General features: G+C 40.9%; 67 protein-coding genes, 3 pseudogenes and 1 other annotated feature (1 of these 71 only partly in view). Of the genes and pseudogenes, 55 read left to right on the top strand and 15 right to left on the bottom strand.

Annotation, left to right across the window (positions count from 1 at the left end; all coding sequences use genetic code 11):
* Nucleotides 1-129 carry the final stretch of an aspartate aminotransferase type Ic gene (locus BA70_RS06695; protein WP_034319817.1) on the top strand. The gene continues 1179 nt to the left of window position 1, outside the view, so the window shows 129 of its 1308 coding nt (coding positions 1180-1308); the start codon falls outside the window, past its left edge; the stop codon is at nt 127-129.
* Nucleotides 130-175: 46 nt separating this feature from the next.
* On the opposite strand, the gene BA70_RS06700 is transcribed toward BA70_RS06695, so the two are convergent.
* Together BA70_RS06700 and namA are read right to left on the bottom strand one after the other, a co-directional pair.
* A complete protein-coding gene (locus BA70_RS06700) occupies nt 176-940 on the bottom strand; it encodes an alpha/beta fold hydrolase (protein ID WP_034319819.1) in 765 nt (254 codons plus the stop codon).
* A 118-nt stretch (nt 941-1058) separates the two neighbouring features.
* On the bottom strand, nt 1059-2075 hold the full coding sequence (gene namA / locus BA70_RS06705; RefSeq protein WP_078061662.1) for an NADPH dehydrogenase NamA: 1017 nt from the start codon (nt 2073-2075) through the stop codon (nt 1059-1061).
* Nucleotides 2076-2215: 140 nt separating this feature from the next.
* On the opposite strand from namA, the gene BA70_RS06710 reads away from it, so the two are divergent.
* The 5 genes from BA70_RS06710 to BA70_RS20150 all read left to right on the top strand — a co-directional run bounded on the left by BA70_RS06710 (nt 2216) and on the right by BA70_RS20150 (nt 7470).
* A complete protein-coding gene (locus tag BA70_RS06710; protein ID WP_034319821.1) occupies nt 2216-3829 on the top strand; it encodes a M20/M25/M40 family metallo-hydrolase in 1614 nt (537 codons plus the stop codon).
* A 369-nt stretch (nt 3830-4198) separates the two neighbouring features.
* Nucleotides 4199-5548, top strand: coding sequence for a coproporphyrinogen-III oxidase family protein (locus tag BA70_RS06715; protein ID WP_034319824.1), 1350 nt, complete (start codon nt 4199-4201; stop codon nt 5546-5548).
* Nucleotides 5548-6804 carry an MFS transporter gene (locus BA70_RS06720; RefSeq protein ID WP_034319827.1) on the top strand — a complete coding sequence of 419 codons (1257 nt, stop codon included), beginning with the start codon at nt 5548-5550 and terminating at the stop codon, nt 6802-6804. Before BA70_RS06715 ends, BA70_RS06720 begins: the two co-directional genes overlap by 1 nt.
* A 19-nt stretch (nt 6805-6823) precedes the next feature.
* Nucleotides 6824-7312, top strand: coding sequence for a DinB family protein (locus BA70_RS06725; RefSeq protein ID WP_034319829.1), 489 nt, complete (start codon nt 6824-6826; stop codon nt 7310-7312).
* Nucleotides 7313-7326: 14 nt separating this feature from the next.
* Nucleotides 7327-7470, top strand: coding sequence for a hypothetical protein (locus BA70_RS20150; RefSeq protein WP_160171269.1), 144 nt, complete (start codon nt 7327-7329; stop codon nt 7468-7470).
* Between the two features lie 50 nt (nt 7471-7520).
* Here the strand turns inward: BA70_RS20150 and proC are convergent, their stop codons facing one another.
* Complete coding sequence (proC, locus tag BA70_RS06730) at nt 7521-8348, bottom strand: pyrroline-5-carboxylate reductase (RefSeq protein ID WP_034319831.1); 828 nt, start codon at nt 8346-8348, stop codon at nt 7521-7523.
* A 41-nt stretch (nt 8349-8389) separates the two neighbouring features.
* Nucleotides 8390-8601: a binding site (T-box leader), on the bottom strand.
* A gap of 169 nt (nt 8602-8770) precedes the next feature.
* On the opposite strand from proC, the gene BA70_RS06735 reads away from it, so the two are divergent.
* Nucleotides 8771-9721: an MBL fold metallo-hydrolase gene (locus BA70_RS06735; protein WP_034319834.1), complete on the top strand. Its 951-nt coding sequence runs from the start codon at nt 8771-8773 to the stop codon at nt 9719-9721.
* Between the two features lie 12 nt (nt 9722-9733).
* Nucleotides 9734-10510, top strand: a complete 777-nt coding sequence (locus BA70_RS06740) for an SDR family NAD(P)-dependent oxidoreductase (protein WP_034319836.1) — start codon at nt 9734-9736, stop codon at nt 10508-10510.
* A 67-nt stretch (nt 10511-10577) separates the two neighbouring features.
* Here BA70_RS06740 and BA70_RS06745 read toward each other — a convergent pair whose 3' ends face one another.
* Nucleotides 10578-11906 (bottom strand): CoA-disulfide reductase, encoded by a 1329-nt coding sequence (locus BA70_RS06745; protein ID WP_034319839.1) that lies wholly within the window; start codon nt 11904-11906, stop codon nt 10578-10580.
* 188 nt (nt 11907-12094) lie between these two features.
* Between BA70_RS06745 and coaA the strand changes: the two genes are divergently transcribed.
* Nucleotides 12095-13054 (top strand): type I pantothenate kinase, encoded by a 960-nt coding sequence (gene coaA, locus BA70_RS06750; RefSeq protein WP_034319842.1) that lies wholly within the window; start codon nt 12095-12097, stop codon nt 13052-13054.
* A gap of 31 nt (nt 13055-13085) precedes the next feature.
* On the opposite strand, the gene BA70_RS06755 is transcribed toward coaA, so the two are convergent.
* The 4 genes from BA70_RS06755 to BA70_RS06770 form a co-directional block, all read right to left on the bottom strand.
* The gene (locus BA70_RS06755; protein WP_034319844.1) at nt 13086-14321 is read right to left on the bottom strand and encodes an MDR family MFS transporter; all 1236 of its coding nucleotides are present in this window, start codon (nt 14319-14321) and stop codon (nt 13086-13088) included.
* A gap of 235 nt (nt 14322-14556) precedes the next feature.
* Complete coding sequence (locus tag BA70_RS06760; RefSeq protein WP_034319846.1) at nt 14557-14901, bottom strand: YolD-like family protein; 345 nt, start codon at nt 14899-14901, stop codon at nt 14557-14559.
* A 15-nt stretch (nt 14902-14916) separates the two neighbouring features.
* Nucleotides 14917-16149 (bottom strand): DNA polymerase IV, encoded by a 1233-nt coding sequence (locus tag BA70_RS06765; RefSeq protein ID WP_034319848.1) that lies wholly within the window; start codon nt 16147-16149, stop codon nt 14917-14919.
* A gap of 150 nt (nt 16150-16299) precedes the next feature.
* Nucleotides 16300-16749, bottom strand: a complete 450-nt coding sequence (locus tag BA70_RS06770) for a YfmQ family protein (RefSeq protein ID WP_034319851.1) — start codon at nt 16747-16749, stop codon at nt 16300-16302.
* 239 nt (nt 16750-16988) lie between these two features.
* On the opposite strand from BA70_RS06770, the pseudogene BA70_RS06775 reads away from it, so the two are divergent.
* A pseudogene (locus tag BA70_RS06775) lies at nt 16989-17513 on the top strand (GNAT family N-acetyltransferase); the annotation flags it as partial.
* Complete coding sequence (locus BA70_RS06780; protein WP_034319856.1) at nt 17510-18484, top strand: bifunctional GNAT family N-acetyltransferase/GrpB family protein; 975 nt, start codon at nt 17510-17512, stop codon at nt 18482-18484. The pseudogene BA70_RS06775 and the gene BA70_RS06780, both read left to right, overlap by 4 nt.
* Nucleotides 18485-18501: 17 nt before the next feature.
* Here the strand turns inward: BA70_RS06780 and BA70_RS06785 are convergent, their stop codons facing one another.
* Nucleotides 18502-19209 carry an expansin EXLX1 family cellulose-binding protein gene (locus BA70_RS06785; RefSeq protein ID WP_034319859.1) on the bottom strand — a complete coding sequence of 236 codons (708 nt, stop codon included), beginning with the start codon at nt 19207-19209 and terminating at the stop codon, nt 18502-18504.
* Between the two features lie 212 nt (nt 19210-19421).
* Here BA70_RS06785 and BA70_RS06790 point away from each other — a divergent pair, with 212 nt between their 5' ends.
* From BA70_RS06790 to BA70_RS06800, 3 genes are all read left to right on the top strand, one after another.
* The gene (locus tag BA70_RS06790; RefSeq protein WP_034319861.1) at nt 19422-19748 is read left to right on the top strand and encodes an iron-sulfur cluster biosynthesis family protein; all 327 of its coding nucleotides are present in this window, start codon (nt 19422-19424) and stop codon (nt 19746-19748) included.
* A 12-nt stretch (nt 19749-19760) separates the two neighbouring features.
* The gene (locus BA70_RS06795; RefSeq protein WP_034319863.1) at nt 19761-20000 is read left to right on the top strand and encodes a DUF2552 family protein; all 240 of its coding nucleotides are present in this window, start codon (nt 19761-19763) and stop codon (nt 19998-20000) included.
* A gap of 315 nt (nt 20001-20315) precedes the next feature.
* On the top strand, nt 20316-21566 hold the full coding sequence (locus tag BA70_RS06800; RefSeq protein ID WP_420834678.1) for a response regulator aspartate phosphatase: 1251 nt from the start codon (nt 20316-20318) through the stop codon (nt 21564-21566).
* A 44-nt stretch (nt 21567-21610) separates the two neighbouring features.
* Here the strand turns inward: BA70_RS06800 and BA70_RS06805 are convergent, their stop codons facing one another.
* Nucleotides 21611-22519 carry an alpha/beta hydrolase gene (locus BA70_RS06805; RefSeq protein WP_034319867.1) on the bottom strand — a complete coding sequence of 303 codons (909 nt, stop codon included), beginning with the start codon at nt 22517-22519 and terminating at the stop codon, nt 21611-21613.
* Nucleotides 22520-22642: 123 nt separating this feature from the next.
* Here BA70_RS06805 and BA70_RS06810 point away from each other — a divergent pair, with 123 nt between their 5' ends.
* Entirely contained in the window at nt 22643-22867 is a 225-nt protein-coding gene (locus BA70_RS06810) for a YqkE family protein (RefSeq protein ID WP_034319870.1), read from the top strand.
* Nucleotides 22868-22895: 28 nt separating this feature from the next.
* On the opposite strand, the gene BA70_RS06815 is transcribed toward BA70_RS06810, so the two are convergent.
* The gene (locus BA70_RS06815) at nt 22896-23825 is read right to left on the bottom strand and encodes an aldo/keto reductase (RefSeq protein ID WP_034319873.1); all 930 of its coding nucleotides are present in this window, start codon (nt 23823-23825) and stop codon (nt 22896-22898) included.
* Between the two features lie 167 nt (nt 23826-23992).
* Here BA70_RS06815 and BA70_RS06820 point away from each other — a divergent pair, with 167 nt between their 5' ends.
* The 23 genes from BA70_RS06820 (at nt 23993) to lysA (ending at nt 41960) form a co-directional block, all read left to right on the top strand.
* The gene (locus BA70_RS06820) at nt 23993-24550 is read left to right on the top strand and encodes an NUDIX hydrolase (protein ID WP_078061663.1); all 558 of its coding nucleotides are present in this window, start codon (nt 23993-23995) and stop codon (nt 24548-24550) included.
* Nucleotides 24547-25728 carry a TIGR00375 family protein gene (locus tag BA70_RS06825; protein ID WP_034319879.1) on the top strand — a complete coding sequence of 394 codons (1182 nt, stop codon included), beginning with the start codon at nt 24547-24549 and terminating at the stop codon, nt 25726-25728. The genes BA70_RS06820 and BA70_RS06825 overlap by 4 nt, the downstream gene beginning before the upstream one ends.
* Nucleotides 25715-26167 carry a GNAT family N-acetyltransferase gene (locus BA70_RS06830; RefSeq protein WP_034319883.1) on the top strand — a complete coding sequence of 151 codons (453 nt, stop codon included), beginning with the start codon at nt 25715-25717 and terminating at the stop codon, nt 26165-26167. Before BA70_RS06825 ends, BA70_RS06830 begins: the two co-directional genes overlap by 14 nt.
* 68 nt (nt 26168-26235) lie before the next feature.
* Entirely contained in the window at nt 26236-26457 is a 222-nt protein-coding gene (locus BA70_RS06835; protein WP_034319886.1) for a hypothetical protein, read from the top strand.
* Between the two features lie 111 nt (nt 26458-26568).
* A complete protein-coding gene (locus BA70_RS06840; RefSeq protein ID WP_078061664.1) occupies nt 26569-27699 on the top strand; it encodes a S8 family peptidase in 1131 nt (376 codons plus the stop codon).
* Nucleotides 27700-27816: 117 nt separating this feature from the next.
* Nucleotides 27817-28461: a stage II sporulation protein M gene (gene spoIIM, locus BA70_RS06845; protein ID WP_034319889.1), complete on the top strand. Its 645-nt coding sequence runs from the start codon at nt 27817-27819 to the stop codon at nt 28459-28461.
* A gap of 121 nt (nt 28462-28582) precedes the next feature.
* A complete protein-coding gene (gene fur, locus BA70_RS06850; protein ID WP_034319892.1) occupies nt 28583-29035 on the top strand; it encodes a ferric iron uptake transcriptional regulator in 453 nt (150 codons plus the stop codon).
* Between the two features lie 117 nt (nt 29036-29152).
* Complete coding sequence (locus BA70_RS06855) at nt 29153-29380, top strand: YqzK family protein (protein WP_003215798.1); 228 nt, start codon at nt 29153-29155, stop codon at nt 29378-29380.
* Between the two features lie 6 nt (nt 29381-29386).
* Nucleotides 29387-30277 (top strand): site-specific tyrosine recombinase XerD, encoded by an 891-nt coding sequence (xerD, locus tag BA70_RS06860; RefSeq protein ID WP_034319895.1) that lies wholly within the window; start codon nt 29387-29389, stop codon nt 30275-30277.
* 153 nt (nt 30278-30430) lie between these two features.
* Nucleotides 30431-31615, top strand: a complete 1185-nt coding sequence (gene deoB, locus BA70_RS06865; protein ID WP_034319898.1) for a phosphopentomutase — start codon at nt 30431-30433, stop codon at nt 31613-31615.
* 11 nt (nt 31616-31626) lie between these two features.
* Nucleotides 31627-32439: a purine-nucleoside phosphorylase gene (locus BA70_RS06870; protein ID WP_034319900.1), complete on the top strand. Its 813-nt coding sequence runs from the start codon at nt 31627-31629 to the stop codon at nt 32437-32439.
* Nucleotides 32440-32597: 158 nt separating this feature from the next.
* Nucleotides 32598-33752 carry a D-alanyl-D-alanine carboxypeptidase family protein gene (locus BA70_RS06875; protein ID WP_420834679.1) on the top strand — a complete coding sequence of 385 codons (1155 nt, stop codon included), beginning with the start codon at nt 32598-32600 and terminating at the stop codon, nt 33750-33752.
* 162 nt (nt 33753-33914) lie between these two features.
* Complete coding sequence (gene spoIIAA / locus BA70_RS06880; RefSeq protein WP_024422866.1) at nt 33915-34268, top strand: anti-sigma F factor antagonist; 354 nt, start codon at nt 33915-33917, stop codon at nt 34266-34268.
* Nucleotides 34265-34705 (top strand): anti-sigma F factor, encoded by a 441-nt coding sequence (gene spoIIAB, locus BA70_RS06885; RefSeq protein ID WP_034319906.1) that lies wholly within the window; start codon nt 34265-34267, stop codon nt 34703-34705. The genes spoIIAA and spoIIAB overlap by 4 nt, the downstream gene beginning before the upstream one ends.
* Nucleotides 34706-34717: 12 nt before the next feature.
* Nucleotides 34718-35485, top strand: coding sequence for an RNA polymerase sporulation sigma factor SigF (sigF, locus tag BA70_RS06890; RefSeq protein ID WP_034319909.1), 768 nt, complete (start codon nt 34718-34720; stop codon nt 35483-35485).
* Between the two features lie 114 nt (nt 35486-35599).
* Nucleotides 35600-36220 (top strand): stage V sporulation protein AA, encoded by a 621-nt coding sequence (locus BA70_RS06895; RefSeq protein ID WP_034319911.1) that lies wholly within the window; start codon nt 35600-35602, stop codon nt 36218-36220.
* Entirely contained in the window at nt 36210-36626 is a 417-nt protein-coding gene (locus BA70_RS06900) for a stage V sporulation protein AB (RefSeq protein WP_034319914.1), read from the top strand. Before BA70_RS06895 ends, BA70_RS06900 begins: the two co-directional genes overlap by 11 nt.
* A gap of 20 nt (nt 36627-36646) precedes the next feature.
* Nucleotides 36647-37099, top strand: a complete 453-nt coding sequence (gene spoVAC / locus BA70_RS06905) for a stage V sporulation protein AC (RefSeq protein WP_034319917.1) — start codon at nt 36647-36649, stop codon at nt 37097-37099.
* 12 nt (nt 37100-37111) lie between these two features.
* Nucleotides 37112-38128: a stage V sporulation protein AD gene (gene spoVAD / locus BA70_RS06910; protein ID WP_034319920.1), complete on the top strand. Its 1017-nt coding sequence runs from the start codon at nt 37112-37114 to the stop codon at nt 38126-38128.
* A complete protein-coding gene (spoVAE, locus tag BA70_RS06915; RefSeq protein ID WP_034319923.1) occupies nt 38128-38478 on the top strand; it encodes a stage V sporulation protein AE in 351 nt (116 codons plus the stop codon). Before spoVAD ends, spoVAE begins: the two co-directional genes overlap by 1 nt.
* A gap of 6 nt (nt 38479-38484) precedes the next feature.
* Complete coding sequence (spoVAEA, locus tag BA70_RS06920; RefSeq protein ID WP_034319926.1) at nt 38485-39093, top strand: stage V sporulation protein SpoVABEA; 609 nt, start codon at nt 38485-38487, stop codon at nt 39091-39093.
* The gene (locus tag BA70_RS06925; RefSeq protein WP_034319928.1) at nt 39047-40519 is read left to right on the top strand and encodes a spore germination protein; all 1473 of its coding nucleotides are present in this window, start codon (nt 39047-39049) and stop codon (nt 40517-40519) included. Before spoVAEA ends, BA70_RS06925 begins: the two co-directional genes overlap by 47 nt.
* Before the next feature lie 115 nt (nt 40520-40634).
* Nucleotides 40635-41960 (top strand): diaminopimelate decarboxylase, encoded by a 1326-nt coding sequence (gene lysA / locus BA70_RS06930; protein WP_034319930.1) that lies wholly within the window; start codon nt 40635-40637, stop codon nt 41958-41960.
* A gap of 40 nt (nt 41961-42000) precedes the next feature.
* On the opposite strand, the gene BA70_RS06935 is transcribed toward lysA, so the two are convergent.
* Nucleotides 42001-42885, bottom strand: coding sequence for a DUF1002 domain-containing protein (locus tag BA70_RS06935; RefSeq protein WP_034319933.1), 885 nt, complete (start codon nt 42883-42885; stop codon nt 42001-42003).
* A gap of 318 nt (nt 42886-43203) precedes the next feature.
* On the opposite strand from BA70_RS06935, the gene BA70_RS06940 reads away from it, so the two are divergent.
* Nucleotides 43204-43641 carry a peptidylprolyl isomerase gene (locus tag BA70_RS06940; RefSeq protein ID WP_008359679.1) on the top strand — a complete coding sequence of 146 codons (438 nt, stop codon included), beginning with the start codon at nt 43204-43206 and terminating at the stop codon, nt 43639-43641.
* 41 nt (nt 43642-43682) lie between these two features.
* Here the strand turns inward: BA70_RS06940 and BA70_RS06945 are convergent.
* The 3 genes and pseudogenes from BA70_RS06945 to BA70_RS19080 all read right to left on the bottom strand — a co-directional run.
* Nucleotides 43683-44258: pseudogene (locus tag BA70_RS06945) on the bottom strand (MFS transporter); the annotation flags it as partial.
* A 30-nt stretch (nt 44259-44288) separates the two neighbouring features.
* Nucleotides 44289-46088 carry a recombinase family protein gene (locus BA70_RS06950; protein ID WP_034319936.1) on the bottom strand — a complete coding sequence of 600 codons (1800 nt, stop codon included), beginning with the start codon at nt 46086-46088 and terminating at the stop codon, nt 44289-44291.
* 43 nt (nt 46089-46131) lie between these two features.
* A complete protein-coding gene (locus BA70_RS19080; protein WP_051691119.1) occupies nt 46132-46533 on the bottom strand; it encodes a helix-turn-helix domain-containing protein in 402 nt (133 codons plus the stop codon).
* A gap of 164 nt (nt 46534-46697) precedes the next feature.
* Between BA70_RS19080 and BA70_RS06960 the strand changes: the two genes are divergently transcribed.
* The 16 genes and pseudogenes from BA70_RS06960 to BA70_RS20515 all read left to right on the top strand — a co-directional run bounded on the left by BA70_RS06960 (nt 46698) and on the right by BA70_RS20515 (nt 56491).
* Nucleotides 46698-46907, top strand: a complete 210-nt coding sequence (locus BA70_RS06960; protein ID WP_034319993.1) for a helix-turn-helix transcriptional regulator — start codon at nt 46698-46700, stop codon at nt 46905-46907.
* A 68-nt stretch (nt 46908-46975) separates the two neighbouring features.
* Nucleotides 46976-47179 (top strand): hypothetical protein, encoded by a 204-nt coding sequence (locus tag BA70_RS06965; RefSeq protein ID WP_034319939.1) that lies wholly within the window; start codon nt 46976-46978, stop codon nt 47177-47179.
* Between the two features lie 253 nt (nt 47180-47432).
* Entirely contained in the window at nt 47433-47996 is a 564-nt protein-coding gene (locus BA70_RS06970; protein WP_034319941.1) for a hypothetical protein, read from the top strand.
* Entirely contained in the window at nt 47993-48262 is a 270-nt protein-coding gene (locus tag BA70_RS06975; RefSeq protein WP_034319944.1) for a YqaH family protein, read from the top strand. Before BA70_RS06970 ends, BA70_RS06975 begins: the two co-directional genes overlap by 4 nt.
* 200 nt (nt 48263-48462) lie before the next feature.
* The gene (locus BA70_RS06980) at nt 48463-49011 is read left to right on the top strand and encodes a host-nuclease inhibitor Gam family protein (RefSeq protein ID WP_034319946.1); all 549 of its coding nucleotides are present in this window, start codon (nt 48463-48465) and stop codon (nt 49009-49011) included.
* A gap of 3 nt (nt 49012-49014) precedes the next feature.
* Nucleotides 49015-49953, top strand: a complete 939-nt coding sequence (locus BA70_RS06985; protein WP_034319949.1) for an AAA family ATPase — start codon at nt 49015-49017, stop codon at nt 49951-49953.
* Entirely contained in the window at nt 49943-50140 is a 198-nt protein-coding gene (locus BA70_RS06990; protein ID WP_034319952.1) for a hypothetical protein, read from the top strand. The genes BA70_RS06985 and BA70_RS06990 overlap by 11 nt, the downstream gene beginning before the upstream one ends.
* A 20-nt stretch (nt 50141-50160) precedes the next feature.
* Nucleotides 50161-50598 (top strand): DUF669 domain-containing protein, encoded by a 438-nt coding sequence (locus BA70_RS06995; protein ID WP_034319954.1) that lies wholly within the window; start codon nt 50161-50163, stop codon nt 50596-50598.
* Nucleotides 50599-50658: 60 nt separating this feature from the next.
* The gene (locus BA70_RS07000; protein WP_034319957.1) at nt 50659-53079 is read left to right on the top strand and encodes a phage/plasmid primase, P4 family; all 2421 of its coding nucleotides are present in this window, start codon (nt 50659-50661) and stop codon (nt 53077-53079) included.
* Between the two features lie 274 nt (nt 53080-53353).
* A complete protein-coding gene (locus BA70_RS07005) occupies nt 53354-53791 on the top strand; it encodes a hypothetical protein (RefSeq protein ID WP_034319960.1) in 438 nt (145 codons plus the stop codon).
* The gene (locus BA70_RS07010) at nt 53788-54327 is read left to right on the top strand and encodes an ERCC4 domain-containing protein (protein WP_034319962.1); all 540 of its coding nucleotides are present in this window, start codon (nt 53788-53790) and stop codon (nt 54325-54327) included. The genes BA70_RS07005 and BA70_RS07010 overlap by 4 nt, the downstream gene beginning before the upstream one ends.
* Nucleotides 54324-54494, top strand: a complete 171-nt coding sequence (gene fbpA, locus BA70_RS19415; protein WP_078061666.1) for a Fur-regulated basic protein FbpA — start codon at nt 54324-54326, stop codon at nt 54492-54494. The genes BA70_RS07010 and fbpA overlap by 4 nt, the downstream gene beginning before the upstream one ends.
* Before the next feature lie 2 nt (nt 54495-54496).
* The gene (locus tag BA70_RS07015) at nt 54497-55012 is read left to right on the top strand and encodes a putative metallopeptidase (protein WP_034319965.1); all 516 of its coding nucleotides are present in this window, start codon (nt 54497-54499) and stop codon (nt 55010-55012) included.
* Between the two features lie 113 nt (nt 55013-55125).
* On the top strand, nt 55126-55965 hold the full coding sequence (locus BA70_RS07020; protein WP_034319968.1) for a phosphoadenosine phosphosulfate reductase domain-containing protein: 840 nt from the start codon (nt 55126-55128) through the stop codon (nt 55963-55965).
* A 203-nt stretch (nt 55966-56168) separates the two neighbouring features.
* Nucleotides 56169-56306, top strand: a pseudogene (locus BA70_RS20155) (XtrA/YqaO family protein); the annotation flags it as partial.
* 98 nt (nt 56307-56404) lie between these two features.
* The gene (locus tag BA70_RS20515; RefSeq protein ID WP_275574579.1) at nt 56405-56491 is read left to right on the top strand and encodes an XtrA/YqaO family protein; all 87 of its coding nucleotides are present in this window, start codon (nt 56405-56407) and stop codon (nt 56489-56491) included.
* Nucleotides 56492-56763 lie beyond the last annotated feature (272 nt).

Raw genomic sequence — 56763 nt, forward strand, 5'->3', positions numbered from 1 at the left:
CGCATTGCGCCAACGTTCCCAACACTTGAAGAACTAGAGCAAGCGATTGATATCTTTACGTTATGTGTTCAGCTTGTCAGCATTGAAAAGCTGCTTTCTGAAAAAAGTCAATCTGCCCCAACGGCATAAAGAAAAGAAACTCCTTGACTCATGACTGGTCAAGGAGTTTTTGTTTTTAATTGGCTGTTTGATAATAGGAAACGGGTTGTTTGGCTGCACACCATACATCATAGATTGCAAGCTGCACAATATGTGGTTCATCATGATGAATATAGTGCGAGCTGTTCTGCGCCTGAATCCATCCGCTTTGTGAGGATAAAGTCAGCATTCGTTTATGAAGTCTAAGCCAAGCTTCATGCGCTGGATGAAACAATCTGCTCTTACCTGAGGAAATGACAAGGAGTGGCATTATCCCATAATGCGTTTGCTCCTCTTTGATCGTGTTCAGCATTTGCTGAAAGTCCTCATGCGTACATTCTGCTGTGAATTGCGCCATATAGGAAGCACGTTCTTCCTTTGATAAAAGTGGCAGAATGACCTGCTCTTGCTCCTCACTTGCTGGGTCTAACAGCACCATGCCGATGACATCTTCTCTTCTGCGGCTTGCCCATAACCGGCTGACAAGCGAACCGAATGAGTGAGCCACCATGAGAAAGGGCGGCTGAATATTAGCTTGCTTCAGCAGCATATCTAAATCATCTGCAAGGTCATGCAGGGTTCTTCCTTCATCGCTATGACTACTGTTTCCATTTCCTAAACGGTCGTATAAGAAAACCCCAAGCTCCGGGTCAATATCACGGGCGATATTCGCCCATGTGTCTCCAGAAATACCGTAGCCTGCTTCAAAGATAATGGTGGCTTGTCTTTTACCTTGACGATGCTTTGTAGAAAAGTGATGTCCATCTATATGATAAGTTCTTTCAATCATTGCCGAGTTCATTCTTCCATCTCCTCTAAGTGGTTCTTTAGCTAAAAGACGGCACAAAAGGCAAATATGTTTCTCTTAAAAACAAAAAAGATGCCTATTTCAAAAAATAGACACCTTTTTCCTAGATAATTTACCAAGCGCGATCGTATTGATGCGGTGCTTCAATGGATGTACGAAGCTCTTTAGCAGCTGTTTTTGGGAAATACGGATCCCGTAAAAATTCTCTGCCGATAAAGATCAAGTCAGCACGATGATTTTGTAAAATTTCTTCTGCCTGTACACCAGATGTGATCAAACCGACAGCTCCTGTTTGAATGCCGGCACCTTCTTTTATTTTCTCTGCGAACGTCACTTGGTAGCCGGGGAATATGTTGATTTTGGCCTGCACGACAGCACCTGAGCTGACATCAATTAAGTCGACCCCTTGCTCTTTCAGCCATGTGGCAATGCCGATATAATCAGCAATATCAAGTCCTTTTGTTGTGTAATCAGAAGCGGATACACGGACAAATAAAGGTCCGTCCCATACGTCATTGACTGCATCAACGACTTCTCGTAAGAAACGATAACGGTTTTCTGGTGAACCACCATACTCATCTGTTCGTTGATTCGCAAGTGGTGAAAGAAATTCGTTAATTAAATAGCCATGAGCACCATGAATCTCAATGATGTCAAAGCCAGCTTTTTTTGCCCGGACAGCCGCATCTTGAAACGCCTGAACGGTGTCTTTGATTTGATGGACAGACATCTCTACAGGTGTTTTAGATCGTTCATCAAACGGAATGCTGGATGGTGCAAGGATGTCACCGTCTAGCTCAGCCTTACGTCCTGCATGGGCGAGCTGGATGGCTGTTTTTGTTCCGTATGCTTTGATTTGTTCGTTTAATGAGGCAAATCCTTCAATGTGCTCATCACTCCAAATACCGAGGTCATGATCACTAATTCTTCCCTCAGGGGAAACAGCGCTTGCCTCAATCATGATCAGCCCAGCCTGACCTTGCGCGCGAGAAATATAATGTGCAAAGTGGAAAGGCTGTAATTTCCCATCACGGTCATAGGATGAATACATACACATCGGGGACATCACGATTCGATTTTTGAGTGTAACACCTTTTAATGTCCAAGGTGAAAAGAGTTTTGTTTCCAAATACCTTCGCCTCCTCATTAAATTGTATAGCCGATTATAACAGCCATTCAAACTTTCGTCATAAAAGGTGCTCAAAGAATATAGCTTTCCTACACGTTTTTGTATAATGAAGGGAAAGAGACAACAAAGGGGGAGAACGGATGAAATGGCAAACAGAGAGTGAACTAAAAGAGCTGCTCACAGCTCTTATGCAGTATGAAAGCATATCTGGTACAACAGGAGAAGTAGCGTTAGCGGAATATTTATATTACTTGCTGAGGGAGCGGCCTTATTTTGAGCAGAACCCTGATCATTTGGCTTTGCATCCGATGAAAGATGGTCGGTATTATTTAACGGCTCTAGTGAAGCGAAGCACGCTGTCTCGCACCGTTTTGCTTCTCAGTCACTTTGATGTAGTCGATACAGAGGATTACGGAGAATTTCAAAATATGGCGTGTAAGCCCGAAGAGTTGATGGCATCCTTTTCTCAAAAAAGTGCGCTTCTTCCAAAGAGGGCAAGAGAGGACTTAGCTTCAGACGACTGGCTGTTTGGAAGAGGTGCCATGGATATGAAAGCAGGTCTCGCCGTACAGCTCTCTATGCTGGAAAGAGCGATGACGGAGAGATTTGAAGGAAATGTCCTGCTCGTCACAGTCCCAGATGAAGAGGTGAATTCACAGGGAATGCTAGAGGCTGTCCCGAAACTTAAGGAGCTCAAGGAGCAATATGGGCTTGACTATGCCGCGTGTTTAAACAGTGAGCCGATGTTTGAAAAGTATCCAGGTGATACGCACCACTATATCTATACAGGCAGTATAGGGAAGGTGCTTGCCGGATTTTTTTGCAAAGGGATTGAAACGCATGTAGGAGAGCCATTCTCAGGCTTAAATGCAAATTTTATGGTGTCTGAACTAAACCGGTTGTTAGAGCTGAATAGTGAGTATTGTGAGGAAGTAGATGGTGAAGTGACGCCGCCTCCGACCAATTTGATGCAGAAGGACTTGAAAGAAGCCTATTCCGTTCAAACGCCTCACACGGCTGTTTCTTTATTTAACGTGCTCATGATGAAACGTTCAAGTGAAAAGCTGCACGGGCTTCTCTACGACACTGCGAAACAAGCAGCAGTCCAAATCGAGGCCAATCTTAGACAGAAAACAGCTGAATTTCAGCGCTTTAAACATTTTACCCCGATTGACACGAGCATCACGGTTCTCACGTATCAAGAGCTGTATCAAAAAGCGGCTGAACGATCAGGTGCGCAGGAGGTCGAGCGAATTGTCAACTATGCATTCGCGAACCGAGGTGAGCTTGGAGATCGCGACTTTTCAACAAAAATCGTATCAGAGCTGACGACGCTTTGTAAGGAAGAGGGACCGCTGATTGTTCTGTTTTATAGTCCGCCATTTTACCCTTCTGTGTCTTCAACGGATGATCCACATATCCAGACGACCTTAAAGAAGATTCAAAGGGAGGCAAAAGAGGCCTATGGACTTGAAGTAGAAGAAGTGAAATATTTCCCCGGATTGTCTGATCTAAGCTACTTACAGCTCGAAAAACAGAACGTAGGTGATTACACGACCAACATGCCTCTTTACCAAAAAGGCTATTCATTACCACAAGGAGAAAATGAGGCTCTTTACGTTCCGGTCATCAATGTTGGTCCATTAGGAAAGGACCCGCACAAATGGACAGAACGGCTGCATGTCCCGTTCTCTTTCGGCATATTGCCGTCGTTACTAGAATCAACGATTCATGCTTTATTAGAAAAAAATTAAGCATATGTGATGAAGAGCCCTATCTTGATGATAGGGCTTTTGATTGTGAATGTTCAGTATATATTTTCTTCATTCTACCAAAAGTCATATACGGAAGTTGATGTTTGAAACAATAGTCCTTACAAAAAATAGTGAAAATGATTGAAATATTCAGAAAAGTCTATTATAATCAATTATGTAATTTAGTTACAATTATCCTAATTGTAAGGAGGTGATTAAAATGAAACGTAACGAATGGATCGCGATTTAATGAGTTGAATGAATACTTACTGAACAGAGTGCATCACAGAGAAGCGGAGTATTCAGCTTCTCTGTGAATTTGTATGAGGAATAAAAATAGACGAGAGTTGGGTGAGAGAATTGTCAAAAATGAAAAGTTATTATGAAGAGCATCCGCCTTTATGGAATTTTCTTTATCCGTTTTTTGGCCAAGCTAGCCAAGAAGGAGCACAATCTCGTGTGACAGAATTTATTCAAAAAGAACGAACATTTCAAAAAGGGAAAAATGCTTTATATTTACATATCCCTTTCTGTGACACCATCTGTTCGTTTTGTCCTTTTATTAAATCTACGAAATATGAGCCCATTATCGGAAAGTATATTGATGCTTTAATCAATGAGATGCGTATTTTATCACAATCCCCCAATATCCAAAAAATGACTTTTGATGTGGTGTTCGTTGGTGGAGGGACTCCTTCCATTATGCCCCCTGAACTAATCTATCGACTTTCGACTGCAATAAAAGAAAATTTCACACTATCTCCTGATTATGAATGGACTTTTGAATGTGAAGCAAAAACAGCTACAACGGAAAGAGTGGCTGCCATGGCTGAAGGCGGAGCAAATAGAGGAAGTTTTGGTGTCCAAACATTAAACGAACATTATCGGAAAATGTTCAATTTAACGGCTAGTTTTGATCAAATTTCTCAGACTGTTGACTTAATGAAGCGTCATTTTCAGTCTTATAATATTGATTTGCTATATCAGTTGCCTGGCCAAACGATAGAAGAGATGATAGAGGACATAAATGGTGTGATGGCATTAAGGAGCACAAGTATTGATACTTATCCATTAGAATATATTGCTTGTTCAAAGGGATGGTTATCAAAAATCAATAAAGGGAAGGTGCCTATGCCACCAAATCCTAAAGAAAAGTTTGAGTTTAGTGACGCAATATATCGTCACTTAAAAACGAATGGCTGGCATCAAAATTATGTCTATACGTTTATGGCTCCGGAGCATCAGGATAAACGTTTTCAATATGGCGAAGTGATTTACGGTGGTTACGAAGATCAATATATTGGATTGGGGACAGGAGCGATCTCCTACATGCAAGGCATGATATGGGCAAATGAAGGAAATACTCAAAGATACATTGAAAGCCTAACGAATCAAAAATTACCTATCGTTAAATCTAGAGAGTATCATGCTTTTGATAGAAGACTCATCTTTTTCCCTAAAACAATGAAAATAGAAAAAACGCATCTCAATCAAATGCCAAAGCGTGAGGAAATCTATCGTAAACTACAATTCCTCATGATGAAAGGAGTAGTTGAGGAGGCGGAGCAATATTTTGTTATCAAGGAAGAAGCGAAGCCTTGGTATCCTGCGATTTTAGTTGACCTTATACCAGAAAAGGAAAAAGAAAATTATGATCAAGCCGTGGAGTTTATGCAAAAAGAGCTAGGGTGGTATGAGACGACTGAGGTGCTCCTCTAATGGTTTTAAAGAAAGAAACGGCATCTCTTTTCAAAGATCAAAACTTTGTTTGTTTCTTTATTGGACAAAACTTATCTGCCTTTGGAGATTGGTTTAGAACGATTGCGACGATCGGTTTAATCTATGAACTCACTGGCAGAGCGACCCACCTAAGTATTCTATTTATTTGTTCAATGCTCCCTCTCATTTTAACATCTATGCTTTTGAGTCCAATTATTGATAAGTTTTCTTACAAAAAAGTTGTGATATTCGCAGATGTGGCACGTTTCATGATTGGACTGGGATTTGTTTTAGTTGTCACAATGAATGTTACACCGTTTATTCTCTATTTGTTATTAGCGTTAAATGGTGCTTTCTCGGGTATATATCTGCCTGCTCGTTCATCTATGATACCTGAAATCATAGACAAGGAGCAGCTTTCTAAGGGGAATAGTATACTGGCCACATCTTTTAGCGCCTCTATGCTCATTGCGACAGGGTTAGGTGGATTGGTGACAGAAATCTGGTCCATTTCTACAATTTATTTAGTAGATGCGATGACATTTTTATTATCAGCCATGCTGCTAATTCCTATCAAAGCGAAAGAAGCGTCTGAAAAAAAAGAGTATGTGTCATATGTTCAAAGCTTTAAAGAGGGCATTAAAGAAATCAAGGGGTCACCCAAAATTCAAAGTGCCATATGGATATTGATGTCAAGGGAATTTGCTTTAAGCATCGTTTATGTTCTGTTTAGTCTGTACATTTTGGAAATAGCAAGAGAAGGGAATTTTGGCTTGGGACTTGGCCATACAATAAGTGGACTAGGACAAATTATTGGTGGGATTACACTCGCAGCATACTTTAAAAAAGTGAAATTCTCCTTTCAGTTTTATAAAAGGTGGTCAACGTTAGCAATAATATTGTTGGCGATATTACATGCACTCTCCTATCAACAAACGTCTTTTATTGGGTTTTTGTTTGTTGTTTTATTAGCCAATCTATTATATAGCCCCGTCGAAGTTTTGTACTCTACAAACATCATGACCTATGCAAGCAGTCATTTAAGAGCCAGGGTTTTTTCGGTAGGTCTTGCATTATCGCGCATATTTTATATTAGTGGGTTTATCATCATGGCTTTTATAGGAGATTGGATTCCTATACATGTCATCGCTCTAGGGATGGCAGGCCTTGTGATAGTAGCTGGCTTGTTGAATAGCTTACTGTTACTGAAAGGGGATCATCAAGATAAATCCAAAATAGAAATGCATTCACTGTAAAGGAGACTTTGATTACGCAATGGAAACTGGAAAATTAACAAAAACAGAAATCATCACATCGCTCCAGACGAGTATTCGTGAGCTTGAGGAGCTCATGCAGACATGTGATGAGCACACGTTAGATCAATCTATAGGAGAGGGCAAGTGGTCGATCAAACAAATCGCCGGACATTTGTTTGATACAGAAGAAGTCTGGTCAGAGCGAATAGAGCAGGCGATATCAAGTGATCACACGCCTTTTCAATCGTATGATCCTGAAATTTATGTGAAGAAAAGAGCTTATGAATTGTATAATGCTCAGGAGATCAATTCGATGATCAATCGCTTGAAAGAGAGAAGAAGCAAAACGCTTCAGTTATTAGAAAAGGATATATGGGATCAATCAGGTTTGCATCCGGAAGAAGGCGTGATGACAGTTCAAATATTAGCTGAAACCATCGCTTTACATGAAAATCATCATCTGGCTCAAATCAAAGCCATCATGTCAATGAGTGAATCATCTACATGAGGAGGTGTTAATAAATGAAGCATCAAGAATTGTTAATTGATGTGAATTTTTATCAAGCACGTGATTCTCTATTAGAACAAGCCTTCTCTCAAAAAGAACAGAAAGAACCAAAGTGTGAATCACACAGTTCAAATCCAGTCACTAGCGAGAAAAAATAGATGGGCATATGTGAAAAAGCACCTGTCAACGAAACAGGTGCTTTTTCATATCACTTATACGTGCCCGCTGAAAACATGTCGTTTAATTCTGCTGCGCGTTTTGTCGCTGTTTTTACACAATCGACAACCGCTTCTTCAAATTGATAGGAAGCAAGTGTGTTCAGTCCGGCTTCTGTTGTTCCGCCTTCGCTTGTGATTTCTTTGCGCAGTTCAGTAGGTTCTTTTCCGCTATCCTGAAGCATATTGGCAGCGCCTGCAATCATTTGGCAAATGAGCAATTTTGCTGTTGCTTGGTCCATCCCAAGTTCAGAAGCGCCTCGCTCCATTCCTTCAATCAAATGATAAATGAAGGCAGGGCCGCTTCCTGCGATGGCTGTGACAGCATTCAGCTGTGATTCGTCTAATACCGTCACATGACCAATCGTTTCAAACAACTCAACCGCCTTTTTCTTTTGCTCCTCAGTGACCTCATCACTTACGGCAATGCCTGTTGCTGATTGCTGAATCGCCGCTGATGTATTTGGCATCGCGCGAACCACCGCAGTTTTCCCGCCAGCATAGTGTTGAATCGTTTCAATGGAAATACCCGCTAAAATAGAAATGATCAGCTGTCCATTTAAGTAAGGGCGTACCTCAGAAATCCCGCTTTCCGCATCTTTCGGTTTTAAAGCAAATACCAAAATATCCGCTTCTTCATAAATAAAGGAACGAGAGAAATCCGTTTTGATTCCATAACGCACCTTCAATTCGTCTAATCGTTTTTCGTTTGATTTATTTGTGACAATGATATCTTCATTTGACATGATGCCACTTTTTAATAAACCTTTAATCATAGACTCCGCCATCGAGCCTGCGCCGATAAATCCAATTTTACTCATAAGCTGCTCCTCCTTGTAGAAAATAAAAAAACCTCTCGCCAGAAAAGGACGAAAGGTTTTTCGCAGTACCACCCTCAATTAGCATGCAAACATGCATACTCAGCTCTAGTCCCTTAACGCGGGAAACGTTTAGGTTTGCCTAACAGCTCAAAGGGCAGGTTCAGCAAATAAGAGGATGGTGAAGTCTTACAGCCAACGGACCTCACTCTCTTACATCATTATTTTGCTTACTAATCCTTGTCATCGCGCATCTTATATTTGTTGTTCATTATGCAACGATGGACAAGTTTGTGTCAATAGGGTTAGATAAAAAAATTGACCATCCAAACCGCATGACAGTCTGCCCTTTGCAAGATACAATGAATAAAGAAGATTGAGTTGTGCTCATCCATGAGTCAAAAAGCAGGAGATGACGTATAAAAGTGAAAGAAGACATCATTCAATTATCCATCCCTACACCGTTTGCCGTTGGGGATGTGCATGCATATGTATTAAAAGGAGAGGCCGTGACCTTAGTGGATTGCGGGCCGATGACACAAGAGGCGGAGCATGCCTTTGTCGCGCAATTAAAGGAACATCATTTATCGATAGACGATATTGATCAAGTGGTTTTGACCCATCATCATGCAGATCATGTCGGCCTTTTAAATTTGATGAAACCTCATGTCCGTGTGATTGGACACCAGTTAAATGAGCCCTATATTAGTCAGGATTCAGTATTTAAGCAGCGCCAAATAGACTTTATGGATCGTTTTTTTCAGCAGTTAGGTGTGCCGCTTCGTCAAGATGAGTGTGAAAAAATCGTGAAGCAATCTTATACATATTCTTGTACTGCACATGTAGATGACGTCATAAAAGAGGGCGATCGTTTGAAGGGGCATGAACACTTCTTGGTAATGGAGACCCCTGGACATGCTCAGTCTCATCTTTCATTTTTAGATGAAACAACGGGGAATTTCATTGGTGGCGACCTTTTGCTGACGACCATTTCCTCCAACCCATTAATGGAAGCGCCGAATGAAGGCGAGGAACGTCAAAAATCGCTACTTCAATATAAAGCATCACTCAATCGATTATTGTGTTTGCCAATCAAGACCATCTATCCGGGACACGGTCAGCTGATTACGTCTCATCATGAATTGATCGAAGAAAGATTTAAGAAACAAGAGAGGCGGGCAAATACGATTTGTCAGCTGCTCAAACGAAAAGAAATGACCGCTTTTCATCTTTGCCGCACGCTATTTCCAGTGCTGTATGAAGAAGCATTATTTTTAACGATGTCTGAGACGGTAGGGCAGCTGGATGTACTTTTAGCGGCTGGACAAATTGAAGAAGTGCAAAAAGACGGCATCCTCTATTACCAAGCAAACTAAGGAGTGAAACGCATGGGGCGATTAACAGGAAAGAGAATATGGATTACAGGTGCATCTGGCGGCCTTGGTGAAAAAATGGCTTATTTGGCAGCAACAGAAGGTGCAGAAATCATCATTTCAGCAAGACGAATCGAAAAGCTTGCTGGTGTGAAAGAAAAGATCATGAGCGCTGGTGGTGTGTGTCACATCGCTCAGCTTGATGTCAGCCAGCTTGAGGACATTGATCGAGCGTATCAAGAAGTGGGAGCTGTCGATATTTTGGTCAACAATGCCGGATTTGGTGTATTCGATCTTGTAGAAGATGCGTCCATTGAGGAAATGGTATCGATGTTTGAGGTGAATGTGTTTGGCTTAATTGCCTGCACGAAAAAGGTCATCCCAGAAATGAAACAAAGAGGGCAGGGACATATTATCAATATCGCGTCTCAGGCAGGGAAAATTGCCACTCCCAAATCTGCGATTTATTCAGCATCAAAGCATGCCGTCCTCGGATTCTCAAACAGCCTCAGAATGGAGCTGGCAGACTGCGGGATTCACGTCACGACGGTGAACCCAGGACCGATTGCCACAGATTTTTTTACCATCGCAGATCGCAGCGGTGAATATGTGAAGAACGTTGATTTTATGATGCTTAGTGCTGATAAGGTGGCAGGGAAGGTCGTATCTGCCATGATGACGAAAAAAAGAGAGATCAATCTGCCCGGCTGGATGAACGCTGGGAGTAAACTGTATCAATTATTCCCGTTTTTATTTGAAAAGGCAGCACGTAAAGCGATGATGAAAAAATAACACAAAAAAGAAACCGGCCATCGCCTGGTTTCTTTTTCTGTTGGATAAGACGTCATTTATAGTCTTTCTATACACGCCTTGCAGCTTGCTGAAGCGGGTCCCATACACTGTTAAAAGGCGGTGCATAGCTAATATCTAAATCTTCAAGGTCTGTCATGGTCAGCTTTTGGTAAAGGGCAGCTGCCATGACATCGATTCGTTTATCTACACCGTCTTTACCGATGATTTGGGCACCAAGCAAGGTGTGGTCATCACTTCTGTAAATCAGTTTTACTTTCATTTTCTGCGCATCTGGGTAATATCCAGCGTGATCAGTACTGTCAATGGTGATGGTGGAGAATGGGATGTCCGCTTCTTCTGCTTCTTTCTCTGATAAACCTGTTCGTCCCGCTGTCACGTCCATAAATTTCATCACCGCTGTTCCGGTCACGCCTTGAAACGCCCGGTTTGTCCCCGTCATATGAAAGCCTGCGATTCTCCCTTGTTTATTCGCTGTCGTGCCAAGTGGAATATAATCCAGTGCTTTTTTTATGCGGTGATAGGTCGCTGCGCAATCCCCGGCAGCATAGATGTCTTTTACATTGGTCTGCATGTATTCATTCACCGCAATTGCCCCATTTTGAAGCCGCTTGATCCCCGTGCTGTCTAAAAAGGCTGTTTGCGGAGTGACACCGATGGCGATGATGACCATATCCGTTTCAATGGTTTGTTTGTCTGTGTGAACAGCTGTTACATGTGTCTGGCCCTCTAATGTCTGTACGGTTTCTCCAAGCACCACATGAATACCTTGATCGTCCGCTTCTTCTTTAAGATATCTTGCCATATCGGGGTCAAAGCCTGGACCAAGTGTTTCCCCTCGTTGAATGATATGAACGTCTTTTCCTAGCGCTTTTATATTTTCTGCCATTTCTAAGCCGATATATCCTCCGCCGATGATGGTGACATGTGTGACGTCTTTTTTTAAATGGTCTAAAATGGACAGCGCATGCGGGATTGTTTTTAATACGTGTACGCCTTTTAATGGCTGGCTATCTAAATCCAGTGTAACGGGGCTGGCTCCTGTCGCAATTAACAGACGGTCATACGTTTCTGTAAATGGTTCTTTTGTTTTGGTGTGAACCCCTGACACCGTTTTTTGCTCTGGATCAATAGAGGTCACTTCGTGTAAGCATCTGGCGTCAATTCCATATTTGTCGCGAAAGGTTTCAGCGCTGCGTGCGATGAGCTTTCTGTGATGATCAATGAGACCGCCGATCAAGTAGGGGAGTCCGCACTGCCCATATGAGAAAATCTCTCCTTTTTCAAAAGCAACAATGTGTGCGTCTGGATCCTCTCTATATATTTGCATAGCGCAGCTCATTCCTGCTGCATCTCCGCCAATCATCACATATTTCATTTGGTGTGCTCCCTTCTATCTATCAAACTGAATACTCTTATTTACCCTCATTTTCCTTTTTTTAATGCTTTTTTTTCGCAAAAGAAGCAAACTTTAGTTGAAAAATAAAGACAGCGCCTTCATTTTAGGCTACAATCGGATTATCGTCTTTTTGGTTACGAGTTTAGTGAAGGTTGGTGGGAAAGACTTTGAGCGACGAACGACTAGATTTTAATACACTATATACACGCCATACGAGAGAGGCCTGGGCAGCTCTTGGGGAATATATGCCGGTATCTGTTTCAGAAGAGGAAGCAAGAGCGCTTCAAGGGTTAAACGACTATTTGTCGCTTGAAGAAGTTCGAGATATTTACATACCACTCATTCGTTTTCTGACATTACATGTCTTTGCTGAAAAGCAAAAAAATCAGCATGTAAATGCTTTTTTAAACTACCCGCATCATGCCAAAATCCCCTTTTTAATTGGGATCGCAGGAAGTGTGGCTGTTGGGAAAAGCACGACTGCGCGTATTATTGAAACTCTTTTATCAAGGCTTGGAGATGGGCTGAAGGTAAGTCTTGTGACAACGGATGGCTTTTTGTATCCTCAAAAAGAGTTAAAAGATCGAGGGCTGATGGAAAAGAAAGGATTCCCGGAAAGCTATGATGTCAAAGCCCTTCTTTCTTTTTTAAATGAATTGAAATCAGGTAAACAAACTGTGCATGCCCCGGTGTATTCGCATCTTACCTATGACCGGCTTGATGGGGTGTATGAAACAGTGGAGGATGCAGATATTGTTATCATCGAAGGGATCAATGTGCTGCAATCACCAGCGCTGGATGATCTGAAGGATGAACCGCGTGTGTTTGTATCAGATTTCTTTGATTTTTCGATTTATGTAGACGCCGCTGAAACGCAAATTCAATCATGGTATAAAGAACGGTTCCGTTTGCTTCGAGAAACAGCCTTCCAAGACCCTGAATCCTTCTTTCATCAATACAAAGATTTGACGGATGAAGAGGCGGATCAGATGGCAAGCACGATTTGGAATACAGTGAATCGCCCTAATTTATATCAAAATATTTTACCGACAAAATATCGAGCTGATCTCATTTTGAAAAAAGGCGATCAGCATAAAGTGGAAGAGATTGCCATCCGTCGGGTATAAAGAAAAACCGCTCAAATCAAGAGCGGTTTTTTTAATGACCTCCACTTACTTTAACAGCCACGGCAGCCGCCGATCGTTTTTTCAGGCGGTAGTATCCAATGAGTAAGAACGGTACACCTGCAATCGTGACGATAGACAGCACTGAAAAAATAGAAAGGGGATGGGCTGCGCCAAAATAGTCAATACACACGCCACCGACAAAGGGTCCGACGACACTGCCGAGCTGAGAAAATCCCATTGCGCCAAAGTATGATCCCTTCACTTCAGGCTTTGCAATATTGTCTACAAAAAGATCCATCATCGCAAACAGCAGCACTTCACCAATCGTAAACACGACAATGATGAAAGCCAGCATGCCAAGACTTTGTGAAAAAGCAATGGCAAACAAACTGCCTGCAAGAAGAACATTCCCAGTAGTTAACGACAAAATGGTCGAGTAGCGCTTAGCGATCATAATCAGCGGGTATTGCACGACAATGACCACTACTGCGTTTAAAGATAAAAGATACCCAAACAGTTTGGGTCCATCCTCAATCATAGGGGATGCCGATAAATATTGAGGCAGCGTAGAGCTAAGATGTGAATAGCCGAACGAACATAACGTAACGCCAATAAGGATAATGCTAAAGACCGTATCTTTTTGGATAATGGAAAGGGCTTTTTTGACGCTGATTTGTTTGGTGTTTTCTGGTGCAGCAACTGGATGTTTCTGAAATTGCCATGCCAGTGTTAATCCGTATAAAAAATAAATCAAGGCAGCGACGAGAAATGGAAAGGTTGTTTTCGATGACCCGAGATATAAGCCAAGCAGCGGTCCGAAGATCACACCAATGTTAATGGCCGTATACCGTAAATTAAAAACAAACAACCGAATGCTTGACGGGGTAACATCTGATAAGAGCGCCTTAGATGTTGGTTCAAACAGTGCCCGGCACAGCCCGTTTAAAGCATTCATCATAAAGAAGACCCAAATGGCATCTGCAAACGCAAAACCAACAAAGACAAGTGTCCAACCGAAGATGGATAGAAGCATCACCTTTTTTCTGCCGATTCGGTCAGAAACATAACCACCGTAAAAACTCGCAACGATCCCAATAAGAGAGCTAACGGCAATGATTAATCCAGCTGAAGAGGCTGAGGCGCCTTTGACTTGCGTCAAATAAACAGCTAAAAAGGGAATGCTCATGGACGTCGCCATTCGGCCAAATATCGTACCGATGATGATTGTCCAACTAAGTGGATGTAAAGTACGTAAGTTATTTTTCATGCTGTTTCTCCCCTGAGTTTGTAAGATGTTCCAATCATACATGAAAAATTGTGCAAATTAAATACACAATTTGATGGAGGAGAGATCCGCCATATGGCAGAGAAGTTTGAACCGGTCGCGAATTCGGAGAGCATGTTTTTTGCTGACGATGTATTTGAGGCCTTGATGGGTATTGATTTTTCAACAAAAGGAAGCGGATGGCTTTCCGCTGATTCACACTGTCATTTGACGACAATCAATCGAGATCAATGGCGACAATTTGCTGCAAGGACAGGTTTAAAACATCTTCATCATTGACGATTTTCATGCGCTGCGTTTCATAATGAATGGCTTTGACCCAGCCCCAAAACTGCTCTTTCACACCTGAAGAGACATACGTCATGCAAATGGCGCGATCCTCGGTAATCGACTGTGTGATCAAAAAATTCATTTCCTCTAGCTGATCGGTGCTCAGCGGGGGAGGTGTATATTCTTTTTTCTTCCGTTTTTGAGCAAGAAGCTGCTCCCGGTGCTCTGGCAGCATCATTCGGCTTGATTCCCACATGATGTTGTATCCAGGTGTTAATTTATTGGGATTCATGGTTATTTGCCTCCGTTATTTGTAATGTCCGCCAATTTTTTCGGCGCGGTGATATGCCTGCCCTGCGCTTGTGAGTGACGAAGCGTGCAGTAATGCGGCAGGACCATACTTCATATGAATCGCATCGAATACTTTGCTGAGTTTGTCTTTCTTAACATGGTGATCAAATAAAGTCAGCTGATATTGGCTGTCAGACTGCAGCTGTGAGAGAGTAATGCCCACACTGCGAATGGGCTGACCATCCCAGTGCTTCTGGCATAGCTGAATGGCTGCCTTTGCAATATCTGTGCCGTACTGTGTGGGTGAATGAAGCTTGATTTGTCTATGAAATCCTGTCGGATGTGAAAAGTCAGCGCCTCTCACGCCGACAGACACCGTTTGCCCAAGATAATGCTTAAAACGTGCACGCCTTGCCACTTCTTCACTCAATTCAAGAAGGGCAACTTTGATGTCCTCAAAAGACGCATAATCATGGGGAAGGGTCATATGATGCCCAACGGCTTTTTGCTGATCATGTGTGTGAACGGTGACCGGTGAGGGATCGAGCCCTAAAGCTGTTCGCTGCAAAAGCTCCCCATTGATTCCCCAGCGTTTTTGTAGCCGATCTAATGGATAAGTAGCAAGCGTCCCAATGGTACTGATGCCCATTCGTTTTAAATGATGCTCCATTCGTTTGCCGACGCCAAATAATTTCCCGATCGGAAGCGGCCATAAATCAGCAGCAGCCCGGTCTGCACTAAGTTCATAGATGCCAGATGTGTTTTTTTTAGCGAAATGGTCACAGGCCATTTTAGCGAGTACTTTATTAGGACCGATGCCAACACGGGCGTAAATGCCAGTCTGGTTCATAATCGTTGTTTGTATATTTTGAGCGATCTCCCGCGGAGAGCCGAGTAGTGTCAGACTGCCTGTAATATCAAGAAACTGCTCATCAATTGAATAAGGTTCGACAAGGTCTGTGTATTGTTCAAGCAGTTCTGTAATCATGACAGAGATATCAAGATAGCGTTGCATACGTGGACGTACGACCACTGCTTCGGGACATTTTTCCTGTGCCTCCCATAATCTTGATGCATTTTGCACGCCTCGTTTTTTAGCGAGAGGGCAGGCTGCAAGGACGACCCCGCTTCGCCGCTCTGGATCTCCTGAGACAATGAGCGGCACATCCTCCAAATGAGGAGCCTCCACTTTTTCTACTGATGCATAAAATGACTGCATATCCACAAGCAGAATCGCTCGTTCATTCATTGCTTTCACCTCTTAGAACATATGTTCTATTGTAACCGTCAGAAGGCGAAATTGATACTGGTAAATCATTCAAAGAAGAGAGTGTAGATCCATACAAAAAAGACGAAGTGTCTCCCACTTCGTCTAATCTAATGAAAAATGAGCGTATTTTTAAGCGTGTGCCATGTTGTGGGATGTTTGGAGCGGTTCAGAACGCAAACGATAAGCCGTCAGCTTTTTCTTTGGCTTATGTGTAAACTGCCGCACCACATCCACGTGGTCATCGTAATGAAACAGATAAAGGGTTACATCCTGCTTGCCAATCTTTGTTTGCATTGTAAGCGGAGCTGGCCCTTCCTTTGGATGAAGAAAACGCTCCTCATCACCAGGATAAATATAATAGCGTTCAATAAAGATCGCATCATTAAAATGTTGAATGATTTTCGATTTTTGCTGATCATCGAGCGGACGACCTTGAAAAGTCATATTTGTTTGATCACTTGTTACTTTTGCATGCACCGCATAACGACTAAAAAGGCGTTCAACAACACCTGAAGGAAGCGAAGTGACAAGCAACTTTAATAGACTAAACACAACAAGCGAAGTAACAATCCAAACCAATATCATCATCTCCAATAAACATTTGTTACATTTCCTATATGAACCATCTTAACATAACAAAAGAATAAAACTTTCACACAAAAAGTGAACTTTATGAAATAAGTGTGAAGATTTAAAAGAAGATGGCGGATGAAGCACGAAAAACCAGTAAAGTTGAAATGAAAAAAGGCTGACATGTGATCTTTACAAACAGTTAATCGGACAGGTAGACTATTGAAACAACAGCTTTTTTGTGAAAAAAGAGAGACCGATTAAAGCCGAAATTGAAAAGGGGCGAGGCTGTAATGATACGTCAAGTGAAGCCATCAGATTTTTACGCCGTCACATCCGTCATTCAAAGCTGGTGGGGAGGCAGAGATTTGTGTGCAAAATTGCCAAAGCTATTTTTTGAACATTTTCAGCAAACAAGTTTTGTCGTCGTTGAAAAAGGAGAACTGATCGGCTTTTTAGTCGGTTTTCTATCGCAATCTCATTCAGATGAAGCCTACATTCATTTTGTAGGTGTACATCCAGATCATCGGAAATTAAAGATAGGAAAAATCCTGTATCAAGCCTTTTATGATGTGGCAAAACAGGAAGGAAGAACAACCGTTAAAGCGGTAACAGCACCTGTAAATAAAGTATCGATTGCCTATCATGCAAAATTGGGCTTTCAAATTGAAAAAGGGGATAAAACTGTAGAAGGAATCTCTGTGTTTTCAGACTATGATGGAATAAATGAAGATCGTGTTTTATTTGTGAAAAAGTTAGAGGCAACGCAATGATTGTCAATTTAGATCAAACAATAGGAGAGGTAGCAAAGCAGATCTTACATATTCAACTAGCTGCATATCAGCAAGAAGCTGAACAAATTGGCTATGCCGATCTTCCGCCATTAAAAGAGACCATTCAAGATGTAATGAAAGCAAAAGAGCAATTTATTGGTTTTGAGCAAAAGGAAATCTTACTAGGTGTTGCCTCTTATGAAGAGCAGAAAGATTATTTGATCATTAGTCGATTGGCTGTGCATCCAAAAGCGCTAAAGCAGGGTATTGGAACAAGACTTATGTCTACAATTATGGAGAAAAATGTCCCTATAGAACTGACCACAGGGCAAAAAAACACCCCTGCAAAAAGGCTATACAAAAAGCTGGGATTTTTTGAAACAAATGTGATTCATGTTGCAAAAGAGCTCACCTTATCAAAAATGAAATGGACACCGAGGCGAAAGGTTGAGGTTGTCGAATTCAAAAAAGAGTGGCATGAAGAATTCCATCAAGAAAAGCAGCGACTCAAGCAAATTATTCAAAATAGCTGGATAGAAGGACATCATATTGGTAGTACGTCAGTTGAAGGACTTGTTGCCAAACCAATTATTGATATCTTAATAGAAGTAAGTCATATAAAAGAGATCGATAGAAAAAGAGAGAGCTTTGAACATCTCGGATATCAAGCGCTAGGTGAAAATGGCATAAAAGGGAGACGTTTTTTTCAAAAGGGTGGCTTGAATCGTACCCATCATGTCCATGTTTATGAGAGAAATCATCCTGATGTGAAAAGGCATTTATTGTTTCGAGATTACTTAAGGGCCCATCCAGAACGAGTTGTAGCGTATGCGTCTGTCAAGGAACAATTAGCAAATCAGTATCCGGAAGATATACAAAGCTATATGGCAGGAAAGAATGAAATCATAAAAGAAATAGAAAACGAGGCATATCGCTGGGATAGAGAAGGAAGAGAGGAAGCTCTTAAATAAGCTACCTCTTTTCCTCGTTAATTAGGAAGCTGAACATTGCCTTTTACAATATAGGCCTGTGAAGCAGCAGTAGATGGAAGAGCGGGTAATTTATCCTTTACTATGACCCCGCGGATATCTGTGATTCGAACAGGAAGAGATTTAGATCCCATATTAAATCCAAGGAAATGGTTGTAGTCTGTCTTTTCCATGTTCACCCATTGTCCATCTTTGTAATATTCCATTTTCATAATCGGATATTTATGATTGCGCACTTGAATCGCAGCCCACCACTCACTGCTACCTTCTTTTATTCTGTAAGCTACATTTCCGCTAATCGGTGCTTTTACAATTTTCCAACTAATTGGGATTTTTCCGTCTGCCATATGACCGATTTTGGCAAAGGCATTATGCGAAAGATCAAGAGCTCCTTTTGCTCCTTCTGGATATTTATCGGTTACATACACAACGGTTTTTCCTTTTGGACCCTTTACCTCAAGGTAAGCCCCTGCAAGTGCCGCATTTATCCCTTTATAGTTATAGTCATGGGGATTTAAAGCCGTAATTTTCATGTCAGATGGAATAGGATCTAATAATGCGGCGCCCCCTGAGTAACCAGATCCCGTATAAGTCGCATAGCTTTCTCGTACTTCATCAAGGACAGATGCCGCTTTCATGTTTGGCACAGCGAAACTCAACATCAATATCAGTGCCCCGATGAAGCAGAGAGATAATCTTTTTTTCACGATCTAAAACCTCCTGTTTATTCCTTTAAAATTGGTAGCGTCATAAGTATAATTCTAAAAAACAAGAAGCAAAAAGAGCCAATAGATAGATATAATCCTAGTGAGAAGAGCGTGTATTTCAAAGAATATGACTTTCGGATTTAGTCGTGTGTCATGTTTTATGGTGTTTTATGTGTTACAATGTAAGCATCAATTTAAAAAGGATGTTCGCCATGTATATTCACATCACAGAACTGGCTAAAACATATATAGAAAAACAGCAAACAGGAAACGAAACTAAGGAATTACTGCTTCGCTACGATTCAGAAGGTTGTGGCTGTGCAGTGAGTGGCGTACCAATGCTTTGGTTAACAAGTGAAAGAACAGGTGAATGGGAACAACTGAATAATAGCCAACATTTAAAACTATATATACACATTGCACAGAAGGTATTCTTTGATGAGGAAATGACCATCGATTTTAATGAAAAAGCCAATACATTGATGCTGAAAAGTCCTCAGCAAATACTCAGTCCAAGAATGGGCATACTTGTAAAGTAAGGTGGAAACGTAGTGGATCAGAAGCTTAGCGTGATACAAAACACGGCACAAAATAAAACATGGGTGTCGTTTTTAAATAACAATCATCCCTATAGCCTTTTGCACTGGTCAATAGGTGGAATGGATTCAGTGAAAAAGGACGTCTGGCTTCTTCAAGACGAAGTCACATTTAAAACGGAAGAATTTCCAACGCTCGAATTAGCTGTCAATTGGATCAAAGAGAATATGGAACAAGTAACAGATGTCTTATAAAAAGCCCTTTGCTGAAGGGGCTTTTTTTTCTGCCATCATCATCTCATCAAACAACAGGGCTGTCTAATCTAAATAAAGCTCTTTTTAAACGGCAAAAAGCAGTTTTTAACAAAAGAATCGACAAAATGAGAAAAACGGAAATGAAAAAATGATGGCTGTAAATGCCGAAAAATAGGCAAAGGAAGCGTTTATTGCGGGATACCGAAAACTTTGCGAAAAATGACATTTCATATTTCTTCCATTCGAGGGAATGTGATAGAATACAACATGTATCGTATATGAGGAGGGAGGTGCTAAAGTGAATTGAAGCTCAAGTTGTCATCGCCTCAGGTTGGAATCAAAATAAACGAATGGTATAGGCAGATTTGCGGATTTCATGTCATGAAAGCAGAGAAGCTGAAGGCCGAGATCGAGCAGGAAATCCTTGAGATGGAACAGGATCAAAACTTGTTATTGTTTTACCAGCTGATGGATTTCCGCCATAAGGTGATGCTTGAATATTTTGAACCGGCAAAGAAAGCTTCGAATGATGAAGAAATTAAGAATCTTCTAGAAACGATTGAACATTCGCAAACGAAATTAACGGATATGCTTGAATACTATGTTCATTTTTTCACAGGAATGTTTGAATTTGAGCAGAGAAACCATTTGAGCGCCATTGCTTATTACCGTTCAGCAGAAAAAAAGCTCAATCTCATATCAGATGATATAGAAAGAGCAGAATTTTACTTTAAATTAGCAGAAATATACTACCACATGAAACAAACCCACTTTTCGATGCACTATGCCTTGCAAGCGTTAGATACGTATTCTGCCTACAGAACGTACACGCTGAGAATCATCCACTGTGAATTTGTCATCGGTGCAAACTATGATGATTTGAAATGCTATGAACATGCATTACCCTACTTTAAAAATGCTCTAAAGCGAGCACGCTCAATTGGAAACCCTCGAGTCATAGGTTCGGCCCTTTTCAACTTAGGTAATTGTTATTACCAAATGAACGACCTTCCGGCAGCAAGTCGTTATCTGAAAGACTCTCTTGAAGTGTTTGAAAAGGAGAATTTAACCCATCTAAATCGCTCTCTAGACCCACTATTTATGCTGACACAAATCCTGTTTAAACAAAAAAAGATAGAAGAGTCGTTATCCCTCTATCAAAAAGGTATTATGAAAGCCTGTGAATTAGAAGATGAAATTTACATCTGCAAATTTCAGTTTCTAAAAGCACTATACGTTGATGCAGAAATAAAGATCATAGACGATACATTAGACCTGCTGGAGGACAAGCGCTTATACCCAGATATTGAGGAATTGGCACTTGATGCGGCTCATTATTATAATGAGCTCGGACTATTTGAAGTATCTACCCGGTTTTACGAAAGGAAAATTCAAGCTATTTCAAAAATTCAAAATGGGGGTCATTTATATGAAAATGAGTTTGATAGTTCTTTTATTGGCAGCAACTGCAGGATTATCGGTCATGAGTCAGCAGCAATCGGAAGAGAGCCATATGGAGCTAGCGGGCAGACACCATACAACAGTGGTGACTATCGTATAAGTTAGCTAAAAAAGAGGAGACGAACTGCTGTTCATTCTCCTCTTTCATCTTAATTGAGTTCAAATCTTTGAAGAAATGCTTGGACCTCTTGTTCATATGCTTCCTTATTCTCGCTAAAAGACATCGCATGCGTCCCATGTGGCGCTATAAATAACTGTTTATCACTTTTTTTTCGTGCATATAACTGCTGACTTTGCTCACAAGGAATATAGTCGTCATGAAGGCTATGGATAAAGAGAACAGGCTCTTTCACCTGATCGATCACATCCAGCGGTGACACTTGCCGAATACTGTATCCATCCCGCCATTTTAACACTCGATCACTCAGTGGAAGAATCCAATGACCTGAAAGGCGAAAATCCGTTTTTAACCGATACACCAGCTGATCCTCAAAAGAAGCAAAGGGACAATCGGCAATGTAAAAATTGGCGGTTGCTTCAGGTTTTGCAGCATATAACAAGGTAGTGACTGCACCCATCGACTCTCCGTGCACACCAATGATGGCACTTTCTCCGAACCTTTTTCTAAGCCACTTCACCACCTGCGCTAAATCTTCTTTTTCATAGTATCCATAACTAGTGGTTTTCCCGCCACTCATTCCGTGTCTTCTATGATCATAAAGCATCACATTCCACCCGAGCTTTTGGAATAATTTCATATACTTAACTGAATTAATCAGACTGACTGTGACGCCGTGGCAAAGCACGATGGTGCGAGTTGTATGTGGAAACGGTATAAAATAGCCATGAAGATCATAACCAAAGGATGAGGGGATACAAACTTTCTCTTTTTTGAGCTGTTTAAATTCTTCGTGATGATAATGACCTTCATCTGATTCTCGTTTGATTAGCTCTTCATCTGTTAATTTTCGAATATACATCATTTTATTGGTGAAAAAAATGCCGACTGCAACGAGTGGGAATAATATAAAGGCAAGTATAGCGATCCATTTCTTCATTAAGCCGTTTCTTCCTTTCCGAAGTTTTTCCTACGATGATCATACCACATGTTGGGAGATTGGCGTGACTCTTGCTCCGCAAATAAAACGGATGATACACTAAGGCAAAAGGAGAGAGGCAAAGTGAAAAAGACCAATCAAGATCAAGCCAAGCTAAAGGACGGCATAAATGATGATATGAAACAGCAGCTCCTTCAAATGAAGAAGAACCTTGCCGTCGAGACAGAAAAAAGAGAAGAACAAAAACGACAGGACCTCCTTCGGCAGCAGAAAGAAAAAGAAAAAAACAAAAGCTTCTCAGAGCTACTAGATGAAAGTCATTTAGACTGGAGAAAGTATAAAAGCTAAAAAGAGATCACATGACGTGATCTCTTTTTTACGTTCTATTCAAACGATGCGTCTCATACACAGACTGTTTTGTGAAATATGTCAATGCTTTTACTTCTTGATCACTTAAAGAACGTGCATTTGCCGCTGCGATATTTTCTTTTAACTGTTCCACCGAGCTTGCGCCAAAAACAACGGAGCTGACAGCAGAATGCTTAAGCAAATACTGAATGGACAGCTCGGTGAGCGATAAGTCATAAGCGACTTTCTTTAAAGAAGGAATGATCTGCTGAAGCTCCTCAAATGAGTATTGAAGATAGCCGTTATGTTGAATGGCTGCACTTGCATGAGAGAGTGGTTTTTCTGTTAAAAGCCCTTTTGCTAAAGGCCCTCTTGCAACGACACTAATGCCCTGTTCCTCAAGAAGAGAAAACCATTCTTCTGGACGGCGGTCGAGTAAACTATATTGCATCATCACACTGATAATGTTCGATTTTTTGGCATATTCTTTAATGACATTAGGACGAATAGAAGATATGCCGTAATATCGAATGACGCCTTCTTCCACTAATTCTTCAAAAGCTTCAATGGTCTCATCAATTGGGTCATCGATCGTGCCGCCATGCAATTGATATAAATCAATATAATCTGTCTGAAGCCGCTTGAGGCTCTGTTTTACTGCCTCTTTTATGTACGCCTTTGAAGGGTCCCAGTCCCAGCCCGGTTTGCCTTTTTCAAAGCGGTTCCCGCCTTTTGTGGCCAAAATCAAATCTTGCCTTCTGTTCTTAATGGCTTCCCCGACAATTTCCTCATTTGTCCCAAAATCATATAAATCAGCTGTATCCAAATAGTTAATCCCAAGATCAATGGCTTCATCTAATAAAGAGAGCGCTTTTTCTTTTTCAGTCCCAAGGGACATACATCCTAGTGCAGCCTCGCTCACCAAGAGATCAGAGGTACCAATTCGTCTTTTTTTCAATTTCATCACACTCCTATCCTTTCACATTAAGTGAAAAAAATTTGGAATTCAAGCTAGGTGATTGCAAATGGCGCATTGAAGCGAGCGTTCGCTCTTCGCTTCTCCTAAATCATCTATGTTAAAATGAATGAAGTAAAAAGTGAAAGTAGAACGAGGAGCTGACAAAATTGAAGGACTTTGAAGAAAAAACATTATCATCTAAAAAATTATACAACGGAAAAATCATTGATTTGGTTCTTGAAGATGTAGAATTGCCAAACGGAAAACAGGGCAAACGAGAAATCATCAAGCACCCAGGTGCAGTAGCAGTCATAGCGCGTACGGACGAAAATAAAATCATTTTGGTCAAACAATACCGTAAAGCACTAGAGAGGGCGATCGTTGAAATTCCGGCTGGAAAATTAGAACAAGGGGAAGAGCCGGCACATACAGCACTGAGAGAATTAGAAGAAGAAACAGGGTACACAACTCAGCAGCTTAAAAAGCTGACTGCTTTTTATACATCGCCTGGGTTTGCAGATGAACTTGTACACATCTATCTTGCAGACCAGTTGGTTCCGCTTGAAGAAAAAAGAGAGCTGGATGAAGATGAATTTGTAGAAGTGATGGAAGTTTCATTAGAAGAAGCACTGCACCTCATTGAAAAACAGCATATTTATGATGCAAAAACAGCCTATGCCATCCAGTATTTACAACTGCAAGAGGTACTTGAGTCTACAAAATGAGGGAGTTTTTTGCCGACATCCATATTCATATAGGCAGAACGAGAACAGGCAGGGCTGTCAAAATTACAGGTGCAAGGTCGCTCACAATTGACCAAATTTTAATAGAAGCGTCAAAAAGTAAAGGGATGGGGATGATTGGTGTCATTGATGCACAATCTCCAGAAGTCCTAGAAGAGTTAATAGAGGGTGTAGAGGAAGGAAAGTACACTGAACTGAATGATGGAGGTCTATCATTTGGACAGACAGTTTTACTTTTAGGCAGTGAATTAGAAATCAATGACGACCATTCAAAGGGTCCAATTCACGTGCTTGCGTTTATGCCCACATTATACAAAATGTCTGAGTTCTCCGCATGGCTCTCACTTCATATGAAAAATGTGCACTTGAGTTCACAGCGCCTATATGTTGATGGGAAAACACTTCAGCACAAGGTTAAGGAACTTGGAGGGTTATTTATTCCTGCCCATATTTTCACGCCGCACAAAAGTTTATACGGTAAAGGGGTAAACACTTCTTTAACAGAAGTATTCGATCCAGAACTTATTGATGCTGTTGAGCTTGGCCTTAGCTGCGATACGTCAATGGCCTCCCAGCTAAGTGAGCTGAACCGGTATCCTTTTTTAACAAATTCAGATGCTCATTCTTTAGGGAAAATTGCGCGAGAATATACAAAAATCCAAATGGATCATGCCTCATTTGCCGAATTCAAACTAGCCCTTCAAGGAAAAGATGGTAGAAACATCACAGGAAATTATGGACTCGCGCCGCGGCTTGGAAAGTATTATCACACAACCTGCGAGAAATGCGGGGTAAGACCTAATAACCCAGACCAAGAAAAGTGCCACGCATGTGGACATAACCGGATGACAAAAGGGGTGAGTGAGCGTTTAAAGGAGCTTGCTGACCAAGAAAGTGACAAAGGGACGAGACCTCCTTATGTTCATCAGCTCCCTCTTCAATTTATTCCGGGAGTTGGAGCCAAAACGTTAGACAAGCTAAAAGCTATTTTTCATACAGAAATGAATATTCTTCATCAGGCAACAGAACATGAACTAAAAGCAGTCCTGCCAGAAAAAACAGCCAATTACATCATCAAAGCAAGAAAAGGTGAAGTCGGACTGATCGCTGGTGGAGGCGGAGTCTATGGCAAGGTGGATATCAATCATGAGTCAACTTAAATGGACATGTCAAACATTTGAACAACTGTCCAAAGAGGACCTTTACCTTATTTTAATGGAAAGAGTCAACGTGTTTGTCGTAGAACAAACATGCCCTTATCCTGAAATCGATCATCGAGACCAACAGGCTCTTCATATCATTGCAAAAGAGAATGGCACCATTGTAGCTTATTGCCGAATTTTCCAAAGCGGGATCATGTACCATGAGGCATCCATCGGCCGTGTCCTTGTGACGCAGGCAGGACGGAAAAAAGGCTATGGGAAAATACTGCTTAGTAAGGCATTGGAAAAGCTTAGTGAATTAGGTGAAACAAGTGTCAAAATTCAGGCGCAAGCCTACCTGAAATCGTTTTACGACTCGTTTGGTTTCAAAGCCGTCTCAGATTGTTATGATGAAGATGGGATCCCGCATCTTGATATGGTGAAAACAGAAAGATAGGCGTGTATACGTCTATCTTTTTCATGTGACATCGTGTATCATAGCGACAACGAAAGGGGTTTTGCCAAATGGGAAAAAGCAAAGCAAAGAAAAGACGAGAACATATTCAAAGGCAGCACAGCCGAAATCCAGAACGGTCAAGAGGATGCGTGCCGCATTTTAGCACACATGAAAGAAAGACAAAAACAAAACAAGAAGCCATGCAGCATATGATGAAGAAACATAAAGGAAGGAATGCTTTTGATCGCTATCAAGTGGATCATAAGCATTTTTATTTTGCTTTTTTGTGACAAGTAGATCAAAAAAATGGAAAAATTTTAAAAAATAGGACAAACGGTCGTTTCTTTTTGTCTAAAAATGTAGTTAAATGACAAAAAGCAATGAAAGGGAGAGTGAGTATCGTGAACGTCAAGTCATTTGGAGCAGGGCTTTGTATGACAAGTATGCTGCTGGCATCGATCACGTTCGGTGCGTCAGATATATCTGCAAAGGAGCAAGCAAAAAAAGAGTATATGATCGGCTTTTCTTCTTCCGTTCAAGACAAAACACAAAAACAGCTTGTAGAAGAAGCTGGTGGACATGTGAAAGAATCCATAGACCAAATAGATATGATGAAAGTTTCGTTGAATGAAGCATCGAAAGAGAAACTGAATCAAGCAAAAGAAGTCACCTTTATTGAGGAGGACCAAAAAGCAAAAACAAGTGGTCAAACCGTCCCATATGGCATCAAAAGCATCAAAGCACAAAAGGTACATAAACGAGGATATGCCGGACAGAATGTCAAAGTAGCTGTTCTTGATAGCGGCATTGATGGCAAACATGAAGATTTACACGTAACCGGAGGAGTCAGCTTTGTTCCAACAGAGTCCGAGCCGCTCGTCGACCCGCATGAACACGGAACTCATGTGGCAGGCACGATCGCAGCATTAGATAATAAGGTGGGCGTCATTGGTGTCGCGCCAAAAGCTTCTATCTATGCTGTCAAGGTGGCAGATCAAAATGGTGACGGCTACTATAGCTGGATCATTAAAGGCATTGAATGGGCGATCGAGAATGACATGGATGTCATCAATATTAGTATGGGAGGAGCAAGTGAATCTGAGGCGCTGAAAGAAGCGGTAGATCGAGCATATGACAAAGGAATTCTCATTGTGGCTTCTGCTGGGAATGCTGGGAGTTATGGCTCACTCAATACGATTGACTACCCGGCCAAATACAGCTCAGTGATGGCTGTCGCATCTGTTGACCAAAGAAAGCAAAGAGCCTTTGATTCCTCTGTTGGCGAAGAGGTGGAAGTATCAGCACCAGGCGTTTCAACATTAAGCACCATTCCTCATAACGAATATGGCTACAAAAGCGGGACGTCAATGGCATCACCTCATGTAGCGGGTGCTGCGGCTGTGATTCTATCAAAACATCCGAATCTGACAAACGAAGAAGTGCGCGAAAGACTTTCAAAAACAGCAACAAAGCTTGGAGATCCTTTTTATTATGGTGCCGGGCTTGTGAACGTTCAAAAAGCGGCACGATAAATGAAAAAGAGGAAGCAGCCTGTACACTGCTTTCTCTTTTTTCTTTCGATAAAACTGTCATGTTTCGTATTCTCTCTCATAGAATCTAGTAACCTTTACAATTTGGGAGGAAGACGCATGCGGAAAAAGTCATGGAAGGAACATCTTCTTCAGCACGTAAAAGATCATCTATCGATTTATTTGTTTGTCTCGGTACTCTTTTTAATGGGGGTCATCTTTGGGGCTATTATCGTCAACAGCATGACAATCAGTCAGAAAGAGGATTTATTCTATTATTTAAATCAATTTTTTGGTCAGTTGACGAATGAGAAAGCAGCAGAGTCAAAAGAAATGTTTTTGCAAAGCTTCCTGCATCATATGAAATATTTAGGCCTTATGTGGATACTAGGAATTTCCATCATTGGTCTGCCGCTCATCTTTCTCATGATCTTTTTAAAAGGGATTGTCGTTGGCTTTACTGTTGGTTTTCTAGTGAATCAAATGGGGCTCAGTGGATTCTTTCTTTCTTTCGTATCAGTTCTTCCGCAAAATATTTTGCTCATTCCAGCATATTTAGTCATCGGAACATGTGCGATTGCCTTTTCCATCCGCCTCATTGGACAGCTTTTTATGAAAAAAACGATCAGCCAAGCACCAGTCCAGTGGTTTGGACGGTATGCATCTGTCCTGCTGATGATATTAGCGCTTGCTGCACTCTCATCCTTTTTTGAATCGTACTTATCATTCATGCTGATGAAAAAGCTGGCGGGTGTTCTTTTTTAAAAATTTTATAATCATTATTAAATAATAATCAATTTATTTATCAATTTAAAATGATTATAGTTGGCTCTCTGCACATCATTTGATATAATGATCAAGTAATGTGGCGTAGGAGGGAAAGTCAATGGAAAATCGTATTGATCGAATTAAGAAACAGCTTCATTCTTCCAGCTATAAGCTCACGCCACAGCGTGAAGCAACAGTCAGAGTACTGCTTGAGAATGAAGAAGACCATTTAAGTGCAGAAGATGTATACCTCCTCGTAAAAGAGAAGTCTCCTGAAATTGGTCTTGCTACTGTTTATCGGACGTTAGAATTGCTAACTGAACTGAAAGTTGTTGATAAAATTAACTTTGGAGACGGCGTTTCGCGATATGATCTTCGCAAAGAAGGAGCCGCCCACTTCCATCACCATCTTGTCTGCATGGAATGCGGAACAGTCGATGAGATAGAAGATGATTTATTAGAAGATGTTGAAGAGATTATTGAACGCGACTGGAAATTTAAAATTAAGGATCATAGATTGACATTCCATGGTATTTGCCACCGGTGTCATGATGATGAATCCGGCCAATAATCCGAATTGGAACCTTTTCATTTCATATGAAGAGGTTTTTTGTATTTTCGCTGTATATTCCTTGTCCCATCTGGCATATGCTGAAGTAATGAGAAGATGAGAAAGGACATGAAGATCATGCGAAAATGGCTCAAAACAACAGGTGAAGTGATGAAAGTATTTATCTTGTTCACTGGTTTTACCGTCCTGTTCTATTATGCTATGATATGGATAAATTCAGAATATGAAAGCTACCATCGTTATGATAAACCAGAGGGTGCAGCGATTAAAGTGATGGAAATGGATCAGCCGAATCAAGACAACTGGCAAGACCGATTGATTTATTTTTATCAAAACGGGGAGTAGAAACCATTGAACGATCAATTATCCGACTTTATTCATTTTATGACAGTAGAGAGAGGACTCTCTGAAAATACCATTGTCTCTTATAAAAGAGATTTAAAGAACTACTTGTCTTTTTTAATGACACACGAGCAGCTAGCCGATATCAAAGATGTCACGCGTCTTCATATCATTCATTATTTAAAACAGCTAAAAGAGGAAGGGAAATCGAGCAAAACATCCGTACGGCATCTATCATCGATCCGCTCCTTTCACCAATTTCTGCTACGGGAAAAAGTGACAACAGATGATCCGTCATGGAACATTGAAACGCAAAAAACAGAGCGGAAATTACCAAAAGTTCTATCGCTCGGTGAAGTCGAAAAGCTGCTCGATACACCAAAGCAACACACACCATTTGACTATCGGGACAAAGCCATGCTGGAGCTTTTATACGCAACAGGCATTCGCGTCAGTGAAATGCTGGATCTGACCCTTGCAGATGTTCATCTTACAATGGGCTTTATCCGCTGCTTTGGAAAAGGAAGAAAAGAGCGAATTGTGCCAATTGGCGAAGCCGCTGCAAGTGCGATTGAAGAATATATAGAAAAAGGAAGAAGCAAGCTGCTAAAAAAACAGCCAGCCGATGCCTTATTCCTCAATCATCACGGGAAAAAAATGTCGCGGCAAGGCTTCTGGAAGAACTTAAAAAAACGAGCTATTGAAGCAGGCATTCAAAAGGAATTGACGCCTCATACACTCAGACATTCATTTGCTACACATCTGCTTGAAAACGGTGCTGATCTAAGAGCCGTACAGGAGATGCTTGGGCATGCGGATATATCAACAACACAAATTTATACACATGTGACGAAAACAAGACTGAAAGATGTGTATCACAAATTCCATCCAAGGGCATAAGTAAAGCATGGCACGGTGAACGTGTACCATGCTTTTTGATGTTTGTACCGTTTATGGTTGTCAATTGACTTGTAAACGGTTTATACTTGAGATGTCTGACCTCTTCATATTTGAAAGGTCAAAGGACAAGAATATTGAAGGAGGCGCTTTTTAATGCCTGATTATCAGTATAAACGCATTTTCCTCATTGTGATGGATTCAGTAGGGATTGGTGAAGCACCAGATGCTGCTGATTTTAATGATGTAGGTGCAGATACACTTGGACATATTGCTGAAAAAATGAACGGGCTTCATATGCCGAATATGGCGAAGCTTGGGCTGAGTCATATTAAAGAAATCAAAGGAATTCCAGCGGACGAAAAACCGCTTGCGTATTATGGAAAAATGCAAGAAGCATCAAATGGTAAAGACACAATGACAGGACACTGGGAAATCATGGGTCTTTACATAGACACACCGTTTAAAGTCTTTCCAGACGGATTCCCAGATGAACTATTAAATGAACTAAAAGAAAAAACAGGACGTGGCATCATTGGGAATAAACCAGCGTCTGGGACAGAAATTCTGGATGAGCTTGGCGAAGAGCACATGAAAACAGGCGATTTAATCGTTTATACATCTGCGGATTCTGTTTTGCAAATTGCTGCGCACGAAGAGGTTGTACCATTAGAAGAGCTTTACCGCATTTGTGAAATTGCACGAGAACTAACGTTAGATGAAAAATATATGGTAGGACGCATTATCGCTCGTCCGTTTGTCGGGGAGCCTGGTGCATTTGTCAGAACGCCAAACCGACATGACTATGCTTTAAAACCATTTGACCGTACCGTCATGAATGAGCTGAAAGATGATGGACTTGATGTCATTGCCATTGGAAAAATCTCTGATATTTATGACGGTGAAGGAATCACATCTTCTCTCAGAACGAAATCAAATATGGATGGAATGGACAAGCTGGTCGAGACACTTAAAACAGACTTTACAGGACTCAGCTTTTTAAACTTAGTTGATTTTGATGCTCTTTATGGGCACAGAAGAGATCCAGAGGGCTACGGAAAAGCGCTAGAGGAATATGACGCACGTCTTTCTGAAGTGTTTGACCTGTTAAAAGAGGATGATCTCCTTGTGATCACAGCAGATCATGGAAATGACCCAGTTCATCACGGAACAGACCATACAAGAGAATACGTTCCGCTTATTGCTTACAGTAAAAAGCATCAGGAAGCAAATGAACTGCCAACAGCAAAAACCTTTGCGGATCTTGGGGCAACGGTAGCAGATAATTTCAAGACAGCGATGCCAAAATACGGTACAAGCTTTTTATCTAAACTCAAATAGGGGGAAATCTCGTGGGAGCACAGTTTTCAGAAGCGGCGGCATACATTAAACAAGCATCGACATACGTACCAACAGTTGGATTGATCTTAGGTTCAGGGCTCGGCATTTTAGCAGATGAGATTGAAAATCCAATCAAATTGAGATATGAAGATATCCCTGGATTCCCTGTTTCAACAGTAGAGGGACATGCAGGACAGCTCGTCATCGGGACGCTGAAAGGCACCGTCGTATGTGCCATGCAAGGACGTTTTCATTTCTATGAAGGATATGATATGAAGCAAGTGACGTTTCCTGTCCGTGTGATGAAAGAAATTGGCATTGAGACATGTATTGTGACAAATGCAGCCGGCGGCGTGAATACGTCCTTTCATCCAGGTGATCTGATGCTGATTACGGATCATATCAATATGATGGGGACCAATCCATTAATAGGACCAAATGACAGTCAAGGCGTTCGTTTCCCTGACATGTCAGCACCATACGATAAAGATTTGCTGGCACTTGCAGAAAAAACGGCTCAACACTTAGGCATCTCTGTACAGCAGGGAGTATATGCCGGGATGACGGGTCCTTCATATGAAACACCAGCTGAAGTTCGTTTCCTTAGAACACTTGGAGCAGATGCAGTGGGGATGTCGACTGTGCCAGAAGTTATTGTTGCGCGACATGCAGGAATGAAAGTGCTTGGTATTTCATGTATTTCCAATGCCGCATCAGGTATTTTAGATCAGCCGCTTTCTCATGATGAAGTCATTGAAGTGACGGAAAAAGTGAAAGCAAGTTTCCTTGATTTAGTAAAAGATGTTGTGGAACAACTCTCATAATATGTTTCCAAAAGTCTTCTGTTCATTAAACAGAAGACTTTTTTATGTTCAAACAAACGATCTCTGAATAAAACAGCCTGTATGAGGAAAAAATAGAAAGGATTACGATAATGGAGGTCTGCCACTTGAAACGTCATATATGTGCATTGTTTATTTTAATGATCCTTATCTCAATGGTTTCGCCATCAGCGATAGCAAAAGAAAAGATAGAAAAACCAGGAGAAAAACAAACATCAGAATTGGCGCATGAAGCCAAATCAGCCATCTTAATTGAACGTGATACGGGGAAGGTGCTTTACAACAAAAATAGCGATGAAAAGCTTGCGCCTGCAAGTATGACCAAAATCATGACCATGCTTCTCATCATGGAAGCAATGGACCAAGGAAAGCTGAAAATGACAGACAAGGTCAGAACGAGCGACTATGCGGCATCAATGGGAGGCTCACAAATTTTCCTTGAACCTGGAGAAGAAATGACTGTGAAAGAAATGCTGAAAGGCATTGCAATTGCTTCAGGAAATGATGCGTCTGTTGCCATGGCAGAGCATATTGCTGGATCTGAAGAACAGTTCGTTGAGCAGATGAACAAAAAGGCAAAAGAACTCGGTCTCACCTCAACAGTCTTTCAAAACCCAACGGGACTTCCTGAAAAAGATCATTACAGCACAGCTCATGATATGGCAAAAATGGCGAAAGAGCTGTTGAAATATGAACAAATCACCAAATTTACAGGTGTGTACGAAGATTATCTCCGTCAAAACACGGATAAAAAATTCTGGCTTGTGAACACGAATCGTCTGATTAAATTTTATCCAGGTGTCGATGGATTGAAAACAGGTTTTACAGGCGAGGCAAAATACTGTTTAACCGCATCCGCTAAAAAAGGCAACATGCGCGTCATTGCTGTCGTATTTGGCGCAAGTACACCGAAGGACAGAAACGCCCAAGTGGTCAAAATGTTAGACTATGCATTTAGTCAATATACAACCCATCCGCTTTACAAACGAGGACAAGATGTGGCAGAGATCAAAGTGAGCAAAGGGAAAAAGAAAAAAATTCAGCTTGTCACTTCTGAACCGATCTCTCTTTTAACGAAAAAAGGCGAAAATGTGGATCACTTAAAAAAAGAAATCAAATTGTCTCATGATGTCACGGCCCCATTTTCAAAAGGAACGGAGCTTGGCACCATTGTCTTGAAAAAAGACGGTAAAATACTGCATGAAAGCCCTGTAGAAGCAAAAGAAGGAATGGAAAAAGCAGGGCTTTGGACTTTCTTCAAACGGGCTATGGCCGAATTTGTAAAATGGAAATAAAATCAAAAAGACTGCTGCAATTGGCAGTCTTTTTGCTATGAACAGGAAGAAAAGAACATCTAAATGTGACGAATGATCACTAGTTTTGTCATGGTGAAGGATTTACTTTGTTTAAAAGAGAAACATTCTTTATCCGAAATTAGAGCAAGGAGGAAGAAAAAGATGAGCCTTGGTATTGATTTTCAAGTAAAAGAGAGCGTACTTTGCATTCGGTTGACAGGAGAGCTCGATCATCACTCCGCAGAAACATTGAGACAAAAGGTGACGAATTATTTAGAAACAGAGGACATTCGCCACATCGTGCTGAATTTGGCTGATTTATCGTTTATGGACAGCTCAGGACTCGGGGTGATTTTAGGGAGATATAAAGAAATCAAGCAGCTTGGCGGAGAAATGGTCGTCTGCGCGATTTCGCCAGCGGTGAACCGTTTATTTGATATGTCTGGCTTATTTAAAATTATCCGTATGGAGCCTTCAGAGCAAACAGCTTTGCAAACATTGGGGGTGGCATCATGAGGAATGAAATGAACCTGACCTTCTCTGCATTGAGTCAAAATGAATCCTTCGCAAGGGTAACAGTTGCGGCGTTCATCGCACAGCTTGATCCGACATTAGATGAATTAACAGAAATCAAAACCGTTGTATCAGAGGCCGTGACAAATTCCATTATCCACGGCTATGATGGAAATCCAGATGGCAAGGTGCATATTCATGTCACACTAGATGACCATGTTGTTTACCTCACCATCCGTGACGAAGGCATGGGAATTACAGATCTTCAGGAAGCAAGACAGCCGCTTTTCACAACAAAACCAGACTTAGAGCGCTCTGGAATGGGTTTTACCATCATGGAGAATTTTATGGATGATGTCATGGTGGACTCATCACCAGAAATGGGCACGACGATCCGTTTAACAAAGCATCTATCAAAAAGCAAAGCGCTTTGTAATTAAGGAGCTGCTCATATGGATGTGGAGGTAAAAAAGCAAGCAAAAAAAGCACAGCTGTCAAATGATGAAGTCAAAGAGCTCATCAAAAAAAGCCAAGACGGAGATCAGCAAGCAAGAGACCTCCTCGTAGAAAAAAACATGCGTCTTGTTTGGTCCGTTGTTCAGCGCTTTTTAAATAGAGGATATGAACCAGATGATCTGTTTCAAATTGGCTGCATTGGATTGCTAAAATCCGTTGATAAATTTGATTTGTCCTATGATGTAAAGTTTTCGACCTATGCCGTTCCCATGATCATTGGTGAAATTCAGCGCTTCATCCGCGATGATGGAACGGTTAAAGTCAGCCGATCATTAAAGGAACTTGGAAATAAAATTCGGCGGTCAAGAGATGAATTGTCTAAGTCTCATGGAAGAATGCCGACCGTACAGGAAATTGCTGAATATCTTGACATCACACCAGAGGATGTCGTGCTCGCCCAAGAAGCGGTCCGCTCACCGTCATCGATTCATGAAACCGTGTATGAAAATGACGGAGACCCTATTACACTGCTGGATCAAATTGCCGATCATTCAGAAGAAAGATGGTTTGATAAAATCGCACTGAAAGAAGCGATCAAGGAATTAGAAGAGCGAGAGAAACTGATTGTGTACTTAAGGTATTATAAAGACCAAACACAATCTGAGGTAGCAGAGAGGCTGGGTATTTCACAAGTACAAGTCTCACGGCTTGAAAAGAAAATTTTAAAACAAATTCAAATGCAAATGGATCAAAAAGACAGCTAGCCAATTCGGCTGGCTTTTTTTGTGTGGTAATTACCGGTAAATCAAGTTCTTTCAGTATGAGAACCATTTTTCACCACATACTATTTTTAACCCATCGTATAGGAAGTGACTTGGATGGACGGACAAATCTTTATTCGGCTGCGCCATCGGATCAAGACCGGTATTGATCAGCTCATTTATTTAGAGGATATCGCCCAAATTACTGGTGATGAGTTTGCTGTGCAAAAGCTTAGCAAAATGCCGGTGTATCATGTCAGCAAAAAGGATCGTCACATCGTCGTTCTAGATATCATGCATGTGGTCAAAACGATCAAAAAAACGTGGCCAGACATCGACATTCAAACCGTCGGAGGCTCTGAGGCCATTGTTGAAATTGATACAGGCAAACGCCAGCTCTCACCCGTATTATTTGTGTTTGTCTGGCTTCTATTATTTGTCGGAGCGGCTCTTGCCATCATGAACTTCCACGAGGATGTCAGTATGCGGCTTGTTCATATTCGCCTATATGAAATGATCACAGGAAAAACGGTTGAGCATCCTTATTTATTACAAATTCCATATAGCTTTGGACTCGGTTTGGGCATGATTTTATTTTTCAATCATGTATTTAAAAAGCGTTTAAATGAAGAACCAAGTCCACTCGAAGTGGAAATGTTTAAATACCAGCTCGATCTCGATCATTATGTCGCACTTAAAGAAAATAAAGAAACATTAAAAGATATCCATGATCGGTAAATGGCTTTTTGTCGTGCTCGTTGGACTTGGCGGCGGTTTAACAGTAGGAGCAGGATTTGTGGCATTTCTAACAGTGCTTGGCATCATCCCTCGATTAATGCAATTAACCAAAACGCAGCGCTTCATACAAGGGTACGAGGCGGCTGTCATCAGTGGGGCGGTCGTTGGCGGCTGGGCCACCTTGAGTCAAATGCATTTGCATTTATCCAAATGGCTGACGCTTCCGATCGGTCTTTTATCCGGCATCTTCGTCGGTATGCTTGCAGCCGCATTGACTGAGGTATTAAATGTACTTCCCATTTTAACGAAAAGAATTGGAATGGACGGAAAAATCGTTTTGCTGCTCATGGCCATCGTCTTAGGAAAGGTATTTGGTTCACTTTTTCATTGGCTTATTTATATTTAAAAATTTGGAGGGAACAACACGTGTCGAGTTTAAAAGAGAACTATCCATCTAAGGTGAAAACGTATCAGCCCAAACCTCCTTATGTACTCAACTGCATCAAGGCTTTTCTTGTTGGCGGCATGATCTGTGCTATAGGCGAGGGATTACAAAACTTCTATATTCACTTTTTTGATTTTAATGAAAAGACGGCAGGGAATCCGACAGTGGCGACCCTCATTTTAATTTCTTCTATTTTAACTGGTATCGGTATTTACGATAAAATTGGCCAGTTTGCTGGAGCGGGATCCGCTGTCCCGGTGACAGGTTTTGCAAACAGCATGACAAGTGCTGCCCTTGAGCATAAAAGTGAAGGGCTTGTTTTAGGTGTTGCCACGAACATGTTTAAGCTCGCTGGGAACGTCATTGTTTTTGGTGTCGTCTCGGCATATGTCGTAGGGATCATTCGATACATCTTGGAAAAGGTGTTTTCGTAGGAGGAATGAAACGTGAAACTAACAGGTAAACAATCTTGGGTATTTGAGCACAAGCTTTATGTCAATGCAGAAGGAACAGCTGCAGGACCGAAAGAAAAAGAAGGTCCAATCGGTCATCTCATTGATAAAACATACGACGAAATGCATTGTGATCAAAAGAACTGGGAAATGGCTGAAAGGCAGCTCATGGATGATGCGATATCAAGCGCTTTATCAAAAGCAAATTTGCAAAAAAGTGATATTGATCTTTTGCTGGCAGGAGATTTACTGAATCAAAACGTCACAGCAAACTATGTGGCAAGAGAACTCAAAATCCCGTTCCTTTGCTTATTTGGAGCATGCTCCACATCAATGGAATCGGTCGCCATTGCTTCAGCATTAATAGATGGTGGTTTTGCAAATAGAGCCATTGCTGCGACAAGCAGTCATAATGCGACGGCAGAACGCCAATTTCGTAATCCGACTGAATACGGCGGACAAAAACCAGATACAGCGACAAGTACAGTGACTGGGAGCGGGGCTGTTATTATCAGCCAAGAGCCCTCCAAAATTCAAATTACAAGCGCAACCGTTGGACGAGTCATGGATCTTGGGATTATAGATCCCTTTGACATGGGATCAGCAATGGCGCCGGCAGCAGCAGATACCATCAAGCAGCACTTAGAAGACCTAGGGAGAACGGTTGACGATTACGATCTGATTTTAACAGGGGATCTATCTGGCATTGGCTCACCGATCTTAAAGGATCTGCTTAAAGAAGATGGCATTCAGCTCGGCCGAAAGCACGATGATTGTGGTTTAATCATCTATACACCCGATCAAAACGTGTTCGCTGGAGGCAGCGGCTGTGCGTGTTCAGCTGTTGTGACATTCAGTCACATCTTTCAAGAAATGAAAGCAGGGAATTTGCAAAGAGTACTGGTTGTCGCAACCGGGGCACTTCTCAGCCCGATGATGGTCCAGCAAAAAGAGACCATACCAACCATTGCGCACGGTGTCGTATTTGAGCGCGCAGGAGGAGAAAGCTAATGGATTATCTGATCGCTTTTGTTGCAGGCGGACTTATTTGTGTCATCGGCCAGCTTTTATTGGACGTACTCAAACTCACGCCTGCACATGTCATGACCATCTTTGTTGTGGCAGGAACCATTTTAGACGGGTTCGGTATTTATGATAAATTTATTGAATTTGCAGGTGCGGGTGCTACCGTGCCTATCGTTAGCTTTGGTCATAGCTTGCTTCATGGGGCAATGCACCAGGCAGATGTACACGGATTCATCGGAATCGGCATCGGTATTTTTGAATTAACCTCTGCTGGAATATCAGCTGCGATTTTATTCTCATTTATTATCGCACTTATCTTTAAACCGAAAGGATAACCTAATATGGGGCAAAGACGTAAAGTCATTTTAGTGACAGACGGAGATATATATGCTGCCAAAACCATTGAGCTTGTCGCCAAAAACGTCGGCGGACGATGTATTTCTAGCTCAAAAGGGAATCCGAGCAAAAGGACAGGACCTGAACTTGTCCAGATGATTTTAAAAACGCCGTATGATCCAGTGTTTGTCATGTTTGATGATTCTGGTCTAACAGGTGAAGGGACAGGGGAGACAGCGATGAAGCATGTGGCGCGTCACCCTAAAATTGAAGTGCTTGGAGCCATTGCAGTTGCATCCAAGACACATCAAGCCGAATGGACAAAGGTGCATGTCTCCATTGACCGGGAAGGTGAACTGACAGAATACGGTGTTGACAAACACGGACTTCCAGAAATGGAACCTCATAAAATGAGCGGGGATACGGTGTATTGTCTCGACTCACTTCAACTTCCGTTTGTTGTTGGGATTGGAGATATTGGGAAGATGGGACGGAAAGATGACTTGAGCAAAGGATCTCCAATCACGATGAAAGCAGTTGAGTTAATATTAGAAAGGAGTGGTTTCCATGAAGAAAGACAAGGTAAACGTGTACCGAGACCCGAAGAAAAATGAAGATTACTTCAAGGATAATGTTGGGATGGGTCTCAGCTTTGACCTTGGCGTTCGGAAAATCTATATACATGATCAGGAAATCCAACTTTACTATGTAAACGGATTGTGTGATACGCAGTATGTCATCTATTTATTAAAAGAACTGATTGAAATCAATGACAACGAACCTGAAACAGATGATCTCGCACGTGTGGTCGAGAACCGCCTTGTCAATCAGCAAGTCTCAAAAGTTGAAACGCTGGATGAAGCAGTAGATCAAGTGCTGTCGGGACTTGTAGCAGTTGTTGTAGAGGGTGAAAACTACGCATTTATCATTGACGTCAGGAGCTATCCTGGCAGAATGCCAGAGGAGCCGGATACAGAAAAGGTTGTCAGAGGAGCAAGAGATGGGTTTGTTGAAAACATTATTGTGAATACAGCACTCATCCGAAGAAGAGTGCGAGATGAAAAGCTCCGATACAAAATGCTCAAAGTAGGCGAACGTTCAAAAGCAGATGTATGTGTTTGCTACATTGAAGACATTGCGGACCCAGATCTTGTGGATATTATTGAAAAAGAAGTATCAGGGATCAAAGTCGATGGGCTGACGATGTCTGATAAAACGATTGAAGAATTCATTATTAAGCAAGGGTATAATCCCTTTCCGCTTGTGCGATACACAGAGCGGCCAGATGTAGCCGCTAACCATATTTTAGAAGGGCATGTCATCATCATTACAGATACATCCCCTAGTGTCATCATTACACCAACCACTATATTTCACCACGTTCAGCATGCAGAAGAATACCGACAGGCACCAGCAGTTGGCACGTTTTTAAGATGGGTACGCTTTTTAGGCATATTATGTTCTACCTTTTTATTGCCAATTTGGTTTCTGTTTATCCTAGAACCAAATCTCCTGCCTGACAATTTAAACTATATTGGGTTTAACAAGCCTTCACATATCCCTGTTATTCTCCAAGTATTCCTTGCTGATTTCGGGGTGGAGTTTTTAAGAATGGCAGCGATTCATACGCCGACAGCACTGTCGACCGCCATGGGGTTGATTGCCGCCGTGTTAATTGGACAAATTGCCATCGATGTCGGTTTATTTACACCGGAGGTCATCTTATACGTCTCACTAGCAGCCATCGGCACATTTACAACGCCAAGCTATGAACTGAGTATCGCCAATAAGATCGTACGACTGATCATATTAGCACTAGTGGCGATCTTTAAGCTGAATGGACTCATCATTGGTTTTACCTTGTTACTCATTTATTTAACATCCATTCGTTCATTGCAGACGCCGTATATGTGGCCATTCATTCCTTTTAATGGTAAAGCGTTATGGCAAGTGCTCATTCGGACGTCTGTTCCTGGCTCAAAAGTAAGGCCAAGCATTGTTCATCCTCAAAACAGATCAAAAATTCCGCCAAATTCTTAACGCTCATTGAAAGTGGCTGAAGATTGTGATATTGTATTTTTAACTTTGAGAAACGGCAAAAGGCAGCTCACGCAGCTGTCTTTTTTCAGCCGAGGCGGAGAAAGAGGGAATGACATTGTATTTACACGGCACTTGCAGACAAAATGAACTCGGTCATTTAGAAATTGGTGGTGTTGATGCCGTTTCTTTAGCTGAAACGTATGGGACACCACTTTATGTATATGATGTGGCTTTAATACGGGAGCGCGCAAAAAGCTTTCAAAAAGCGTTTATAGAAGAAGAGCTAACAGCGCAGGTGGCATATGCGAGTAAAGCATTTTCTTCTATCGCGATGTTTCAGCTTGCCAAAGAAGAAGGATTATCTCTTGATGTCGTATCGGGCGGGGAGCTGCACACAGCCATTTGCGCCGGATTTCCAGTAGATAAAATTCATTTCCATGGCAACAACAAAAGCAGAGAAGAATTAAAGATGGCATTAGAGCATGGGATCGGCTGTATTGTGGTTGATAATTTCCATGAAATGAAACTCATTGAACAGCTTGGGCAAGAGCTGTCAAAAAAGGTGAAAGTGCTGCTCCGTATCACGCCAGGTGTCGAAGCGCATACTCATGATTACATTACGACAGGTCAAGAGGATTCAAAATTTGGCTTTGATCTTCATAATGGACAAGCAGACGAAGCGGTGAAACAAGTGCTTGGGTCAGAAGTGATCGAGCTTTTAGGTGTCCATTGTCATATCGGCTCACAAATCTTTGATACGGCTGGTTTTGTCCTTGCAACAGATAAAATCTTTATGAAGCTGGATGAATGGAGAGAATCATTTGGCTTTATCTCCACAGTGTTAAACTTAGGCGGCGGCTTTGGAATCCGTTATACAGCTGAGGATGAACCACTTCCTCCGACAGAATACGTTGAAAAAATTATCCAAGCTGTCAAAGCGAACGTAGCCCGCTATGAATTCGATATGCCGGAAATTTGGATTGAGCCAGGCCGCTCTCTTGTTGGAGATGCAGGAACGACTCTTTATACGATCGGCTCATCAAAACATGTACCTGGAATTCGTGATTATGTAGCCATAGACGGCGGAATGAGTGACAACATTCGCCCAGCTTTATATCAAGCGAAATATGAAGCAGCGAGTGCCAACAAAATGAGCCAAACGCATGATCGAACGGTTTCCATTGCAGGGAAATGCTGTGAAAGCGGAGATATGCTCATTTGGGATATCGACCTGCCAGAGTTATCACAAGGAGATTTATTAGCAGTCTTTTGTACAGGAGCATACGGCTACAGTATGTCAAACAATTATAACCGTATCCCGCGCCCGGCTGTTGTGTTTGTAGAAGATGGGGAAGCGCAGCTTGTAGTTGAGCGTGAAACATATGAGGACATGGTCAAACTGGATTTACCCTATCAATCAAAAGTGAAGTCATCTACTTAAAAAAAGCTGCCTGATCATCAGGCAGCTTTTTTTATGATATTTATTTTCCACCAGTGAATACAGACACGACGGCGTTCCAAATGGACACAAAGAAATCCCAAATCTTTTGTAAAAGGTTTTTACCTTCATCTGATTCTATGAATTTCGTAATCTTGTCTTTTGCTTTATCGATTTGAGACCCTACTTGGTTCCAATCGATATTGATGTTTTTCATTTTATCAAAGAGGGTGACTAGCTGATCCTTTTGCTCTTGCGTCAGATTTAAGTTCAAATCGGAAGCGGCTTGATCCACTTTTTCTTCCACTTCTTTTGTGGTTTTAGGGACACCGTTTTTCGCAATGTCATCTTTGATTTTTGCAATAAGAGCAGAAGCATTGTCTTTACCGATAGAGTCGCCCAATTTAGATGTTGTCACAAGCTCTTCGTTTGCGACCTGCTTCACATCTTCTGGAATGGCTTTGTCGCTTGACACTTCATAGGCTTTTAATAAACCCGTCAGCGCTGCTGTACCAGATACTTCAAACGGGGCAGTCACGACAACTTTCGCATCCTTGACACCTGCTGTCATTAAAGCATTTAAATACATCTCATCTGTAATCGTCTTAATGTTATGTGTATCCACAGTCAGACCAGTACCTGATTTTTCAATTGTGATGGATGAAGATGATAATGCTCTAGTCCCGATTTGAGAACGAGGAATATACTTTCCTAAATATTCGTGCTCTTCTTTATTGGTTACTTCAATTTTTGTCGCATTTTCAGGTGGATTCAACTCGCCAAGCACCTTCTGGCGATCAGCCGGTGTTAAGTCTTGCCCGAGTGTGACGATGACATCGCCGACAGCTGCATCCGCTAAGCTGACTTTTGGCGCACCAATCAGTAAAAGGAGCGCTGCCATCATACCAAGCATCGTTTTTTTAAACATGTTGACCTCCTTCAAGTCGAGAGCGTTCCTCTTTCAAGAGAAACTCATCTTTTGAGTACATGTGATGAAGTGTACTCCATCATATAGACGTAACAAATCAGCCTGACGTTTCAATTTTCTTTGAAGATGTTTTGGCCTTCCAATAAATAAAGATATTACAAACAATATGGATCGTCTTCATAGGAGAAAAGTATCAGGCTCTTCTATTTTATCAATGATGAGAAAAGAGGTAAATAACAATCAAAAGCAGGGGATGTTTAACATCACCGAAAATGTGCTATAATGAGCGTTGTTTAACCTGAAAGGAGAATGTGAAAAATGGCGAAAAAAGGATACATACAACTAACGAATGGAAAGAAAATTGAGTTTGAACTTTACCCAGAGGCTGCTCCAGGTACAGTAGCAAACTTTGAAAAGTTAGCGAATGAAGGCTTCTACGATGGACTAAAATTCCACCGCGTGATCCCGGGCTTCGTAAGTCAGGGTGGCGACCCAAATGGTAATGGAACTGGAGGCCCTGGTTACACAATTAAATGTGAAACAGAAGGAAATCCTCATCAACATGAAAGAGGTTCATTATCAATGGCGCATGCTGGTAAAGACACAGGCGGCAGCCAATTTTTTATCGTACATGACCCGCAGCCGCATTTAAATGGCGTGCACACAGTGTTCGGTAAAGTAACTTCTGGTATCGAGGCTGTTCTTGATATGGAGCAAGGCCAAGGCATGGAAAAAGTCGAAGTTGTAGATGCTTAATCCAAAACACCGCTTAATCGCGGTGTTTTTTTCATTGTATCTCATTCTTCTGTTGTTTGTTCCATTAGACGGTAGGTAATGATCCAATACAAAAGGGCTAAGGCACTGACAGATGCACCAAATAGGCATATCCCGCTCCATCCATAGTTTGCGTATATGTTGGTTGAAACAATTGAACCTATGGCACTGCCGATGGAATAAAAAATCATGTAAGCAGCAGTAAGTCGGCTTCTCGCCTCAGGTCGCACTGTGAAAATCATACTCTGATTGGTCACGTGTACTGCTTGCACAGATAGGTCAAGAAAGATAATGCCAATGACTAATGCGATGAGTGAATGTTCTGTAAAACGGATTAAAAACCATGAGACTAGCAATATAACTAGGGCTGTGCAGGTTGTGAACTGCCCTAAACCTCGATCAGCTAGGCTCCCAGCACGAGAAGCACCTAATGCTCCAGCAACTCCAGCAAGACCAAACGCTCCAATAACGGTATGTGAAAGAGAGTATGGGGGAGCACTGAGAGGTAGCACCAGCGAAGTCCATAATGTACTAAACACGATGAAAATCAGAAGAGCCAATATTCCGCGGATGCGTAGGATTCGTTCTTGAATAAATATATGTTCAAACAAAAGAAAACTATGGAACATCTAAAGTCCATAGTCTCTCTTAATTCTGCGTATAGTAGTTGATGGAATTCCCGTGTCTCTCGCTGTTTTTCTTAATGACGCATCGGGATTTTTTAAGTAGTATTCTTTTAAAATTTCAGCTTTACCTTTGGGGTCGTGGTTAATCACTTTGGTGTAATTTTTATATTCTCCAAATCTATTTCTAAGTCTGACGATTGAACTTGGGCCAATGTCTAATGCTTCTGCTATTTGTTTTTGAGTCAAATGGGGATGTTCATTCATGTATTCTTGAATCTTGTTGTATTTGCTTATAGGATCTCGTTCCCATTTATTTTTAACGTTGAATGGATCAGGGTCAATTGGTATGGCGATCTCTATAGGAACATCTTCAGATAAAAAACCCTCTAAAAGAATTTCTTTCTCATAAACTATCCCTTTCGGAAAAAGTGTAGAGATCATTTCTGTTTGTTCTTCTACAGTTAATAAACTTTCAAATCTTTCGGCAACTGAAAGATAAGAGGTGATAAGATCATAGTTAAACATTTTAGATTTTATAAGATGTAATTTCTCTTCAAGTGATCGAACTTGTTTTTTATGGTGCTCCTCTTGCGTTTCGAGCATCGTGTATTGTTTATCTAACTGCTCCTTTGAAAACTTTCCGTCGAGATAGAGAGGCAGCAGCAGATCCTTTTTCTCTGAAAACTTCTTTAAATTATTCCTTTCAGCTTTTACCTGCTTTTTCATGTCTTCAAGATCCTTCTGAGTATGATCGATCTTGACGTATTTTTTCGCCATGTTTTCGCTCTTAAGTATTTCTTTTATCGCTTTAGTTATATTTTGATCAAATCTTATGCTGTTAATTGACACCTTACAATCAATATGTCGGCCATGAGCAAGATAAAAGTATCCTTCGGTTGCATAACTATTTTTAGAATGTACTATGCTTAGTTTTCTTTGACATTCATCGCACTTAAAATACACCTTTCTCAAGAAATGGTGAAATACTACTTTCTTCCTCTTAAATTTTTCTTTTCTTATCTTGCAGATTTTCTCGTAGGTTTCTATAGTGCGAAGGGGAGGATATACAGGGACATCAGCGCTTATCGCTCCTTCGTTTTTAAAGTTTTTTTCTAGCACGCCGTGAAAGGCTTTGCTTTTAAGTCTGATTCCTACTAAGGCACTGTTCCATTCCTTTCCCGTTGGCGTACGGCTTATTTTATTTAACTCTTGTGCAATTGTTGTATAGCTGTATTTCTTCTCGGTATATAGCTTATCTATAAAGGGAATGACCCAAGACCAATTCTCGTTTATTGTATATGTGCCTGTGGCTTTATCGTAATTGTATTCCCAGAAAGTTTTCCCCCATCCCTTGCCTTCTCTTGTTCTTTGTCTTTTGCCTCGCATCATCTTTAAGACAATTTTCTTTTTTTCCCTTCGAGCAATTAAGTTTTTTAAGTCACTGATAAATTCATCATCTTCATTGTCTAGATCTGTAATGAATCCAGGCTCTGCTATTTTAACTTGATTCTCTCGAAGAGTTGATTTCAAAAATTCCCATCCGAGTGAATCTAATCTACTAAGCCGATCTTGTTCAATGCACAAGACGACTTCGCAGTTACCTTTCTCAACAAAATCTAGCAATTGGTTAAGTCCTTTTTTCTCTAACTTGCCGCCGCTGCCGACGTCCTGGAACTCGCCCACTACAGTCCATCCTTGGGACGCTGCGTATTTGGTGAGTTCTTCTTTTTGGGATCTTAAGCTGTATTTATCTTCTGTGGCTTGTCCTGGGGTAGATACCCTGTAATAAAGAGCAGCTTTCAATGTAAATCCTCCTTAAAAAAATAGCCCTTTGAAATGCAAGGAGCTATTTTTGTTCTCTCTGTGATAGCAGATATTTTATATATTTAATTGCTTCCTCAGCTTCTTCTTTAGTTAGAACGGCCTCATCCGAATCTGCTTTGTAATTTTCAACGACTTCACTTACTTTCATAGAAAGTTCAGACGGAAACAGCTTCGTGTATTCAGATACAAATTGTTTTTCTGAATCACTGTATTTTGGCTTATCGTTGGTTTCTGTTCCAGTTAGATAATCGATAGTAACATCAAAAATCTTTGACAGCTTTATCAGTGTTTCCCGTCCAGGTTTTTGTTTTCCTCTCTCTATAGCAGAAACATAAGTTTGGTGAACGCCGAGCGCTTCTGCAAGGTCAGCCTGATTCATCTTATGTTCTTTTCTTAGGTGTTTTAATTTGTCCTTAAGCTCCAATTTGTAGACCTCCTTAACCCTTGTCATATAAGGGTTTAAGTACATAAAAGAAAAATATTTATGAGTTTATGTAAAAAACCAGTTGATTTTAAGACTATTTGTCTTATATAATAGGAATCACCAAATAAATAAGACATATTGTCTTAAAGGGGGTGGTTCATGTGATGAATGAAAAACTCGTACTTTTAAGATCTAAAGCAGGTTTCAGTCAATTTAAACTTGCTGAGCTACTTGGGGTACATCAAACAACCGTAAGCACTTGGGAGAAGGGTTATCGTCAACCATCTAAGGAAAACAAGTTAAAGCTGGCCAAACTTTACGGTGTGTCAGTCGAGTATTTGTTTTATGCATCTTATTATGACACAGTTTCATGATTTTTTTTAGTATTTTTTAAGACTTTTTGTCTTAATTCTTATTTTAATTCTTAAAGGAGGTGATTATTTTGAGTGGTTTGCCTATTGATTTCGACGTAGTAAATAAAAATGCCTACCTACCCGTCAAATTAAGTGAGCTTTCAAAAGTCGATCCTTCATCGGCGTTAGAGATCCTTAACCAATGGGGAGAAGGAACAAAGCCAATTACAGTTTTATGGGAAACAACGATTGAAAAAATTTTGCAAAATAAAGACCAACCAACAAAGAAATAATAACACATTTATGTATATAAGTAAATACAAAACGAATCCTTAAAATGTTAATTTTCAAAAATCTATTGAGAGCGAAGTGATTTCATGGAATTAAAGAGAGTTATCTTCGCAAGCAAAATGTGTAAAGGCTCTGAGGTTTCAAGGATCTGCAAAATATCAAAGCCATATTTTATTAACGAAAATGCAAATGATTTAGTCATAGCACATGCGCTTTTTCTTAAATTGAAAACTATGCCTGAAAGGAGAAACAAAAATGTATAACCCATACGATTTTTACATTACACCGGAAGAATTTGCACAAGCCGAGGCAAACGGAATATGTAAGGATACACTCATCGGTCGAATACGTAGGCTAGGTTGGAGTAAACAGCGAGCATTAACCGAGCCAGTTAAGTTTCAAGACCGAGAAAGAGGCAGAGTGGAATGGAGTAAATGGGGAAAGATTGCTGAAAAAAATGGCGTCTCGAGATCCATCTTTACTGGAAGACTGAGGTTAGGGTGGGATAGCGAAAAGGCAGCTAATACGCCAAAGATAGATCCGCACGAACATGCGAAGAGATTAAATGAATTTTCTCCAAGAACCAAGCGTCGTAAATTCTCAGAGGATCTTGTCAAGTTAGCTGAATCAAACGGTGTTAGTTATAAAAATCTACAATACCGTGTGACTGTTAAAGGGTGGGACCCATACACCGCAGCTACGACACCAGTGATGTCCCTGCGTGAAGTTCAGAAAAAAGGGCGTGAAGCTTTCAAGAAAAAATACGGGTCCAATCCTAACGCTATTTTCTTCCCGAAAAGAAAGGTGGTACAAACATGAATCTAAATAACTTTTTAAAAACTGACCGTGACAAGGCTGAAAGATTGATTAAATCAATTCACTTTCTTGTTGATGAGTTACTAAGCGATGCTATCACAGATCAAGATTTTACCGGATGTATAGAGATTGCAGGATCAATTGTTTCAAATTGCGAGGAACTTAAACGGATGCATCGTCCAGAACAAGTTGTACAGCTGCATGATATTGCGACTCAATTCTTAAGTAAAGGTGTAGATGTCTCAATTGTGAGGGGGCCAATAAAATGAATCTTGAGCATCCGGTCATTACTGAAATAATTCGCAATGGATATCCAAAAGAGTATCAACAGTATGATCAAGAGCATGGCGATGACACTGAGGAAGAAGATGAATAAAAAAAGCCCACACGGCAATGTGGACTAATAAAACAAAAGCAATTCCATTTTAAATGGAAGTATCAACAAAATCAAATAGAGGAAGGTGCACATATGAATTCTTTGCAGGACTTTGAACTTAATGAAATTAGTGAACAGCCAGGGAACCGTCCACAATTTGAGATTAATGATATGAACAGCTTGAATTGGGCTTTTCGTAAAATCGCTGCTCTCAAGTCACAAGAAAAAGAAATCAAAGCACTAGCAGCTACCGAAAAGCAACGCATTGAAGAATGGGAACGGCACGAACTGAAACCGATTGAAGACAATCTATCATTTTTTGAAAATTTGGTGGGTGTCTATCACACAAAGCAGCTGGAGGAAGACCCGAAAGCAAAAACTCTTTCGACGCCTTACGGGAAATCTAAAAGCCGTGCAATTAAAGAGCAGCCTAAAGCAGTCGATCAGGATCAACTTCTCGATCATGTGAAAAAAGCTGGCCTCAATGAACTAATCAAGGAAGACATTAAATGGGGCGACTTCAAAAAATCTTTATCTATTAAAGAAATTGATGGTAAAAAAGTTGTCATTGATGAAAATGGACAAGCCGTCCCAGGTGTAGAGGTAGAACCTGCCTCAATCAACTTCAAAGTGGAGGTATAAGAGATGTTTCAAGTAACAGATGCACAGCGTCAAAAGGAAAAAGCAATTGTTGGATTTATAGGTCCGAGTGGTTCCGGTAAAACAGCCGGAGCGCTGCTTGTAGCTTACGGAATGATGCGGGAAGCATATCCAAACGCAAGCGATGAGGAAATTTGGTCTAAGATCGGTGTCGTTGATACCGAGCACCGCCGAGCGAAATTATACGCAAATTTACAATTTGATGAGATTCGTATAGGCAGCTTTAAGCATATTGATTTTACGCCGCCTTACACAACCGAACGTTATCAAATGGCTGTTGAGGCAATTAAGAACGCAGGGGCCGAGGTGGTTGTAATTGATTCGCTTTCCCACAACTGGCAGGGGGAAGGCGGAATTGTTGAAACACATGGCAGCATGTCCGGCAACTCTTTTCAAAACTGGGGTAAACTTGCGCCGGAAACAACAAAGCTAATCAAAACATTGACGCAAAATGATGTTCATATCTTGGCAACATTGAGAACAAAAACGGAATATGTTGTCGAAGCCGATAATAACGGGAAAATGGCACCTCGTAAGGTCGGGACTAAGCCAGTTCAAAAAGATGAATTGGAATATGAATTTATGCTTAATTTCACTATTAGTATTGATCATATGGCTGAAACGTCTAAGGACAATACACGAATGTTTGAAGGCTCCTCAATAAAGTTAAATCCTGAAGTTGGCCGTAAACTTTATCAATGGTTAGAACTTGGCATTGATGTAAAAGCAGAGGAAGAAACAGAAAGAATCGGCTTAATCACCCACATTAAAACTTTGATTGAAGATAACGAAGAGGCGGCTCAAATGATTGAGGAATTTCAGATTAAAGCGAATAAGAAACTTGATCAATGGAATGTCAAACTTGCTAACGCTGCAATTGATAGATTAAACGGCGTCTTGGGAGGTGATCAAGTTGAAAAATGATACAAAGCTCGAGACGATTCGTGAGCACGCAAGTATATCAGATGTACCCTGGCTAATTTCAGAGATTGATAGATTAAACAGTGGCATAGACAGCGTGATTTATGATTTACGAAATGAAGACACCAGCGATCCGTATGTATTGGACCAAGTAACTCAAAATCTTGTAACCGTTCTGAACGGTAAATAAAAAATTTGGAGGAATTAAATATGTTTACAGTAGACCACAGCAAAGGCGATTCATTTGAACCAATTAAACCAGGAGAATATGAAGCAACAGTAATGCATTTTGAAGAAAAAACAGCAGCGTCAGGCAATAAGCGACTTGTCGTAGATTATGAAATCCGTTCGGATGTTGAGCAGCCATGTCAGGGGCAGAAAATTCTATATGATAACTTCACGGTTACAGAAAACGCTATGTGGAGATTCCACCAGGCATCAAAAGCCGCAGGTTTTCCTAACGGAATGAAATTTAAAGATCATATCGAATGGGCAAATGCTTTCTTAAATAAACCAGTTCGTCTAGTTGTCGGAGAAAGAGAGCATAACGGGAAAAAATATCCTGAAGTAAAAGCGTTTAAGCCGTCCGAAGAATCGGCCCCGAATGCTGATCCAGTTAATATCAGTGACGACGATGTACCTTTTTGATCATAGAAAACACAATTGAGGGAGTGTTTAGCTCCCTCGTTTTTAAAGGGGAGTTATTACATGTACGAATTTAAGAACATACCGCAAGAGCTCAAAAACGCCCCTCAATGGATATTATGGCGTTCCGAAGAACGTGACGGTAAGAAAACTAAAGTGCCGTATCAGATTGATGGCAGCATGGCACAATCAAGTAATAAAAGAACCTGGTCAACATTTCCGACCATTTTAAAATTTTATAATAACCGAGACTACGACGGAATAGGCTTCATGTTTTCCAAAGATGATCCGTTCATTGGCATAGATATTGACCATTGTGTCGAGGATGGGATTTTGTCACCATTCGCACAAGAAATTGTTGATAGTGTAGGCAGCTATACCGAATTTTCTCCAAGTGGAGAAGGTGTCCACATTATTGCCAAAGGTAAGATACCGTTACGGGGCCAGGGCACAGGTAGAAAGAATCCCGAACTAGGATTAGAAGTATATCGACACGGTCGCTATTTTACCTTTACAGGAAACAGTCTAGGAATTGGAGCCATTGAAGAACGAACGGACAGGCTCAAGGAGCTCTTTAATAAATATTTGAAGGACAAAAAAGAAGAAACAAAAGCATCAAGCCCGCCTGCTGCTTCATCCCGTGATATGAACAATCTTTCTAATAAAGAGATATGGGAAAGGATGTTCAACAGCAAGAACGGGAAGAGCATTCAAGATTTGTTTAATGGTCATTTGATAAACGAGGATCATTCTGCCACAGATATGGCCCTGTGTAATCATTTGGCATTTTGGACCGATAAAGACACTTCAAAAATGGATTCGATGTTCCGTGAAACGGGATTGTATCGGGAAAAGTGGGATCGGCAACATTCATCCGATGGTGCTACATATGGAGAAATGACCATTGCAGCTGCCGTTTATTCTACTCATAAAACAATATCCGATTTGATGGAAGAACAGCAGGATCAGCCGTACGAGGTATATATTTCTCATCCTGATAAGTCTCAAGTTGAGGATACCGAAGAAATTATTGATAAGCCGCCTGTGTTTCATTTAACCGAACTGGGTAACGCTGAACGTATCGCCTATTATCACGGAAAGAATATCCGATATTGCAACGAGCTTGAATGGTTGATTTGGGACGGAAAGCGATGGGAAGAAGATAGCAAACGTAAAATTGAAGCCATTACTGCTAAGACGTTGCGGGCACTGTATGGTGAGGCTGAGGCCGCAGAAGATAAAATTCGAAAAAAGCAACTTTATGATTGGGCAAAGAAATGCGAAAGGCGTTCAATTCGAATAAATAGCATACTGGATGTGCGACCGATGGTATCCGTTAAGAAAAAAGATTTTGATAGCTTTAAGTTTCTTTTCAATTGCAATAATGGGGTCATTAACCTTAAAACAGGAGAGTTGAAACCACATGATAGAAACTTGCTGCTAACAAAAATGTCACCCATCCCTTATGAAAAAGATGCAGATTGTCCAAACTGGATCAAATTTCTTGAGAGTATCTTTCTTACAACAGCCGGAGATCCCGATCATGAATTAATAGAATATCTACAGAAGGCAATTGGTTATTCACTAACAGGTGTTACAAAGGAACAAATTATGTTCTTCCTTTTCGGTAATGGTAGGAATGGTAAATCAACTTTTATTAATGTAATTCAGGATATTCTTGGAGATTACGCCCGTCAGACGAACAGTGATACTTTCTTGAAGAAGAAAAATGAATCGGGAATCAACAATGATGTTGCTCGTCTGGATGGTGCGCGATTTGTTTCGGCTGTCGAGAGTGAAGAGGGCCAGCAGCTGTCAGAGGCACTTGTAAAGCAAATAACTGGTGGAGAGAAGATGTCTGCTCGTTTTCTCCGCCAAGAATACTTTGAATTTACACCGGAATTTAAAGTGTTTTTTACGACAAACCATAAGCCAATTATCAAAGGCGGCGACAATGGGATTTGGCGCAGAATTAAACTGGTTCCTTTTACAGTAACTATACCGGAAGAGAAAATTGATGCTGATCTTCCTGAAAAATTAAAAAGAGAAATGCCGGGAATACTCCGATGGATTGTTGACGGATGCTTGAAGTGGCAGAAGGAAGGATTGAAAGATCCAAAAGCGATTAGAAATGCTACACAAGGTTATCGTGAAGACATGGATATTTTAGGACCTTTCTTAAATGAAAACTGTACTATACATGAGGATGCCAGTATAGAAGCTAAAATCCTTTACGAAAACTATAAAAAATGGTGTTTTCAGAATGATGAAATTGACTTGAAGAATCGTTCCTTTTATCGCCAGTTAGAAGTAAGGGGCTTTAAAAAAGAAAATGGAACAAAAAATAAAGTTTATTTTAAAGGCCTTACTTTAAATCAGTACGCTGGACATAATTTACTTTCAGGGGTTAATGAAGAAGCTAAAGGGGTTAATAAAGTTAATCAGCCAAAAGAAGATAAACCAGCTATTAGAAAAAAGCTATGAAACCTTATGTATCAAAGGATTATCAAAGATTTATAATTAAGGGTTTTAGGGTTATGGGTTAATGAGTTAATTAAATATATATGTTCCTTTCTTATGAAAATAAATAAATAAAAAATAATATATATATATATAAGGAGTTTAATAGATTTCGCTGTTAATTCGTTAACTTATTAACCGTTTCTTTTATAAAGCCTTATATATCAACGTTTTTAGGGGTTAATGAATGATTTGGGTTAATAAAAACATTAACCCTTTTTAAAAAGAGGTGGGAAAAATGCACCCAAAACAAATTTGTGCAGACTTAGAAATGTTGGGCGCTCGTTTGGTTCTCGATGGTAACGATCTTTATATTGAGAATCCCGAAAACGTCTATCAAGAACTTGTGGAATTTGTCCAGTCTTACAAGAAACGAATTATTCGTTATTTGAAAGGCGAATACTCGGATCATGAACATAATGTGAAACAAACAATAGATAAAATCATTAATTATTACATGGGCATTGCTCAAGACTTAAATACAAAAATAGATGACTGGTTTAATCATGATTGGGAGGCAGCGATAAAAGTCTCGAGATTGCTCGTTTTATTTTGGGAGAACGGATGGAGAGACCTTGACACTTCCGTTTCAAATTTTGAAAGTGAGGAAACAGACAAACTCTCATTAGAAATTTATGAGAGGGCCATGTCTTATTTTAAGGGGAATAAATCATGACTATTATTCATTACAACTATTCAGACACGGAGTTAAAAGAAATTTTAGGCAGCATGGTCATTATTGTGGATACGAGAGAACAGAAGAATCAACATGTTCTTGACTATCTTCGCAAAAAGAATGTATCAATCAAATTCAAAGGGATGAAGACGGGCGACTATTCCGCAATGATTCCCAAGAATGAGGCTTACGGGATCAATAGAGATATGTATTTAAACGCAGCTATCGAAAGGAAAAACGGAGTTGATGAGCTTGTTCAATCCATTAAGGACCGTTCCAGGTTTGAAAATGAATTGATTCGTGCATCAAAAAACCCTTTCACTCTTCTTGTGGAAGACCTGGAAGGATATCAAAAGATACTCAACGGAAAATATCGTTCAAAATATGAACCTAAATCGCTGCTTGGTAGCTTGAAAACATTTGAGGTTCGTTACAATTTCTCAACGGTTTTTATTAATCCAAGTGCGACCGGAAACTATATCTATCATCATTTTCATTACATGGCCCGAGAATTACTAAAGGGGGGCTTGATGTGAATGAATTAATGAAGGCCCTTTATATTGAGCGAAAAAAGGATGAAATCAAAGCGCAGCTACTTAAAATGGGATATTTTAAAACGCCTGATGGTCGGCAGTTGTACGAGCTTTCACTGGATGAATTAGACGGAATATTCAAAAAACAATTGATTGAAAGGGGAAAATAAATATGGCTTTTGTAGGTTTTGAAGAATCACATGAGGTGCGACAGCTGGCTAAAAGTTTAATTGATGAACACCACCCACATTTAAAAGATGCGATTGAGCACATTGGGTTTTATATTCGAGAAGGCAGCAGCAAATGGGCGGGGAAAGCGAAAAAATGTACGGCCTTTGAACGTCATATGACCGATTACATGCTTTTTGTATTCGTAAATAAGGAATCCTGGAAGGCAATGAACAAGAAACAGCGTGCCGCCCTGGTCGATCATGAACTTTGTCATTTTACTCGTGTAAAGTGGGAGGAACCTGACCCGAAAGATGCAAGGAATTGGATCACTGTGTACGGGCCCGCTGATGATCCTGACAGTTGGGGCATTCGAGAGCATGATGTGGAGGAATTTTCCGAAATCATTGAACGTCATGGTCTTTGGGATACGGGTATTGAATCATTCGCCGCAGTTGTGCGGGAGGCTGATCACCAATTGAATATTGATGATGTTAACCGTATAACAAGGGTGAAGTAAATGAGGAATCGGCTGCTTATCTTTTATATCGTGTTCGGGTTGTTTTCAGCTTTATCAATAATAAATGTGAAATAAGAGACTTATATAAGCCCTAAAGGCATAGGAGGAGCACCATGATTAAACGTCAATATAACGACGGAAAAGACCACGTACATGTTTTGTCATACGGAGGTGGCACACAATCAACGGCATTACTCTTGATGGCTCTAAAGGGTGAGATTAATGGAGTAATACCGGACTATATCATCTTTTCGGATACTGGATGGGAGCCGAAGCACGTTTACAACTGGATCGAGAAAATAAACAAACACATCAAAGCCAATTACGGACGTGAAATCATCTTTTGTGATAACGGAAATATTCGTGATGACATTGTAGAAGGTTCCGAAACAGGAAATAGATTCGCAAGCATTCCTTTTTTCACAAAAGATAAGAATGGAGAAATCGGCATCGCCCGCCGCCAGTGTACAAATGAATACAAGATATTACCTGTTAATCGAAAAATCCGTTCTTTGCTCGGATACAAGCCGAGGCAACGTATCAAAGAGGTTGTTCACCTATGGAAAGGCATTAGCACCGATGAAATACAACGAGTTAAGCCGAGTCGGGAAAGCTGGCAAGTAGCAGAGCATCCTTTGGTTGATATAGCTTTCGTTGATCGCTCAAGATGCATCACATATGTTGAGCGTGAAGGACTCGGAACACCTGCAAAATCTAGTTGTATCGGATGCCCGTTTCATGACTTTAACGCATGGAGAGAAATGAAACTCAAAGATCAAGAGTCGTGGCAAGACGCGGTGGAAATTGACCGTCTTATAAGGAAACTACCACGATTTAAAAATAATGCTTTTTTGCATAAGTCGGGTAGACCATTGGAAGAGGTTGATTTCAATGAGGATCAGCTTGATATAGACCATTTTTTGAACGAATGCGAAGGAATGTGCGGAATATAAAGCAATCGATAGGATAAGGAGGCAATGAAAGACTTGAGATTACAAGAAGAAACGAATTATTCGTTATTTGAAAGGCGAATACTCGGATCATGAACATAATGTGAAACAAACAATAGATAAAATCATTAATTATTACATGGGCATTGCTCAAGACTTAAATACAAAAATAGATGACTGGTTTAATCATGATTGGGAGAACAAGAAAAGGACCTATTGTTCTCGTTATATCTGATGGTAAAGCGAGATTTACACCGCTGCCGTCTCACGGGGAAACAAAGATCGTTACACATGACAACAAGGTAACTCGTGTTAATTTCAACGAAGGCGAGTTATTCGAGTAAATATAACCGTTCTACCGGAAAGCCGGGGGACACTGATCATTACAGCATAAGAGCTGTGTGATTGCTGTAAATCTTTTATTTTTTGAATTGTCGAAACGCTGCCGTCTCACGGGGAAACAAAGATCGTTACACATGACAACAAGGTAACTCGTGTTAATTTCAACGAAGGCGAGTTATTCGAGTAAATATAACCGTTCTACCGGAAAGCCGGGGGACACTGATCATGACAGCATAAGCGCTGTGTGATTGGTGTCCCTTTTTTATTTTCAGAAAAGGAGAAAGCAAATTGAAAACGTTGAGAGCTGCTTTTATAAAAGCGGGTTATAAATCTATGCCAACTAAAAGAACTGACGTTCCCGAGAACAGATGTACCTGAAATCGCACGCAGGAGCTTTCAGAAAGAGAGTTAAGAGAGCTTATGGGTATTTATCGCCCAACATATAAAAGAGGGCGTGGC

This window comes from Bacillus zhangzhouensis, assembly GCF_000715205.1.
Classification (GTDB): domain Bacteria; phylum Bacillota; class Bacilli; order Bacillales; family Bacillaceae; genus Bacillus; species Bacillus zhangzhouensis.

Excerpts from the sequence above, each read along its gene's own strand:
- BA70_RS06700 (WP_034319819.1), bottom strand. The coding sequence starts at position 940 with ATGAACTCGGCAATGATTGAAAGAACTTATCATATAGATGGACATCAC.
- BA70_RS06710 (WP_034319821.1), top strand. The coding sequence starts at position 2,216 with ATGAAATGGCAAACAGAGAGTGAACTAAAAGAGCTGCTCACAGCTCTT.
- BA70_RS06715 (WP_034319824.1), top strand. The coding sequence starts at position 4,199 with ATGAAAAGTTATTATGAAGAGCATCCGCCTTTATGGAATTTTCTTTAT.
- BA70_RS06720 (WP_034319827.1), top strand. The coding sequence starts at position 5,548 with ATGGTTTTAAAGAAAGAAACGGCATCTCTTTTCAAAGATCAAAACTTT.
- BA70_RS06725 (WP_034319829.1), top strand. The coding sequence starts at position 6,824 with ATGGAAACTGGAAAATTAACAAAAACAGAAATCATCACATCGCTCCAG.
- BA70_RS20150 (WP_160171269.1), top strand. The coding sequence starts at position 7,327 with ATGAAGCATCAAGAATTGTTAATTGATGTGAATTTTTATCAAGCACGT.
- proC (WP_034319831.1), bottom strand. The coding sequence starts at position 8,348 with ATGAGTAAAATTGGATTTATCGGCGCAGGCTCGATGGCGGAGTCTATG.
- BA70_RS06740 (WP_034319836.1), top strand. The coding sequence starts at position 9,734 with ATGGGGCGATTAACAGGAAAGAGAATATGGATTACAGGTGCATCTGGC.
- BA70_RS06745 (WP_034319839.1), bottom strand. The coding sequence starts at position 11,906 with ATGAAATATGTGATGATTGGCGGAGATGCAGCAGGAATGAGCTGCGCT.
- BA70_RS06755 (WP_034319844.1), bottom strand. The coding sequence starts at position 14,321 with ATGAAAAATAACTTACGTACTTTACATCCACTTAGTTGGACAATCATC.
- BA70_RS06760 (WP_034319846.1), bottom strand. The coding sequence starts at position 14,901 with ATGAATCCCAATAAATTAACACCTGGATACAACATCATGTGGGAATCA.
- BA70_RS06765 (WP_034319848.1), bottom strand. The coding sequence starts at position 16,149 with ATGAATGAACGAGCGATTCTGCTTGTGGATATGCAGTCATTTTATGCA.
- BA70_RS06780 (WP_034319856.1), top strand. The coding sequence starts at position 17,510 with ATGATTGTCAATTTAGATCAAACAATAGGAGAGGTAGCAAAGCAGATC.
- BA70_RS06790 (WP_034319861.1), top strand. The coding sequence starts at position 19,422 with ATGTATATTCACATCACAGAACTGGCTAAAACATATATAGAAAAACAG.
- BA70_RS06805 (WP_034319867.1), bottom strand. The coding sequence starts at position 22,519 with ATGAAGAAATGGATCGCTATACTTGCCTTTATATTATTCCCACTCGTT.
- BA70_RS06825 (WP_034319879.1), top strand. The coding sequence starts at position 24,547 with ATGAGGGAGTTTTTTGCCGACATCCATATTCATATAGGCAGAACGAGA.
- BA70_RS06830 (WP_034319883.1), top strand. The coding sequence starts at position 25,715 with ATGAGTCAACTTAAATGGACATGTCAAACATTTGAACAACTGTCCAAA.
- BA70_RS06835 (WP_034319886.1), top strand. The coding sequence starts at position 26,236 with ATGGGAAAAAGCAAAGCAAAGAAAAGACGAGAACATATTCAAAGGCAG.
- spoIIM (WP_034319889.1), top strand. The coding sequence starts at position 27,817 with ATGCGGAAAAAGTCATGGAAGGAACATCTTCTTCAGCACGTAAAAGAT.
- fur (WP_034319892.1), top strand. The coding sequence starts at position 28,583 with ATGGAAAATCGTATTGATCGAATTAAGAAACAGCTTCATTCTTCCAGC.
- BA70_RS06855 (WP_003215798.1), top strand. The coding sequence starts at position 29,153 with ATGCGAAAATGGCTCAAAACAACAGGTGAAGTGATGAAAGTATTTATC.
- deoB (WP_034319898.1), top strand. The coding sequence starts at position 30,431 with ATGCCTGATTATCAGTATAAACGCATTTTCCTCATTGTGATGGATTCA.
- BA70_RS06875 (WP_420834679.1), top strand. The coding sequence starts at position 32,598 with ATGATCCTTATCTCAATGGTTTCGCCATCAGCGATAGCAAAAGAAAAG.
- spoIIAA (WP_024422866.1), top strand. The coding sequence starts at position 33,915 with ATGAGCCTTGGTATTGATTTTCAAGTAAAAGAGAGCGTACTTTGCATT.
- spoIIAB (WP_034319906.1), top strand. The coding sequence starts at position 34,265 with ATGAGGAATGAAATGAACCTGACCTTCTCTGCATTGAGTCAAAATGAA.
- sigF (WP_034319909.1), top strand. The coding sequence starts at position 34,718 with ATGGATGTGGAGGTAAAAAAGCAAGCAAAAAAAGCACAGCTGTCAAAT.
- BA70_RS06895 (WP_034319911.1), top strand. The coding sequence starts at position 35,600 with ATGGACGGACAAATCTTTATTCGGCTGCGCCATCGGATCAAGACCGGT.
- BA70_RS06900 (WP_034319914.1), top strand. The coding sequence starts at position 36,210 with ATGATCGGTAAATGGCTTTTTGTCGTGCTCGTTGGACTTGGCGGCGGT.
- spoVAE (WP_034319923.1), top strand. The coding sequence starts at position 38,128 with ATGGATTATCTGATCGCTTTTGTTGCAGGCGGACTTATTTGTGTCATC.
- spoVAEA (WP_034319926.1), top strand. The coding sequence starts at position 38,485 with ATGGGGCAAAGACGTAAAGTCATTTTAGTGACAGACGGAGATATATAT.
- BA70_RS06925 (WP_034319928.1), top strand. The coding sequence starts at position 39,047 with ATGAAGAAAGACAAGGTAAACGTGTACCGAGACCCGAAGAAAAATGAA.
- BA70_RS06935 (WP_034319933.1), bottom strand. The coding sequence starts at position 42,885 with ATGTTTAAAAAAACGATGCTTGGTATGATGGCAGCGCTCCTTTTACTG.
- BA70_RS06940 (WP_008359679.1), top strand. The coding sequence starts at position 43,204 with ATGGCGAAAAAAGGATACATACAACTAACGAATGGAAAGAAAATTGAG.
- BA70_RS06960 (WP_034319993.1), top strand. The coding sequence starts at position 46,698 with ATGAATGAAAAACTCGTACTTTTAAGATCTAAAGCAGGTTTCAGTCAA.
- BA70_RS06970 (WP_034319941.1), top strand. The coding sequence starts at position 47,433 with ATGTATAACCCATACGATTTTTACATTACACCGGAAGAATTTGCACAA.
- BA70_RS06975 (WP_034319944.1), top strand. The coding sequence starts at position 47,993 with ATGAATCTAAATAACTTTTTAAAAACTGACCGTGACAAGGCTGAAAGA.
- BA70_RS06980 (WP_034319946.1), top strand. The coding sequence starts at position 48,463 with ATGAATTCTTTGCAGGACTTTGAACTTAATGAAATTAGTGAACAGCCA.
- BA70_RS06985 (WP_034319949.1), top strand. The coding sequence starts at position 49,015 with ATGTTTCAAGTAACAGATGCACAGCGTCAAAAGGAAAAAGCAATTGTT.
- BA70_RS06995 (WP_034319954.1), top strand. The coding sequence starts at position 50,161 with ATGTTTACAGTAGACCACAGCAAAGGCGATTCATTTGAACCAATTAAA.
- BA70_RS07000 (WP_034319957.1), top strand. The coding sequence starts at position 50,659 with ATGTACGAATTTAAGAACATACCGCAAGAGCTCAAAAACGCCCCTCAA.
- BA70_RS07005 (WP_034319960.1), top strand. The coding sequence starts at position 53,354 with ATGCACCCAAAACAAATTTGTGCAGACTTAGAAATGTTGGGCGCTCGT.
- BA70_RS07010 (WP_034319962.1), top strand. The coding sequence starts at position 53,788 with ATGACTATTATTCATTACAACTATTCAGACACGGAGTTAAAAGAAATT.
- BA70_RS07015 (WP_034319965.1), top strand. The coding sequence starts at position 54,497 with ATGGCTTTTGTAGGTTTTGAAGAATCACATGAGGTGCGACAGCTGGCT.
- BA70_RS07020 (WP_034319968.1), top strand. The coding sequence starts at position 55,126 with ATGATTAAACGTCAATATAACGACGGAAAAGACCACGTACATGTTTTG.